This window comes from Pseudomonas sp. P4_D7 (genome assembly GCF_056401755.1).
On record NZ_JBFUIR010000035.1, the window covers coordinates 1 to 52,100 of the forward strand.

General features: G+C 59.7%; 44 protein-coding genes, 1 tRNA gene and 2 pseudogenes. 21 read left to right on the plus strand and 26 right to left on the minus strand.

The window, feature by feature from the left end; genetic code table 11:
• Positions 1-17 precede the first annotated feature (17 nt).
• The 9 genes from AC1DVF_RS20555 to edd all read right to left on the minus strand — a co-directional run bounded on the left by AC1DVF_RS20555 (position 18) and on the right by edd (position 11,244).
• A complete protein-coding gene (locus AC1DVF_RS20555; protein ID WP_038369188.1) occupies positions 18-1,178 on the minus strand; it encodes an ABC transporter ATP-binding protein in 1,161 nt (386 codons plus the stop codon).
• A gap of 2 nt (positions 1,179-1,180) precedes the next feature.
• Complete coding sequence (locus AC1DVF_RS20560) at positions 1,181-2,026, minus strand: carbohydrate ABC transporter permease (protein ID WP_007917872.1); 846 nt, start codon at positions 2,024-2,026, stop codon at positions 1,181-1,183.
• Positions 2,019-2,927, minus strand: a complete 909-nt coding sequence (locus tag AC1DVF_RS20565) for a carbohydrate ABC transporter permease (RefSeq protein WP_007917874.1) — start codon at positions 2,925-2,927, stop codon at positions 2,019-2,021. Before AC1DVF_RS20565 ends, AC1DVF_RS20560 begins: the two co-directional genes overlap by 8 nt.
• A 156-nt stretch (positions 2,928-3,083) precedes the next feature.
• Positions 3,084-4,385 (minus strand): ABC transporter substrate-binding protein, encoded by a 1,302-nt coding sequence (locus AC1DVF_RS20570; protein ID WP_016983700.1) that lies wholly within the window; start codon positions 4,383-4,385, stop codon positions 3,084-3,086.
• A 130-nt stretch (positions 4,386-4,515) separates the two neighbouring features.
• A complete protein-coding gene (locus AC1DVF_RS20575; RefSeq protein WP_093430463.1) occupies positions 4,516-5,775 on the minus strand; it encodes a D-mannose isomerase in 1,260 nt (419 codons plus the stop codon).
• Positions 5,776-6,101: 326 nt separating this feature from the next.
• A complete protein-coding gene (locus AC1DVF_RS20580; protein WP_093430464.1) occupies positions 6,102-7,571 on the minus strand; it encodes an ATP-binding protein in 1,470 nt (489 codons plus the stop codon).
• Complete coding sequence (locus AC1DVF_RS20585) at positions 7,561-8,292, minus strand: response regulator (RefSeq protein WP_003227460.1); 732 nt, start codon at positions 8,290-8,292, stop codon at positions 7,561-7,563. Before AC1DVF_RS20585 ends, AC1DVF_RS20580 begins: the two co-directional genes overlap by 11 nt.
• 175 nt (positions 8,293-8,467) lie before the next feature.
• Positions 8,468-9,421 (minus strand): glucokinase, encoded by a 954-nt coding sequence (locus tag AC1DVF_RS20590; RefSeq protein ID WP_460092004.1) that lies wholly within the window; start codon positions 9,419-9,421, stop codon positions 8,468-8,470.
• Positions 9,418-11,244, minus strand: coding sequence for a phosphogluconate dehydratase (gene edd, locus AC1DVF_RS20595; protein WP_093430466.1), 1,827 nt, complete (start codon positions 11,242-11,244; stop codon positions 9,418-9,420). The genes AC1DVF_RS20590 and edd overlap by 4 nt, the downstream gene beginning before the upstream one ends.
• A 220-nt stretch (positions 11,245-11,464) precedes the next feature.
• Between edd and gap the strand changes: the two genes are divergently transcribed.
• The 9 genes and pseudogenes from gap (at position 11,465) to AC1DVF_RS20640 (ending at position 22,140) form a co-directional block, all read left to right on the plus strand.
• Entirely contained in the window at positions 11,465-12,466 is a 1,002-nt protein-coding gene (gap, locus tag AC1DVF_RS20600) for a type I glyceraldehyde-3-phosphate dehydrogenase (RefSeq protein WP_034153396.1), read from the plus strand.
• A 199-nt stretch (positions 12,467-12,665) separates the two neighbouring features.
• Positions 12,666-13,184 carry an RNA polymerase sigma factor gene (locus tag AC1DVF_RS20605; protein WP_093430467.1) on the plus strand — a complete coding sequence of 173 codons (519 nt, stop codon included), beginning with the start codon at positions 12,666-12,668 and terminating at the stop codon, positions 13,182-13,184.
• Between the two features lie 125 nt (positions 13,185-13,309).
• Positions 13,310-14,275 (plus strand): FecR family protein, encoded by a 966-nt coding sequence (locus AC1DVF_RS20610; RefSeq protein WP_099756997.1) that lies wholly within the window; start codon positions 13,310-13,312, stop codon positions 14,273-14,275.
• 122 nt (positions 14,276-14,397) lie between these two features.
• Complete coding sequence (locus AC1DVF_RS20615) at positions 14,398-16,983, plus strand: TonB-dependent receptor (RefSeq protein ID WP_477783069.1); 2,586 nt, start codon at positions 14,398-14,400, stop codon at positions 16,981-16,983.
• 112 nt (positions 16,984-17,095) lie between these two features.
• Positions 17,096-17,692 carry a biliverdin-producing heme oxygenase gene (locus AC1DVF_RS20620; RefSeq protein ID WP_093430470.1) on the plus strand — a complete coding sequence of 199 codons (597 nt, stop codon included), beginning with the start codon at positions 17,096-17,098 and terminating at the stop codon, positions 17,690-17,692.
• Positions 17,693-17,859: 167 nt separating this feature from the next.
• Entirely contained in the window at positions 17,860-18,270 is a 411-nt protein-coding gene (locus tag AC1DVF_RS20625) for a YbaN family protein (RefSeq protein WP_064119128.1), read from the plus strand.
• Between the two features lie 463 nt (positions 18,271-18,733).
• Positions 18,734-19,741, plus strand: a pseudogene (locus AC1DVF_RS20630) (methyl-accepting chemotaxis protein); the annotation flags it as partial.
• A 330-nt stretch (positions 19,742-20,071) separates the two neighbouring features.
• Positions 20,072-20,599, plus strand: a pseudogene (locus AC1DVF_RS20635) (methyl-accepting chemotaxis protein); the annotation flags it as partial.
• A 191-nt stretch (positions 20,600-20,790) separates the two neighbouring features.
• Complete coding sequence (locus tag AC1DVF_RS20640; RefSeq protein WP_477783070.1) at positions 20,791-22,140, plus strand: CoA transferase; 1,350 nt, start codon at positions 20,791-20,793, stop codon at positions 22,138-22,140.
• A 338-nt stretch (positions 22,141-22,478) separates the two neighbouring features.
• On the opposite strand, the gene AC1DVF_RS20645 is transcribed toward AC1DVF_RS20640, so the two are convergent.
• Together AC1DVF_RS20645 and arcD (AC1DVF_RS20650) are read right to left on the minus strand one after the other, a co-directional pair.
• On the minus strand, positions 22,479-23,342 hold the full coding sequence (locus tag AC1DVF_RS20645) for a DNA-3-methyladenine glycosylase family protein (RefSeq protein ID WP_477783071.1): 864 nt from the start codon (positions 23,340-23,342) through the stop codon (positions 22,479-22,481).
• Entirely contained in the window at positions 23,339-24,766 is a 1,428-nt protein-coding gene (gene arcD / locus AC1DVF_RS20650) for an arginine-ornithine antiporter (protein WP_093430474.1), read from the minus strand. The genes AC1DVF_RS20645 and arcD (AC1DVF_RS20650) overlap by 4 nt, the downstream gene beginning before the upstream one ends.
• 440 nt (positions 24,767-25,206) lie before the next feature.
• Between arcD (AC1DVF_RS20650) and arcD (AC1DVF_RS20655) the strand changes: the two genes are divergently transcribed.
• From arcD (AC1DVF_RS20655) to AC1DVF_RS20710, 12 genes are all read left to right on the plus strand, one after another.
• A complete protein-coding gene (gene arcD, locus AC1DVF_RS20655; RefSeq protein WP_460092019.1) occupies positions 25,207-26,634 on the plus strand; it encodes an arginine-ornithine antiporter in 1,428 nt (475 codons plus the stop codon).
• A 33-nt stretch (positions 26,635-26,667) separates the two neighbouring features.
• Positions 26,668-27,924, plus strand: coding sequence for an arginine deiminase (gene arcA / locus AC1DVF_RS20660; RefSeq protein ID WP_116255073.1), 1,257 nt, complete (start codon positions 26,668-26,670; stop codon positions 27,922-27,924).
• A 69-nt stretch (positions 27,925-27,993) separates the two neighbouring features.
• Positions 27,994-29,004, plus strand: coding sequence for an ornithine carbamoyltransferase (locus AC1DVF_RS20665; protein ID WP_008086805.1), 1,011 nt, complete (start codon positions 27,994-27,996; stop codon positions 29,002-29,004).
• Positions 29,005-29,145: 141 nt separating this feature from the next.
• A complete protein-coding gene (gene arcC, locus AC1DVF_RS20670) occupies positions 29,146-30,075 on the plus strand; it encodes a carbamate kinase (RefSeq protein ID WP_093430477.1) in 930 nt (309 codons plus the stop codon).
• A gap of 62 nt (positions 30,076-30,137) precedes the next feature.
• The gene (locus tag AC1DVF_RS20675) at positions 30,138-30,500 is read left to right on the plus strand and encodes a DUF5064 family protein (RefSeq protein ID WP_116255075.1); all 363 of its coding nucleotides are present in this window, start codon (positions 30,138-30,140) and stop codon (positions 30,498-30,500) included.
• 443 nt (positions 30,501-30,943) lie between these two features.
• Entirely contained in the window at positions 30,944-32,452 is a 1,509-nt protein-coding gene (locus AC1DVF_RS20680) for a sigma-54-dependent transcriptional regulator (protein WP_477783072.1), read from the plus strand.
• Positions 32,453-32,903: 451 nt separating this feature from the next.
• A complete protein-coding gene (gene gcvH / locus AC1DVF_RS20685) occupies positions 32,904-33,287 on the plus strand; it encodes a glycine cleavage system protein GcvH (RefSeq protein WP_095048205.1) in 384 nt (127 codons plus the stop codon).
• A gap of 11 nt (positions 33,288-33,298) precedes the next feature.
• Positions 33,299-36,151, plus strand: coding sequence for an aminomethyl-transferring glycine dehydrogenase (gene gcvP / locus AC1DVF_RS20690; protein WP_477783073.1), 2,853 nt, complete (start codon positions 33,299-33,301; stop codon positions 36,149-36,151).
• A gap of 203 nt (positions 36,152-36,354) precedes the next feature.
• A complete protein-coding gene (locus AC1DVF_RS20695; protein WP_477783074.1) occupies positions 36,355-37,731 on the plus strand; it encodes an L-serine ammonia-lyase in 1,377 nt (458 codons plus the stop codon).
• A gap of 185 nt (positions 37,732-37,916) precedes the next feature.
• A complete protein-coding gene (gene gcvT / locus AC1DVF_RS20700; RefSeq protein ID WP_460129950.1) occupies positions 37,917-39,041 on the plus strand; it encodes a glycine cleavage system aminomethyltransferase GcvT in 1,125 nt (374 codons plus the stop codon).
• Positions 39,042-39,444: 403 nt separating this feature from the next.
• Positions 39,445-39,657, plus strand: a complete 213-nt coding sequence (locus AC1DVF_RS20705; RefSeq protein ID WP_003227496.1) for a cold-shock protein — start codon at positions 39,445-39,447, stop codon at positions 39,655-39,657.
• A gap of 97 nt (positions 39,658-39,754) precedes the next feature.
• A complete protein-coding gene (locus AC1DVF_RS20710) occupies positions 39,755-40,243 on the plus strand; it encodes an RDD family protein (protein ID WP_093430484.1) in 489 nt (162 codons plus the stop codon).
• 135 nt (positions 40,244-40,378) lie between these two features.
• Here the strand turns inward: AC1DVF_RS20710 and nadA are convergent, their stop codons facing one another.
• The 15 genes from nadA to AC1DVF_RS20785 form a co-directional block, all read right to left on the minus strand.
• Positions 40,379-41,437: a quinolinate synthase NadA gene (nadA, locus tag AC1DVF_RS20715; protein WP_016773509.1), complete on the minus strand. Its 1,059-nt coding sequence runs from the start codon at positions 41,435-41,437 to the stop codon at positions 40,379-40,381.
• A 272-nt stretch (positions 41,438-41,709) separates the two neighbouring features.
• Positions 41,710-41,785, minus strand: a tRNA-Lys gene (locus AC1DVF_RS20720).
• Positions 41,786-41,847: 62 nt separating this feature from the next.
• Positions 41,848-42,540, minus strand: a complete 693-nt coding sequence (gene queC / locus AC1DVF_RS20725; protein WP_099757008.1) for a 7-cyano-7-deazaguanine synthase QueC — start codon at positions 42,538-42,540, stop codon at positions 41,848-41,850.
• A 1-nt stretch (position 42,541) separates the two neighbouring features.
• Entirely contained in the window at positions 42,542-43,189 is a 648-nt protein-coding gene (queE, locus tag AC1DVF_RS20730) for a 7-carboxy-7-deazaguanine synthase QueE (RefSeq protein WP_093430486.1), read from the minus strand.
• Between the two features lie 166 nt (positions 43,190-43,355).
• Positions 43,356-44,189 carry a tol-pal system protein YbgF gene (ybgF, locus tag AC1DVF_RS20735; protein ID WP_007912724.1) on the minus strand — a complete coding sequence of 278 codons (834 nt, stop codon included), beginning with the start codon at positions 44,187-44,189 and terminating at the stop codon, positions 43,356-43,358.
• A gap of 6 nt (positions 44,190-44,195) precedes the next feature.
• Complete coding sequence (pal, locus tag AC1DVF_RS20740) at positions 44,196-44,693, minus strand: peptidoglycan-associated lipoprotein Pal (RefSeq protein ID WP_003178634.1); 498 nt, start codon at positions 44,691-44,693, stop codon at positions 44,196-44,198.
• A 52-nt stretch (positions 44,694-44,745) separates the two neighbouring features.
• Entirely contained in the window at positions 44,746-46,026 is a 1,281-nt protein-coding gene (tolB, locus tag AC1DVF_RS20745; RefSeq protein ID WP_016983828.1) for a Tol-Pal system beta propeller repeat protein TolB, read from the minus strand.
• A gap of 17 nt (positions 46,027-46,043) precedes the next feature.
• Complete coding sequence (tolA, locus tag AC1DVF_RS20750) at positions 46,044-47,126, minus strand: cell envelope integrity protein TolA (protein ID WP_093430487.1); 1,083 nt, start codon at positions 47,124-47,126, stop codon at positions 46,044-46,046.
• Positions 47,126-47,578, minus strand: a complete 453-nt coding sequence (gene tolR / locus AC1DVF_RS20755) for a protein TolR (RefSeq protein ID WP_161806672.1) — start codon at positions 47,576-47,578, stop codon at positions 47,126-47,128. Before tolR ends, tolA begins: the two co-directional genes overlap by 1 nt.
• Before the next feature lie 23 nt (positions 47,579-47,601).
• The gene (tolQ, locus tag AC1DVF_RS20760; protein WP_008080223.1) at positions 47,602-48,297 is read right to left on the minus strand and encodes a protein TolQ; all 696 of its coding nucleotides are present in this window, start codon (positions 48,295-48,297) and stop codon (positions 47,602-47,604) included.
• Entirely contained in the window at positions 48,287-48,754 is a 468-nt protein-coding gene (ybgC, locus tag AC1DVF_RS20765; protein WP_477783075.1) for a tol-pal system-associated acyl-CoA thioesterase, read from the minus strand. The genes tolQ and ybgC overlap by 11 nt, the downstream gene beginning before the upstream one ends.
• Positions 48,755-48,881: 127 nt before the next feature.
• Positions 48,882-49,943, minus strand: coding sequence for a Holliday junction branch migration DNA helicase RuvB (ruvB, locus tag AC1DVF_RS20770; protein WP_007912736.1), 1,062 nt, complete (start codon positions 49,941-49,943; stop codon positions 48,882-48,884).
• Positions 49,944-50,552, minus strand: coding sequence for a Holliday junction branch migration protein RuvA (gene ruvA / locus AC1DVF_RS20775; protein ID WP_034153418.1), 609 nt, complete (start codon positions 50,550-50,552; stop codon positions 49,944-49,946).
• A gap of 114 nt (positions 50,553-50,666) precedes the next feature.
• Positions 50,667-51,194 carry a crossover junction endodeoxyribonuclease RuvC gene (gene ruvC / locus AC1DVF_RS20780; RefSeq protein ID WP_007962095.1) on the minus strand — a complete coding sequence of 176 codons (528 nt, stop codon included), beginning with the start codon at positions 51,192-51,194 and terminating at the stop codon, positions 50,667-50,669.
• A 158-nt stretch (positions 51,195-51,352) separates the two neighbouring features.
• Positions 51,353-52,099: a YebC/PmpR family DNA-binding transcriptional regulator gene (locus AC1DVF_RS20785; RefSeq protein ID WP_460092034.1), complete on the minus strand. Its 747-nt coding sequence runs from the start codon at positions 52,097-52,099 to the stop codon at positions 51,353-51,355.
• Position 52,100: the final 1 nt, after the last annotated feature.

Sequence of the window (52,100 nt, forward strand, 5' to 3'; positions counted from 1 at the left end):
CACTCCTACACTGTTCCTCAGCGCCCCTTGAACTGGGCGACGTTCGCAGACCGCGCATCGGTCTGTGGTTGACCGGCAGTGCCGAGGCGCTCACCGGTGTTGGCATCAAACAACAGCACTTTCGATGGATCGAATTGCAGCGTCAGGTTCTCGCCCACCTGCGGTGCCACATCCGGCGCCAGACGGCAGCAGACTTTGGTGTCATTGAGGTTGACGAACACCAGGGTGTCCGGACCGGTCGGCTCGGTCACCTGTACTTCGGCGCGAATGCTCGGCAAGCCATTGCCCTCGCCGTTCGCCAAAACGATCTGTTCAGGACGCAGACCGAGGATCACTTCGCGATCTTCGAGCCCGGCGTCCTGCATGCTCATCGGCAGCTCGCAACGCGCCTGACCGCTGTCGAGCAGCGCCAGCAGACGACCGTCCTTGCGCTGCAGACGCAGCGGGATGAAGTTCATCGGCGGCGAACCGATGAAGCTCGCCACGAACAGGTTGGCCGGGTCGTTATAGATCTCTTTTGGCGTGCCGAACTGTTGAATGATGCCGTCCTTCATCACCGCCACCTTGTCGCCCAGAGTCATCGCTTCGATCTGGTCGTGGGTCACGTAGACCGTGGTGGTTTTCAGGCGTTGGTGCATCAGTTTCATTTCGGTGCGCATCTCGACGCGCAGCTTGGCGTCGAGGTTGGACAGTGGTTCGTCGAACAGATAAATCTTCGGTCGCCGCGCCAGGGCACGGCCCATCGCTACACGCTGTTGCTGACCACCGGAAAGTTGACCCGGCTTACGGTTCAGCAGGTGTTCGATCTGCAACAGCTTGGCGACGCGCGCGACTTCTTCGTCGATCGCCGACTGCGGCATCTTGCGGATCTTCAGACCGAATTCGATGTTCTCGCGCACGCTCATGGTCGGGTACAGCGCGTAGGACTGGAACACCATGGCGATGTCGCGATCCTTCGGGCTCATGCCGCTGACGTCCTGATCGCCGATCATGATCGCGCCGCCGGTGATGGTTTCCAGACCGGCGATGCAGTTCATCAGGGTCGACTTGCCGCAGCCCGACGGGCCGACGAGGATCAGGAATTCACCGTCCTTGATCGACAGTTCGATGTTCTTCAGGGTGTCCGGCAGGCCGGCACCGTAGGTCTTGTTGACGTTGCGAAGTTCGAGCGTTGCCATGATTACCCCTTGACTGCGCCGGCTGTCAGCCCGCGCACGAAATACTTGCCTGCGACCACATAGACCAGCAGGGTCGGCAGGCCGGCGATCATCGCCGCTGCCATATCAACGTTGTATTCCTTGGCGCCGGTGCTGGTGTTGACCAGGTTGTTCAGCGCCACCGTGATCGGTTGCGAATCACCGCTGGAGAACACCACACCGAACAGGAAGTCGTTCCAGATCTGGGTGAACTGCCAGATCAGGCAGACCATGATGATCGGCGTCGACATCGGCAGAATGATGCGGCGGAAAATCGTGAAGAAACCTGCGCCGTCGAGGCGTGCGGCTTTCACCAGCGCATCCGGAATGCTCACGTAATAGTTACGGAAGAACAGCGTGGTGAACGCCAGACCGTAAACCACGTGGATAAACACCAGACCGGTGGTGGTGCTCGCCAGGCCCATCTTGCCGAGGGTGAACGAGGCCGGCAGCAGCACGGTCTGGAACGGCAGGAAGCAGCCGAACAACAGCAGACCGAAGAACAACTGCGAACCACGGAAGCGCCAGAACGACAGCACATAACCGTTCAATGCACCGATGGCGGTGGAGATGATTACGGCCGGAACGGTGATCTTGATCGAATTCCAGAAGTAACCGTCAACCGTGGCCCAGGCCTTGACCCAGCCAATGCCGCTGACCACGGTCGGCCAACTCAGCAGGTTGCCGGTGCTGATGTCTTCCGGGGTCTTGAAGCTGGTCAGCAACATGACCACCAGCGGCACCAGATAAAGCAGTACGGCGAGGATCAGCACCGCGTAGATCGCGATGCGACTCAGGCTGATAGCAGGTTTGGCGGCGAGACTAGTCATTGCGCTTGGTCCTCAGCTCGGAATACAGGTAAGGCACGATGATCGCGAGGATCGCACCGAGCATCAGAATCGCACTGGCCGAGCCCATGCCCATCTGGCCGCGACTGAAGGTGAAGGAATACATGAACATCGCCGGCAGGTCGGAGGAATAACCCGGGCCACCAGCGGTCATCGCCGCGACCAGGTCGAAGCTCTTGATCGCGATGTGCGCCAGAATCATCACTGCACTGAAGAACACCGGACGCAGGCTTGGCAGCACCACTTTCCAGTAGATCGTCGGCATGCTCGCGCCATCGATCTGTGCAGCGCGGATAATCGATTGATCAACGCCACGCAGGCCGGCGAGGAACATCGCCATGATGAAGCCCGAGGCTTGCCAGACAGCGGCGATCACCAGGCAGTAAACCACGCGATCCGGGTCGATCAGCCAGTCCAGACGGAAGCCTTCCCAGCCCCAGTCACGCAATAATTTGTCCAGGCCCATGCCCGGGTTGAGCAGCCATTTCCAGGCGGTACCGGTAACGATCATCGAGAGCGCCATCGGGTACAGGTAAATGGTGCGGATAAAGCCTTCGCGACGGATGCGCTGGTCGAGGAACACCGCCAGCAACACGCCAATCACCAAGGTGATGCCGATGAACATGCCGCCGAAAACTGCGAGGTTCTTGCTCGCGACCCACCAGCGATCGTTGTCGAACAACCGCGCGTATTGCGCCAGACCGGCCCATTTGTAGTTGGGCAGGAACGTCGAGGTGGTGAACGACAGCACGAACGTCCACAGGATGTAGCCATAGAAGCCCACCAGTACGATGAACATGCTCGGCGCCAGCACCAGTTTGGGTAGCCAGCGTTGCAATGCATCGAACGGCGAGGCCTTGCTGAACACAGCAACAGAACTCATGGGGAAATCCAGTACAGGGAATAAAAACTACAGTGAGATCCCTTGTGGGAGCGAGCCTGCTCGCGAAAACGGTGTGTCAGTCGACGGATGGAGCAACTGACACGACGCCTTCGCGAGCAGGCTCGCTCCCACAGGAGAAGCCTGCGCTACCGACGCTTATTTGGACGACTTGATCGCTGCGCCCAGTTTCTTGGCGGTGTCGGCCGGGTCGGCTTTCGGGTCGTTGATGTAGTTGGTCACCACATCAAAGAACGCGCCTTGCACCGCCAGCGTGGTCGCCATGTTGTGCGCCATGCTTGGCTGCAGGCCGCCGGACTTGGCGTCCGCCAGGAAGTCTTTGGCAGCAGTCTGTGCGCAGGAGTCGAAACCGAGCTTGTCCATGTTGTTCAACATGTCGTTGCGCACCGGGATCGAGCCTTTGTTGATGCTGAAGACTTTCTGGAAGTTTTCACCCAGCACGACTTTGGCGATGTCCTGCTGACCGGCCGCAGTGCCTGCGTCCTTCTGCTTGAACACGGCCAGCGAGTCGATGTTGTAGGTGAACGCCTTGTCGGTGCCCGGGAAGGCTACGCACTCGTAATCCTTGCCGGCGACTTTCTTGGCGGCGGTCCATTCGGACTTGGCCCAGTCACCCATGATCTGCATGCCGGCCTTGCCGTTGATGACCTTGGCCGCTTCCAGGTTCCAGTCCTGACCTTTGCCGTCAGCGTCCATGTAGGTCGCGACTTTCTTCAGCTCGGTCAGTGCCTTGACCATTTCCGGGCCGGTCAGCGCGGCGTTGTCCAGATCAACCAGGGCTTTCTTGTAACCATCGACACCCATGACCGAAAGCACCACGGCTTCGAACACGGTGCTGTCCTGCCAAGGCTGACCGCCGTGGGCCAGCGGGATGAAGCCCGCAGCCTTCAGCTTGTCGCCAGCGGCATAGAATTCTTCGAGGGTGGTCGGGTTCTTGGTGATCCCGGCTTTCTTGAACACTTCCGGGTTGATCCACAGCCAGTTCACACGGTGAATGTTCACCGGCACGGCCACGTAATCACCGTCGTACTTCACGGTATCGGAGACTTTCTTGTCGAGCAGGCTGTCCCACTTTTCCGACTTGGCGACGTCTTTCAACACGTCAGTGTCGAGCAGACCGGTCGACGCCCATTCCTGGATGTCCGGGCCTTTGATCTGGGCAACGCCAGGCGGGTTGCCGGCGACTGCGCGACTTTTCAGCACGGTCATGGCCGTTGCACCGCCACCACCGGCGACAGCGCCGTCTTTCCAGGTGAAACCGTCTTTTTCGACTTGGGCCTTGAGCACATCAACGGCAGCTTTTTCGCCACCGGACGTCCACCAGTGCACGACTTCGACCGAACCTTTGGATTCGGCAGCGGAAACACTGAGAGGCAGAATTGCGAGCGGGAACAGGGAGGCGACAGAAATGACAGTAGCGAGGCGAGAAATCGCATTCATCTGAGATGTACCTTTCTTGTTGTTATGCATGCAAGTCTGGTGCTTGCGCTGCACAGGAGTTTAAACAGGACGTTTCCCTTCGCAGGTAACGAAGGGACGCGCGAATGTCACTACATGGTTACATGATTGGTCACATGACAACGCTCTGGGACAACTGCGCCAGAGCCGTTGCCATACTCGGTGACAAGGGTAGACGAGGGATCAGCACGGCTTGCCAGGCGTGATACAGATCGGGTTTGCCCGGCCAGATATCGGCACTTGGCAGGTTTTGCGGGTTGAGTTCGTGGTGCCAGCTACCGTTGCAACGGTCGATGAAATTCACTTCGCAGAATTCCCAGAACAGCCGGTACCAGGTTTCGTATTGCGCATCACCCGTGCGTTTGAGCAAAGCACTGGCAGCGGCGCTGGCCTCGGCGTGTGTCCAGTGCAGGCGATGGCGAACGACGGCTTTGTTGTCCCAGTCGAGGGTGTAGACGATGCCCGGCAGACCATCGACATCCCAACCGTTGCGGCAATTGTTCTCGAACAGTTTTTGCGCATCGGTGGCGAGCCAACCGGGCGTGAGCATGCCGGCTTGCACCCGCGCCGCTTCGAGGTGCAGCAGCAGCCGCGCCCATTCGAAACCGTGGCCCGGCGTGGTGCCGTAAGGGCGGAAGCCGTCGGCGGGATTGTCGTGGTTGTATTCGCGTAGCGGCTGCCAGTCGCGGTCGAAGTGCTCGATGACCATGTAACCGTTGGCGGCGGCGTGCCCGTGAATAACGCGTTCGACGATACGTTGCGCGCGAATCAACCAGCGCGGATCTTCAGTGACATCGGCCAGCGCGAGGAACGCTTCGGTCGCGTGCATGTTGCTGTTGGCGCCGCGATAGGCTTCTTCTTCACTCCAGTCGCGATTGAAGAATTCGCGCATGGCGCCCTCTTCTTCGCTCCAGAAATACGTGTCGATGATGTCGACGGCGTCATCCAGCAACGCCTGGGCGCCAGGACGTTGTGCGACCACCGCAGAGCTGGCGGCGAGTGCGACAAAGGCATGCAGGTAGGCGTTCTTGCCGGTGTTGTCATCGCGGTGTTCGGCGACCGCAAACCAGCCACCGTGCAGGGCGTCACGCAACGGCCCGCGCAGGGCGGCGATGCCGTGATCGACCAGCTCGGCGAAACCCGGCAGGCCCTGAATGTGAGCCATGGCGAAGCTGTGGGTCATGCGCGCGGTGTTCATGGTTTCGGCTTGTGCGTTCGCTGGCAGACGGCCGCGTTCGTCGAGGTTGCCGAAGCCTTCAGGCAGTTTCGATGCCTTGGCGAAATCCAGCAGGCGCAGGCCTTCGGCGGCGAGCCATTGCTGGTGGGCAGGGGCGTTCAGCCAACTGCTGAAGCCGGGTTGGAAGAGATCCATGGGTGGCCTTTTTTGTTGTTATGACTGCGGGGGAGTCTAAACAACGGGCTGGGGAGGTCTTGTAACGAAGGGGGCGGGGTTTGTCACTGAGCGGTGACAAAGAGCGACCCTCACCCCAGCCCTCCCGAAACGTCGGACCGCCCGTAGGGAGAGGGGGCCGATCGCAGAATGCTGAAGAGTTGCGCCGACCTGAAAGAGCTGTACCGAATCCATAATCGACTCAATGCATCAGGTCGGCGCAATTCGAATGAACAACGCGATCGGTCCCCTCTCCCTACGGGCGGTCCGACGTTTCGGGAGGGCTAGGGTGAGGGAAAGCCTTTGACTCAATCCGCCGAACGCGGCAGTTGCAGGGTCACCCGCAACCCACCCTCACGCAGATTCTGCAGCGTCACTTCCCCACCATGGCTGTGGGCAATATTGCGCGCGATGCCCAACCCCAAGCCATAACCCTGCTGCTGCCCCGCCAGACGGAAGTGCGGTTCGAACACTTGCTCCAGCCGCTGCTCTGGAACACCCGGCCCTTCATCGTCGACATGCAGAACAAACGCGCGCTCATCGTCGTCGATGTGCAAATGCGCGTTTTGCCCGTACTTCAACGCATTGTCGATCAGGTTACCGATGCAGCGCTTCAACGCCAGCGGTTTGCCCGGATAAGCCGCCAGCGCCTTGCCCTGCTGCGTCACGCGGCCATTGCCGTGCGGCGCCAGATACGGCTCCACCAGACAGTCGAGCACGTGGTTCAAGTCCACCGGCTCGATGTTCTCGTGGATGTCGGTGTCCTTCACACATTGCAGCGCGCCTTTGACCAGCAGTTCCAACTCATCCAGATCACGGCCGAACTTGGCCTGCAGCTGTTCGTCTTCAAGCAATTCGACGCGCAAGCGCAATCGGGTAATCGGCGTGCGCAGGTCATGGGAGATCGCGCTGAACAACTGGCTGCGCTCGGTCAGGTAACGGCTGATGCGCTCGCGCATGGTGTTGAACGCGCGCCCCACTTCCACCACTTCACTGCCGCCGCCCTCGGCCACGGGCTCGACGTCGGCACCCAGCGACAAATCCCGCGCCGCCCGCGCCAGACGCTTGAGCGGCCGGCTCTGCCAATGCACCAGCAGGCCGATAAACAGCAGCAGGAATCCGCTGGTGAGGACGATGAACCACACCTGCTGCGACGGCAGGCCTTGCTCTTCAAGACTGGTGTACGGCTCCGGCAACAGCGAGGCGATGTACAACCATTCGCCCGGGGCCATTTGAATCTGCGTGACCAGCACGGGTGGGTTCACCGGTTCCAGAGTCAACGCGTAATGCGCCCAAGAGCGCGGCAGCTCATCAAGCTTCAGCCCGGCGTTGAAAATCCGCAGATCTTCGGGGCTGACAAAGGTCACCGAAATATCCGTGTCATTACCGAGCGTCTGACGCAGCACTTCGTCGACCGCTTTCATCACCGCCGCTTTACGCGGCGTCACCGGCAGCACGTCCATGCCCAACGGCTTATCGTTGAGCGTCACCACGAATCGCGTGCCGCCCATGCTGCGCAATTGGTCGAGCACCAATGGCCGATAAGCCACCGGCAACGAGCGGAAGTAACTGACGCTGGCGGTCATCGAATGGGCGAGGCTGCGGGCGCTGGTGACCAGGCCTTCGAGCTGCGTAGCGCGCAGTTGCGAGACCCAGATCACGCTCGACAAGGTCTGCGCGAACAGCACCGCGAGCAACGTCAGCAGCAACATCCGCCCGAGCAGCGAGCGCGGCATCGGCACTTTGGCGGCGAATTTGCGCAGCGACTCAGTGGCCATTGCCGGCAACCACGTTGGCTGCCAGTTGGTAGCCGCTGCCGCGCACCGTGCGAATCAGTCGTGGCGGTTTCTCGGTGTCGCGCAGGCGTTGGCGCAAACGGCTGACGGCCATGTCGACGATGCGATCGAGCGGCATCAAATCGCGACCACGGGTGGCGTTGCCGATGGTGTCGCGGTCGAGGATTTCCTGCGGGTGATCGAGGAACAGTTTCAGCAGGGCGAAGTCGGCACCGGAGAGAATCACTTCCTCGCCGTCGGTGTGAAACAGCCGGTGACTGACCATGTCCAGCCGCCACTCGTCGAAGGCCAGCACGTCACTGCCGCTGCGCTCCTGACCGAATTGCGCACGACGCAGCAATGCCTTGATGCGCGCTTGCAGTTCGCGGGGGCTGAAGGGTTTGCCGAGGTAGTCGTCGGCGCCGAGTTCCAGACCGATCACGCGGTCGGCTTCGTCGGAACTGGCGGTGAGCATGATGATCGGCACCTGCGCCTGACGCGGATGCTGACGCACCCAACGGCACAGGCTGAAGCCGTCTTCGTCGGGCAGCATGACATCGAGGATCACCAGATCGCTCGGCGCCTCGTTGAGGGCCTGGCGGAAACTGGCACCGTCGGCGGTGGCCCGTACCTGAAACCCGGCGCGGGTCAGGTAGGTTTCCAGCAACTCGCGTATTTCCTGGTCGTCATCGACCAACAATATCGACTTGTTGACTGAGCTCACTTCGAAGGCATCCTTGTTGTTGGAATTGGGGCGGATTATGCCTGATGAACCGATCGTTCCCACGCTGATCGTTCCCACGCTCTGCGTGGGAATGCCTCTGGGGACGCTCCGCGTCCAGTGACGCGGAGCGTCACGGGCTGCATTCCCACGCGGAGCATGGGAACGATCTCACGCTTCAGCCTGCCTGTTCCAGAGCCACACCCGCGCCCATCAGTCCGGAATACGGCGCTGTCACCAGCCACACCGGGATGCCTTTGAAGTAATCGCTCATGCAGCCTTTGTCAGCAAAGCTGCGGGCAAAACCGCTTTCGAGGAAGAAATCGGCAAACCGGGGAATGACACCACCAACGATGTAAACCCCACCTCGGCCCCCGGTAGTCAGCACGTTGTTGCCGGCCACACGGCCGAGCCAGCAGCAGAACTGCTCCAGCACTTCCAGAGCAATCGGATCACCTGCCAGACCAGCTGCCGTGATCGCTTCCGGCGTATCAAGCGTTGGCTCATGCCCATCGACCGCACAGATCGCCCGGTAAACCCGTGGCAAACCGCCGCCGCTCAACGCAGTTTCCGCGCTGACATGGCCGATTTCGTTGTGGATGTGCTGCCACAGCTGCGTTTCACGCGGGCTGCTCAACGGCAGATCAACATGCCCGCCCTCACCCGGCAACGCCGCGAAACGGCCCTCGCCAAGATCGAGCAAGGTGCCGACGCCAAGGCCAGTGCCCGGGCCGATCACCACCGCCGGGCGCAACGGCTCCGGCGTGCCCTCGCAGACCACGCGGAATTCGCCGGGCTGCAAACGGGTCATGCCCAGCGCCATCGCCGAGAAGTCGTTGACCAGCAACAACTGCTCGACCTGCAAGGTTTTGCAGAACGCTGTGCGACTCAAGCGCCAGTGATTGTTGGTGAATTTGAATTCATCACCACTGACCGGACCTGCCACGGACAAGCACACCGAACCGATCGAACCCGGCGCCAGACCGAGCCCGCTCAGATAGAGGCTGATTGCCTCCTCCGGGCTGGCATGGTCGGCCGTGGCCAGCACCTGAACCGATTCCAGTTGCTGGTTTTTCCACAACGCAAACCGCGCGTTGGTGCCTCCGATGTCACCGACCAAAGCCAGTTTCAATTAAGCGTCTCCAGGGCAGAAGTGAAGGCGCTGGCGCCCTGCTCCGCCGAGCTGAAGGCCATGCGCATGAAGCCAAACAGTTCGCGCCCGCTGCCGATGTTGTTGCCCAATAGGCCTTTGGCGGGTTCGCGCGCTGCAAATTCGGCGGCGTCGACCTTCAGTTCCAAGGTGCCTTTGACGCCATCGACGCGGATGATATCGCCCTCTTGCACGCGCGCCAAAGCGCCACCGACATAAGCTTCCGGGCTGACGTGAATCGCTGCGGGGATTTTCCCCGAGGCGCCGGACATCCGCCCGTCCGTCACCAACGCGACTTTGAAGCCGCGATCCTGCAGCACGCCGAGGAACGGCGTCATCTTGTGCAGCTCCGGCATGCCATTGGAACGCGGGCCCTGGAAGCGCATCACGGCGACAAAATCCTTCTCCAGCAAACCGGCCTTGAATGCATCGGCCAAGTCCTGCTGATCCTGGAACACCATGGCTGGCGCTTCGACGATCTGGTTTTCCAACGCGACCGCAGAAACCTTCATCACACCGCGACCGAGGTTGCCCTCCATTACGCGCAGACCACCCTCCGCCGAGAACGCACGCGCCACTGGACGCAGGATGTTTTCGTCGAGGCTGTCCGTCGGGCCTTCGCGCCATACCAACTGGCCGTTATCGAGGAACGGCTCTTTGGTGTACTGGCTCAAGCCGTGGCCGAGTACGGTGTTGACGTCTTCGTGCAGCAGGCCGGCGCCGAGCAGTTCGCGGATCAGGAACGACATGCCGCCCGCTGCCTGGAAGTGGTTGATGTCGGCTTTGCCGTTCGGGTAAACGTGGCTCAGGGTCGGCACGACTTCGGAGAGGTCGGCCATGTCCTGCCAGGTCAGTTGAATGCCCGCCGCCATGGCGATGGCCGGCATGTGCAGGGTGTGGTTGGTCGAGCCGCCGGTGGCGTGCAGCGCAACAATCGAGTTGACCAGAGACTTCTCGTCGACGATTTCACCGATCGGCATGAAGTTGCCATTTTGTTTGGTCAGACGCGTCACTTGGTGCGCGGCTTCACGGGTCAGCGCATCACGCAGCGGCGTGTTCGGGTTGACGAAAGAGGCGCCCGGCAAGTGCAGGCCCATGACTTCCATCAGCAACTGGTTGGTGTTGGCGGTGCCGTAGAAGGTGCAGGTACCCGGGCTGTGGTAGGACTTCATCTCCGATTCCAGCAGCTCTTCGCGGGTGGCTTTGCCTTCGGCGTACTTCTGCCGCACGTCGGCTTTTTCCTTGTTGGAAATCCCCGAGACCATCGGCCCACCCGGGACGAAAATCGTCGGCAGGTGACCGAAACGCAGCGACCCCATCATCAGGCCCGGCACGATCTTGTCGCAGATGCCGAGCATCAGTGCGCCGTCGAACATGTTGTGCGACAGCGCCACGGCGGTCGACATGGCGATCACTTCGCGACTCGGCAGGCTCAGTTCCATGCCCGGCTCGCCTTGGGTCACGCCGTCGCACATCGCCGGCGTACCGCCAGCGAACTGGCCGACCGAGCCGATTTCGCGCAGGGCATTCTTGATTTGTTCCGGGAACACTTCGTACGGCTGGTGCGCCGAGAGCATGTCGTTATACGAAGAAACAATGGCGATGTTCGCCGAGTTCATCATCCGCAGGCTGTGCTTGTCTTCGCTGCCGCAACCGGCCACGCCGTGGGCGAAGTTGGCGCATTGCAGCTTGCCGCGCATCGGCCCGTCGGTGGCGGCGCCGCGAATCAGTGCAAGGTAAGCCTGACGCGTGGCGCGGCTGCGGGCGATAAGCCGTTCGGTGACCTCAAGGACGCGGGGATGCATGTGTAGAACTCCAGGCTAACGGATGTGGCGACCTGATTGTCTATGCTGATCAAACGCCGTTGTTGTTGGAATGACAGACGGCTTTTTTGACCATTCGGACCAGTTGATTCAGGTCACTCGTTGTAGATAAAACAAAATATTGCCACTAAAAAGGCTTGTTTTCTATTTTTATGCGAATAATCTTGTAATTCCAACAACAAAACGACGGCGGCGCTGTTCCATGACTCTTCGAATCGCAATCAATGGTTTTGGCCGCATCGGCCGTAATGTCCTGCGCGCACTGTATACCCAAGGCTATCGACAGGATCTGCAGATCGTCGCCATCAATGATCTGGGCGACAGCTCGATCAATGCTCATCTGCTCAAATACGACACCGTTCACGGCACGTTCGACGCTCAGGTCGAGCATGACAACGAAAGTCTGACCGTCAACGGCGACCGCATTGCGGTCAGCGCGATTCGCAACCCGGCCGAATTGCCATGGGCGGCGGAAAAGATTGATGTGGTGTTCGAATGCACCGGTCTCTTTACCGATCGCGCCAAAGCGGCCGCGCATATTACTGCCGGCGCGCGCAAAGTGATTATCTCGGCGCCGGCCAAAGGTGCCGACGCCACGGTTGTATATGGTGTGAACCACGACATTCTGCGCCAGTCGCACCAGATCATCTCCAACGCTTCGTGCACCACCAACTGCCTGGCGCCAGTGGCGCAAGTGCTGCACCGCGAGCTGGGGATCGAAAGCGGTCTGATGACCACCATTCACGCCTACACCAACGATCAGAACCTCACTGACGTCTATCACACCGACCCGTACCGCGCGCGTTCGGCCACGCAAAACATGATCCCGAGCAAGACCGGCGCTGCTGAAGCCGTGGGCCTGGTGCTGCCGGAACTGGCGGGCAAATTGACCGGCATGGCCGTGCGGGTGCCGGTGATCAATGTGTCGCTGGTGGACCTGACCGTGCAGCTGAAAAAAGAAGCCAGCGCCGAGGAAGTCAACGCGCTGATGAAAGCTGCGAGCCAACATTCGAAGATTCTCGGCTTCAACACCCTGCCGCTGGTGTCCAGCGACTTCAACCACAATCCGCTGTCGTCGATCTTCGACGCCAACCACACCAAGTCCAGCGGCAAACTGCTGAAAGTGCTGGCCTGGTATGACAACGAGTGGGGCTTCTCCAACCGCATGCTGGATAACTGCCTGGCGTTGTGTAACGCCGAGTAATCTCAAGTAATCCCCCTATCCCTGTGGGAGCGAGCTTGCTCGCGAAAGCGGTGGGTCAGTCGCTAGTTGAATTGGCTGACACTAACCTTTGCGAGCAAGCTCGCTCCCACAGGGTTTCGATTTCAATTTGAAATCAACACTTGACCATTCAACTAGATGATAAGCATTATCATTCGCTTGAAATCGATCAGGTCCTCCCGTGAGTCAATCGCGCTTCAACCACGTTTTCCTCACCCAGCGCACATCCTTGCTGCGTACGCTGGAACGGATGGTCAACAATCACAGCACCGCTGAAGACCTGTTGCAGGAGACCTACCTGCGTGTGACGCGGGCGTTGAGCGAGCGGGCCATCGATCACCTCGAACCTTTTGTCTTCCAGACCGCGCGCAATCTGGCGCTGGATCACTTGCGTGCGCGCAAGATCCATTCGCGAACCATGGTCGATGACGTGCCGCAGGATGTCGTGCACAGCGTCGCCGCCCCTGCCAGCAGCGCCGAAGACGCCGCCCACGCCGAACAGATGCTGGAGCGCCTGAACGTGAGCCTCAGTCAACTCAGCCCCCGCCAGCAACAGATTTTCATCCTCAGCCGTTTGCACGGAAACAGTTATCAGGAAATCGCCGATGAACTGAACGTTTCCCTCAGCACCGTGCAAAAGGAACTGAAGCTGATCATGAGCATTTGCATCGGCGTCGCCGAGCGTCTGAATGGCGACTGAGGTCGTAGGCCTTTTCTGTAAGTGCCAGGATCGACTGCACGGATCATCGGGCTTTGTTACCCTTGCCCGACTTTTACGCTTCACTTAAAAAAACAGCCGTGCGCAGACACTGCCGAGGAAACACCGTGACGGACACCCACCGCTCGCCTTCGCCGGATTCGGTGCAGGACGCTGCCAACGCAATGGACCAGGCTCTGGACTGGCTCATCGTGCTCGGCAGCCCGGACGAGGAGCAGACCCGGCAATTTCATGCCTGGCTGGCGGCCGATCCGTTGAATGCCGAAGCGTTCGCCAAGGCCCAGGCGATCTGGGATGGCCCGCAAGTCGCCCAATGCGCGCAAAGCCTGGCGGCCAAACCTGCGAAGGTCACTTTTCTCAAGCGTCTGCGTCCGCACTGGAAACCACTGGCCACTGCCGCCGTGCTGATCCTCGGTTTGTTCAGTTTCAGCAATTTGCCGATGCGCCTTCAGGCCGATCACCTCACGGTGGTTGGCGAGCGCCAGCGTCTGCAATTGGAGGACGGCTCGAAAGTCCTGCTCAATACCAATTCGGCATTTTCCAGCACCATCAACGATCAACAGCGTGTTGCCCGGTTGTTTCAGGGCGAAGCGTTTTTCGAGATCGCCAGCGGCCGCAGTCAACCGCTGGAAATCGATGCCGGCCCGGTCACCGCCAGCGTGCGCGATACCGCGTTCGCCGTGCGTTATCTCGATGGCGTCGCGCAGGTCAATGTGCAGCGCGGCGACGTCGATTTGCGCGCCACGCACAACGACGCCCGCGTGCGTCTGACTGCCGGTGAGAGCATCCGCATCGGCCCCAACGGTTTCGACCGCCCGGCCAAACTCGATGCCAACACGGACCTGGCCTGGGTCCAAGGCCGACTGGTGTTCGAGAACTGCCCGTTGAATCAGGTGCTGGCCGAATTGCGCCGCTACTATCCGGGCTGGATCATCAACACCAACGAGCAGTTGGCCGACGTCGCCGTAACCGGCAATTACCGACTCGACCAGCCGCTCGACGTGGTCCGTTCCCTCGCGCACATCACCTCGGCGCAACTGAAAGAATTCCCCGCCTTGGTCATCCTGAACTAAATGAGAATTATTTTTACTCGATAGCCAACGTCAGTACGTCTCGTTATAGCCAATGCAATTGATTCGCAACACGCGAAGCCAATCAGCCCCTATAAAGATTCGTGCGACACGGAGCGCTATCGATGTCCTCACGCCTAACCCGCCAGACCTCCTCCCCTTCCCGCGTGCTGTCGCTGCTGACCGCTGCCATCCTGATGGCCGGCACTGCACCGCTGATGGCTGCCACCGAGCAACCGACGCGCAACATGGGCGATTACTCATTCTCCATCGGCCAGCAGCCACTGGTGTCGGCCCTCAATGCCTTCACCGCCGTGACCGGTTGGCAGGTTGGCTTGCCGGCAGAACTGGGTCAGGGCGTGTCGTCGCCGGGCGTGCGTGGCTCGTTGCCACCCGAAAAAGCCCTGGAGCGCCTGTTGGTGGGGACCAACCTGAGCTTCCGCAAAATCAGCAACAACAACGTCGTGCTGGAAAAGCGCAACGCCAGCGGCACGCTCAATCTCGATCAGGTGACCATCAGCGCCACCCGTCAGGAGCAGTCGGTCAACAGTGTGCCGGCCACCGTCACCGTGCAGACCCGTCAGGATCTGGACCGCAACAACGTCAACACCATCAAGGATCTGGTCCGCTACGAACCGGGTGTTTCCGTCGGCGGCGCCGGTCAGCGTGGCGGTATCAGCGGCTATAACATTCGCGGCATCGACGGCGACCGCATCCTGACTCAGGTGGATGGCGTCGAAGTCCCGGATGGTTTTTTCAACGGCCCGTATGCCAAGACCCAGCGCAATTACGTTGACCCGGAAATCGTCAAGCGCGTGGAAATTCTCCGTGGCCCGGCCTCGGTGCTGTACGGCAGCAACGCCATCGGCGGCGCCGTCAGCTACTACACCCTTGATGCCGACGACATCATCAAGCCGGGCAAAGACGTCGGTGCGCGCCTGAAAAGCGGTTACAGCTCCGCCGATGACAGCTGGCTGAAGTCCGCCACCGTCGCCGGCCGTGCCGACCAGTTCGACGGCTTGCTGCACTACAGCCAGCGCGACGGTCACGAGACCGATTCCTACGGCAGCAACAACGGCACCGGTCTGGAACGCACCGCCGCCAACCCGGAAGACGTCAACGCCTACAACGTGCTGGCCAAGATCGGCTGGAACTACAACGACGATTCGCGTCTGGGCCTGACCTACGAAAAGTACAAGGATGATCGCGACACCGATCAGAAGAGTGCTTACGGCGGCCCGTACTTCAACGGCGCCCCGACCATCCCCAACAGCGTGCTGCCCGGCGGCATGTACCAGTGGCGCACCGGCAACGACACCATCACCCGTGAGCGTTTCGGCATCGAACACTCGTTCGCCCTCGACAGCCTGCTGGTCGACAACGTGAAGTGGAGCCTCAACCACCAGATCGCCAAGACCGACCAGAGCACCACCGAGTTCTACTACCCGATCACCCGTAAGGTGCTGCGTACTCGCGACACCATTTACGAAGAGAAACAATGGGTCTTCGATGCCCAACTGGACAAGGCGTTCGCCATTGGAAACACCGATCACGTACTGACTTACGGCACCACCCTCAAGCAACAGAAGGTCACCGGTTCGCGCAGCGGCGACGGCACTTGCCTGGCCGTCGGTCGCGGCTGCAGCGCCATCGGTGCGACCAGCACCGCTGACGTGTTGGCCAAAGCCACCGACTTCCCGGACCCGACCATCAACACCTACAGCGTGTTCGCTCAGGATCAGATCAGCTGGAACAACTGGACCTTCCTGCCGGGCCTGCGCTACGACTACACCCAGCTCAAGCCGCACATCACCCAGGAGTTCCTTAACACCGTGGCAGCGGATGGCCAAGGCACAGTCAGCGACGAGAACAAAACCTGGCACAAAGTCTCGCCGAAATTCGGCCTGACCTACGCCCTGACCGAGAACTACACCTGGTACGGTCAGTACGCTGAAGGCTTCCGCACCCCGACCGCGAAAGCCCTGTACGGCCGCTTCGAAAACACTACCACCGGCTACAGCGTGGCGCCGAACCCGGACCTCGAACCGGAAAAAAGCAAAAGCTACGAAACCGGTCTGCGCGGCAACTTCGAACACGGCTCGTTCGACGTGGCGGTGTTCTATAACAAGTATCGCGACTTCATCAACGAAGACGCTGTGACCCCGGGACGCAACGAGCTGACCTTCCAGTCGGCCAACATCAAGCACGCCACCATCAAGGGTGCGGAAGTCAAAGGTCGCCTGAACCTGGATGCGTTTGGCGCGCCGCAAGGCCTCTACACCCAAGGCTCGATTGCCTACGCCTACGGTCGCAACAACGACAACGGCGAGCCGATCAACAGCGTCAACCCGCTGACCGGCGTGTTCGGTCTGGGTTACGACCAGGACAACTACGGCGGCCTGCTGAGCTGGACCGTGGTGAAGAAAAAGGATCGCGTCGACGACAGCAACTTCAAGTCGCCGGATGGCGTCAGCAGCCAGTTCAAAACCCCGGGCTTCGGCATTCTTGATCTGGCCGGGTATTACAAAGTCACCGACGACGTCACCGTCAGCGGCGGCATCTACAACCTGACCGACAAGAAATACTGGCTGTGGGATGACGTGCGCGGTTACGACAGCGTCGGCGAAGCTTCGGTGACACAGCCGGCCAACCTCGATCGACTGACCCAACCGGGCCGCAACTTCGCGATCAATCTGATCTGGGACATCTGATCCGGCGAACCTCACGGCGCGTGTTCAGGCACCGCGCCGTGAGGTTTTTTTTACGCTTGCACAGCGTCTTGTTCGTCTCGTTATCAAGCGCCTCTTTTATCAAGGACATGTCATGACCACTTCGGAAAAAGCCCTGCGTTCGCAACGCTTGAATCAGATCACCAATGAACCGCACAGCAAACTCGATGCATTGGTGAAGGCACACGCGCCGTTCGAGACCCGCACCAACTTCGCCCGTTTTGTCGTCGCGCAGTACCTCTTTCAATCGGAACTGGTCGACCTCTACAACGACGCCGAACTGACCGCCATCGTCCCGGATCTGCCGGCCCGTTGCCGCGCCGAAGCGGCCAAGGCTGACCTCGCCGATCTCGACACTGAAGTGCCGACACCGGTGGCGGGCGCGGTGAAAAACCCGAGCAAGGCTCGCGCACTGGGCTGGCTCTTTGTCTCCGAAGGTTCGAAGCTCGGTGCGGCGTTCCTGATCAAACGCGCCGTGGCGCTGGAGCTGAGCGAAACCTTTGGCGCCCGTCACCTCGGCGAGCCTGAAGGTGGCCGTGCCGAGGGCTGGAAGAGCTTTGTGCGCACCCTCGACTCGCTGCAGTTCACTGCCGAAGAAGAAGCCGAAGTCGAACAAGGCGCGATCGACGCGTTCAACCGCTTCACCGTGTTGCTGGAACAGGCTTACGCCACCGAAGCCGAAATGGCCTGATCCCCAAAACACCACAAAACCCTGTGGGAGCGAGCTTGCTCGCGAAGACGGCGGCACATTCAACACTGATGTGACTGACCTACCGCTTTCGCGAGCAAGCTCGCTCCCACATGGGAACAGCGCAAGTCTGTAGAATCCCCATCTCGCCTCACAGCAATCCCGAGCCCATGCCGCAACCCGCCTCCTCGAAACTCGCCCGCGTGCTGTTCGGCCTCTTGGCCTACGTCAGTCTTGGCATCGGCCTGATCGCCATCGTCGTGCCCGGCCTGCCGACCACCGAGTTCATCCTTCTCGCCGCCTGGGCCGCAACCCGCAGCTCGCCGCGCCTGAGTGCCTGGCTGGAAAACCACCGGCTGTTCGGGCCGATCCTCAGCAACTGGCGCAACGGCAAGATCATCGCGCGCAAGGCCAAGGTCAGCGCCACGGTAAGCATGTTGCTGTGCGCCACGTTGATGCTGGTGATGCTCGATCACGGCTGGCCGGTTTATCTGGCGATTGCCGGAATGAGCCTGGGCAATCTGTGGATCTGGTCGCGCCCGGAATCCATTCGGGTCTGCACTGACCCGTCTTCACACTGAAACATCCCTGTAATTAATCCCCTTTTCAGCACTTTCCCCTGCGCAAACGTTTAGCGCTGACCGTTCGTCGGCACGCGACTCATGCCCTCTGCTCCCGCGCCGATGAGCATTGAATGGCGCTGAATGGATTTGGCGAACCGGGTAGCTCCTGCCCGAATGCCACCCGTTTATTCATTCGCGAGATCGCCCCATGTTCGACTCTCTGTCCATTCGCCTGAAAATCGTCCTGCTCTCCGGCCTGTGCCTGCTCGGTGTGGTCGCGCTGATCGTCGGCATGAACATTTACCAGACCAACCAGAACGACGAACTGGTCAGCAACTCCAGTAACCAGTTGCTCACCGCCAGTGTGCAGAATCTGTTGCAAGCCAAAGCCGCCGAACAAGCGGTGCGGGTGCAGAAAACCTTCGGCGAAAGCCTGACGGTGATCACTGCCGTAGCGGATCAGATCAAGGACATGCGTGTCATGGCCGCCAAGCGTTCGCTGGACTCCGGCGCCTTGCGTGAAGAGTTGAACCTGAGCCTGAAAACCGCTTTTGAGCGCAACGACAAAGTGCTCGGCATCTGGCTCGCCTTTGAACCCAACGGCCTCGACGGCAAGGACAGCGAGTTCGTCAACGACGCCGCCCGCCAATCCAACGAAGCCGGGCGCTTCGCCACCTACTGGAGCCGCGCCGCCGGCGCCTCGCTGAACACCATCATGGTCGAAGAAGACCTGACCAAAACCACCCTCAGCGTCAGTGGCACGCCCTACAACAGTTGGTACACCTGCCCTCGCGACAACAAGCGCACCTGCCTGCTCGATCCGTATGCCGACACTGTCGGTGGCAAGGAAATGCTCATGACGACCATTTCCGTGCCGTTGATTGTCGACGGCAAAGCCATCGGCGTGGTCGGTGTCGACATCGCCCTCGACGCCCTGCAAGCGGCGGCCGTGGATTCCCAGCGCAGCCTGTTCAACAACGCCGGGCACATGTTGATTGTCTCCGGTAGCGGTGTGCTCGCTGCCGACAGTTCGGACGCAAGCAAGGTCGGCAAAAAGATCAGTGACACCCTCGGCGCCGACGGCAAGGACCTGCTGCAACTGGTCAGCAGCGGCACACCGAAGATTCTTGAACAAGGTGATTTGATTCGCGCCGTTTACCCAGTCGATCCGATTGGCAACTCGCGCGCCTGGGGCGTGGTCATCGACCTGCCGAAACAAGTGCTGCTGGCTGACTCGGTCAAGCTGCAAGCAGTGCTCGATGATGCTCAGGAAACCGGTGTGATCACTGCGCTGCTGGTTGCCGTGGTCGCCGGTCTGGTCGGTCTGCTGCTGATCTGGCTGACCGCGTCCGGCGTCACCCGGCCGATCAATAGCGTTGCCGAGATGCTGAAGAACATCGCCAGCGGCGAGGGCGATCTGACCCAACGCCTGAACTACAGCAAGCAGGATGAGCTGGGCGAACTGGTTAACTGGTTCAACCGCTTCCTCGACAAGCTGCAACCGACCATCGCACAGATCAAACAGAGCATCACCGAAGCACGCGGCACCGCCGACCAGTCTTCGGAGATCGCCCGCCAGACCAGTGAAGGCATGCAGGTGCAATTCCGCGAGATCGACCAGGTCGCCACCGCGTCAAACGAAATGAGCGCCACCGCCCACGACGTCGCCAACAGCGCCTCCAACGCGGCCAATGCCGCGAAAGGTGCCGACCAGTCGGCCAGGGATGGCATGTCGATCATTGAGCGCAGCACCCGCGACATCAATCAACTGGCCGACGAAGTCAGCAAAGCCGTGACCGAAGTTGAAGCGTTAGCAGTCAACAGCGAGCAGATCGGCTCGGTGCTGGAAGTGATCCGCAGCATCGCCGAACAGACCAACCTGCTCGCCCTCAACGCAGCGATCGAAGCGGCCCGTGCCGGTGAGAGCGGTCGTGGTTTCGCGGTGGTTGCCGACGAGGTGCGCAACCTGGCCAAACGTACGCAGGATTCGGTGGAAGAAATTCGCATCGTGATCGAGCGCATTCAGACGGGAACGCGTGGCGTGGTCGCGACCATGCATTCGAGCCAGACCCAGGCGCACAACAACGCCGGGCAGATTCGTCAGGCGGTCGATGCACTGGGCAAGATCAGCGACGCGGTGACGGTGATCAGTGACATGAACCTGCAGATTGCCAGTGCGGCCGAGCAGCAAAGTGCGGTGGCCGAAGAGGTCAATCGCAATGTCTCGGCGATTCGCACCGTCACCGAGACGCTGACCGGACAAGCCACTGAGTCGGCGGCGATCAGCAGTCAGCTCAATGCCCTGGCCAGTCAGCAGATGAAGTTGATGGATCAGTTCCGCGTCTAAGCCACACCGTTGAACCCTGTGGGAGCGAGCTTGCTCGCGAATGCGGTCTGCCATTCAATGATGATGTTGAATGTGATGACCTCTTCGCGAGCAAGCTCGCTCCCACAGTGGTGAGTGTTCACCCGCTGGCGTTTTCATCTGACTCGAGATTGTTTTGCACTATCATCGCCCTCTCTTCCGGAGGGCCTTCGATGACTGATCTGCTCACGTCCATTCAAGCCGCACTCGGCTTGTCGCACACGCCGATTCCGTTCACCAACAGCGGCGCCCTGCCTTCGGCATTCGCCGTCACCGACCTGGCCTGCGCGAGCATCGCCGCGGCCGGTCAGGCCGTCAGCGAATTGCTCCGGCAGCAGACCGGTCAGCGACCTGCCGTTGAAGTCGATCGTCGATTGGCCTCGTTCTGGTTCGCCACATCAATCCGTCCCATCGGCTGGCAAGTCCCGCCACTGTGGGATCCCGTCGCTGGCGATTATCAGACTCGCGACGGCTGGATCCGCCTGCACACCAATGCCCCGCATCACCGCGCCGCCGCTGAACGCGTGCTTGGTGCCTGCGCCGACCGTGGAGCGATGGCTGCCAAAGTCGCGCAATGGGCGAGTACGGATCTGGAGCAAGCGGTGGTCGAGGCCAAGGGCTGCGCGGCCGAGATGCGCAGTTGGACGCAGTGGCAGACGCATCCGCAGGGGCTGGCGGTGAATGCCGAACCGTTGGTGCATTTCCTGGATTCGTCGGATGAGAACAACCCAGCGTGGCAAGGCTCGGTGGCGCAACCGTTGGCGGGAATCAAGGTGCTGGATCTGACACGCGTGCTCGCCGGCCCCTCCGCCAGCCGTTTTCTCGCAGGCCTTGGCGCCAACGTGTTGCGCATCGATTCCCCGACCTGGAATGAGCCTGGTGTCGTTCCGGAAATGACCCTCGGCAAACGTTGCGCGCGGCTGAACCTGCATGATCCGGTTGATCGTGCGGTGTTCGAAGGATTGTTGAAAGACGCTGACATTCTGCTGCACGGTTACCGCGCCGATGCGCTGGAGAATCTTGGTTTCGGCTTTGAGCGCCGTCGCCAAATCGCGCCGGGCCTGATCGATGTTGGCCTCAACGCTTACGGCTGGAGCGGCCCGTGGCAGAACCGCCGAGGTTTCGACAGTCTGGTGCAGATGAGCAGCGGCATCGCCGAGGCCGGGCAGCGCTGGCAGCAGGCAGACAAACCGACGCCGTTGCCGGTGCAGGCGCTGGATCATGCGACCGGGTATTTGCTGGCGGCGAGTGCGCTCCGCCTGTTGACCGAGCGTTTGAACACGGGTCGCGGTGGCTCGGCGCGGTTGTCGCTGGCGCGGACGGCGAAATTGTTGATTGAATCTGGGCCGGGTACGAGTGAGGTATTGYGGGCGGAAGATGAGCGGGATCAGGGTTCATTTCTGGAACAGACCCCGTGGGGCCCGGCGCATCGCTTGCAGGTACCGGTGAAGATCAGCGGCACACCGATTCAGTGGGCGTTGCCGGCTACAGAACTGGGTTCGCATCATCCACGGTGGAATTAAAAGCCCCTCACCCTAACCCTCTCCCAGAGGGAGAGGGGACCGATTGGGGGATATTCGAGAGATTCACCGACTTGAACGAATATCGGTGAATCCCTGATCAACTCGKTCTTTCAACTCGATGGGCAGCGCAAGACACCACGGTCGGCCCCCTATCCCTCAGGCAAAAGGGACTGATTGGGGGATATTCGAGAGATTCACCGACTTGAACGATTGCCGCTGAATCCATAATCGACTCGGTCTTGCAGGTCGATGTATAGCGCAACACACCTCGGTCGGCCCCCTCTCCCTCCGGGAGAGGGCTGGGGTGAGGGCTGCAATTTCAAGCCGAGCGATGATGATCAATCTGCCCGGCTCAAAGATGTCCACAACAGTTGCGCCGCGTACCCCCGATACGGCCGCCACGCCTCAGCACGTAACGACAATTCCCGCGCTGTCGGCCGCTCGCCTTCCAGCACTTCCAGTGCCCGCAACAACCCGACATCGCCGGTCGGAAACCCATCCATATCCCGCAACTGCCGCAACGCAATGTACTGCGCCGTCCACTCGCCAATCCCGTGCAACGCCAACAACCGCGCCACGCCACCCTCGCGATTAGGTTCAAACAATGAAGGCTCATCGAGCAACGCCTGCGCCACACCTGACAGCGTCCGCCCGCGACTTTTCGGCATGCCCAGCGTTGCCAGATCTGCCGCCGCCAACACGCCCACCTCGGGAAACACGTGAGTCAGCCCCGGCACGCCCGAATCCAGCGGCGCGCCATATTGCGCCACCAGTTTCCCCGCCAGGCGAATCGCCGCAACCACGGTAATCTGCTGCCCGAGCACCGCGCGAAACGCCAACTCCAAGCCATCCCACGCCCCGGGAATCCGTAATCCCGGCCGCTCGGCAATCAACCGCGCCAGCAACGGATCATTCGCCAGATGCGCATGCATCACCGCCAGATCCGCATCCAGATCAAACATCCGCCGCAACCTGACAACGATCTCTGGCACCACCAACGGATCAGGAAAATCCAGCTCAACGGCCAAGGCATTCCCTGCCTCAGGCCAAATTGAAACCGTGCCATGAAGCCCGTTCAAACCGATGCTGCGTGAATACACACCATCGACCACGACCTCCATCCCGACCACCGCCCGTGCCGCGAGAAACCCCAACATCGCCTCCCAGTCATACGGCAGCGCATTCGCAAGCGCCAACCTCACAACGACAACACACCGCTGTACAACCCATACGCCGCCAGCCCCGCGCCGATGATCACGCAGGTGAAAATGCCTTTCTCGACATGAGTGAACAATGGCTCGCCCGCCTCACGCTTAGCCTTGGCAAACAAAATCACCCCTGGCGCATACAACAGCGCCGACAGCAGTAAATACTTCACCCCACCGGCATACAACAACCACACCGCGTAACCGAGGGCAATGCCACCGATCAGCAGATCCTTGGTGCGCTCGGCCGAGGCATGTTCGTAAGTTTCGCCGCGCCCGCTGAGCAGAACCGCGTACGCCGCCGACCACAAGTACGGCACCAGAATCATCGACGACGCCAGATAAATCAGACTGGTGTAAGTGCCCGCCGAAAACAGCGTGATCAACAGGAAGATCTGGATCATCACGTTGGTCAGCCACAACGCATTGACCGGGACGTGATTCTTGTTTTCCTTTTTCAGAAACGCCGGCATGGTCTTGTCCTTCGCCGTGGCGAAGAGAATCTCCGCACACAGCAGCGCCCACGACAACAACGCACCGAGCAGTGAAATCGCCAGGCCAATGCTGATCAGCAACGCACCCCACGGCCCGACGATGTGCTCGAGCACCGCCGCCAGCGACGGGTTCTGCAGATTGGCCAATTCCGGCTGGCTCATGATCCCCAGCGACAGCACGTTGACCAGCACCAGCAGCGCCAGCACGCCGATAAAACCGATCACCGTGGCGCGGCCGACGTCGCTGCGTTTCTCCGCCCGCGCCGAGTACACACTGGCACCTTCGATGCCGATGAACACGAACACGGTGACCAGCATCATGTTGCGCACCTGATCCATTACCCCGCCGAAATTCGGGTTGCTGGTGCCCCAGATGTCGCGGGTAAAAATGTCAGCCTTGAACGCCACCGCCGCGATAACGATGAACATGATTAGCGGTACGACTTTGGCCACCGTGGTCAGTTGATTGATCAGCGCCGCCTCCTTGATCCCGCGCATCACCAAAAAATGCACGGCCCACAGCAGCACCGACGCGCAGCCAATAGCGATCGGCGTATTGCCTTGGCCAAACACCGGAAAGAAATAGCCGAGGGTGCTGAACAGCAGCACGAAATAACCGACGTTGCCCAGCCACGCACTGATCCAGTAACCCCAGGCTGATGAGAAACCCATGTAGTCGCCAAAGCCGGCCTTGGCGTAGGCGTATACGCCGGAATCCAGTTCCGGCTTGCGATTGGCCAGGGTCTGAAAGACGAACGCCAGGGTCAACATGCCGATGGCCGTGATCCCCCAACCGATCAGAATCGCCCCGGCATCGGCGCGCGCCGCCATGTTCTGCGGCAGCGAGAAAATCCCCCCGCCAATCATCGAACCCACCACCAGGGCGATCAACGCGCCTAATCGCAGCTTTTGCGTCGGTTGCGACATTTCAGTTTCCCTTTGAATGTGTGGTGAGAATTTGGTTTTAAAGACGATTAACTAAACGGATAAAGGTAGATGACGTTTATCAAGTAACGCCAATTAACGCCCATTTATATATAGCCGATGACGCTAACGCCCTAGCACGCTAAGTCGGTTTTGTGCGCTGATCCCGATAATTCAATTCTGTACTGAAAACAGAGACAGAAAATTTGCCAAAAGCTGAAAAAGAACTAGCGTGATAATTCGAAAGTAATAATAGCCATTCCCAAAGATGTAGCCACAACGCCTCTAGGACGGGCCTTGCGGGCAGGAGCTTTATGCCTTCAGCCGAAGCCTAAGTCATTCATTAACAATGGAATGTGACCATGCACTGATCTACGTCAGCTGTTTGAACAGACAACAGAACTACGCTGTGATCTCTTCTCTCCTGCAATGGAGTCATGCAAATGTCTGAAGCTCCCGGAAAACTACGACTAGGTGCACTGGTTGCATTGGTAGTCGGTTCAATGATCGGTGGCGGGATATTCTCCTTGCCTCAAAACATGGCCGCCAGCGCCGACGTCGGTGCGGTACTTATCGGTTGGGCCATCACCGCTGTCGGCATGCTCACCCTCGCTTTTGTCTTTCAAACCCTCGCCAATCGCAAACCTGACCTGGACGGCGGTGTCTACGCCTACGCCAAGGCCGGATTTGGCGATTACATGGGTTTCTCGTCCGCTTGGGGTTACTGGATCAGCGCATGGCTGGGTAACGTCGGTTACTTCGTTCTGCTGTTCAGCACTCTCGGCTATTTCTTTCCGGTTTTCGGTGAGGGCAACACCGTTGCTGCGGTGATTGGCGCCTCGGTGCTGCTGTGGGCCGTGCACTTTCTGGTGCTGCGCGGGATCAAGGAAGCGGCGTTCATCAACCTCGTGACCACGGTCGCCAAGGTCGTACCGCTGCTGCTGTTCGTGTTGATTGCGGTGTTCGCCTTCAAACTGGACATCTTCACCGCCGACATCTGGGGCATCAAAAATCCGGATCTGGGCAGTGTGATGAACCAGGTGCGCAACATGATGCTGGTCACCGTGTGGGTGTTCATCGGCATCGAGGGCGCGAGCATCTTCTCCGCCCGCGCCGAAAAACGCTCCGACGTGGGTAAGGCCACCGTGATCGGCTTCATTACCGTGCTGCTGTTTCTGGTGCTGGTGAACGTGCTGTCGCTGGGCATCATGACCCAACCGGAACTGGCGAAACTGCAGAACCCGTCGATGGCCGCCGTACTCGAGCATGTGGTCGGTCACTGGGGCGCGGTGCTGATCAGCGTCGGTCTGATCATCTCGCTGCTGGGGGCGCTGCTGTCGTGGGTGCTGCTGTGTGCGGAGATCATGTTCGCCGCTGCCAAAGACCACACCATGCCGGAGTTCCTGCGCAAGGAAAACGCCAACCACGTACCGGTCAACGCGCTGTGGCTGACCAACGCGATGGTGCAGATTTTCCTGATCATCACGCTGTTCTCGGCCAGTACTTACCTGTCGCTGATCTACCTCGCCACTTCGATGATTCTGGTGCCGTACCTGTGGTCGGCGGCCTATGCCCTGCTGCTGGCGGTGCGCGGCGAAAGCTACGAAGGCTTCGCGGCCGAGCGGCGCAAGGATCTGATCATCGGCGGCATCGCGCTGATCTATGCGGTCTGGCTGCTGTACGCCGGCGGGATCAAGTACCTGCTGCTCTCAGCCCTGCTCTATGCCCCCGGCGCGATCCTGTTCGCCAAGGCCAAGCTGGAACTCAAACAACCGGTTTTCACTAACGTCGAGAAGCTGATTTTCGCCGCAGTGGTCGCGGGCGCCCTGGTGGCGGCCTACGGTCTCTACGACGGCTTCCTGACTCTGTAACCCCTGATTATTTTGTTATCTGGAGGATCTGAAATGACCACGGAAAAAGTTAAGTACGGCGTCCATTCCGAAGCCGGCAAACTGCGCAAAGTCATGGTGTGCTCCCCAGGTCTGGCCCATCAGCGGCTGACCCCGAACAACTGCGATGAACTGCTGTTCGACGACGTGCTGTGGGTGGCCCAGGCCAAGCGCGACCACTTCGACTTCGTCACCAAGATGCGCGAGCGCGGCATCGACGTGCTGGAAATGCACAACCTGCTGACCGACATCGTCGCCATCCCGGAGGCGCTGGACTGGATTCTCGAGCGCAAGGTCACTGCCGATTCGGTGGGCCTGGGCCTGATCAACGAAGTCAAATCCTGGCTGAAAAGCCTGGAGCCACGGCACATCGCCGAATTCCTCATCGGTGGCGTGTCGGCCGATGATCTGCCGGACAGCTTCGGCGGCAAGATCATCGAAATGTACCGCGACTTTCTCGGCCATTCGAGCTTCATTCTGCCGCCGCTGCCGAACACTCAGTTCACCCGCGACACCACCTGCTGGATCTACGGCGGCGTGACGCTGAACCCGATGTACTGGCCAGCGCGCCGTCAGGAAACCCTGCTGACCACCGCCATCTACAAATTCCACCCGCAGTTCACCAATGCCGATTTCGAGATCTGGTACGGCGACCCGGACAAGGATCACGGCAGCTCTACCCTTGAGGGCGGCGACGTGATGCCGATCGGTAACGGCGTGGTGTTGATCGGTATGGGCGAACGCTCATCCCGCCAGGCCATCGGCCAACTGGCGCTGAACCTGTTCAAGAACAAAGCCGTGGAAAAAGTCATCGTCGCCGGCCTGCCGAAGTCCCGCGCGGCGATGCACCTGGACACCGTGTTCAGCTTCTGCGACCGCGACCTGGTGACAATTTTCCCGGAAGTGGTGAACCAGATCGTCGCCTTCACCCTGCGCCCTGACGAAAGCAAACAGGGCGGCATCGACATCCGCCGCGAAGAAGGCACCTTCCTCGACACCGTGGCCAAAGCCCTCAACCTGCCGAAGCTGCGCGTGGTGGAAACCGGCGGCAACAGCTTCGCCGCCGAACGCGAGCAATGGGACGACGGCAACAACGTGGTGGCCGTGGAACCGGGCGTGGTCATCGGCTACGACCGCAACACCTACACCAACACCCTGCTGCGCAAGGCCGGCGTGGAAGTCATCACCATCAGCGCCGGTGAACTGGGCCGAGGCCGTGGCGGTGGCCACTGCATGACCTGCCCGATCATCCGCGACCCGATCGATTACTAAACGACCATCTCCCCGGCCGCACACACCCCGTAGCCGCCGGGCCGATTACCGAATCCAAGGAGAATCATCATGGCGTTCAACATCCACAACCGTAACCTGCTCAGCCTCGAACACCACACCCCACGTGAGCTGCGTTACCTGCTCGACCTGTCCCGCGACCTCAAACGCGCGAAATACACCGGCACCGAGCAACAACACCTGAAGGGCAACAACATCGCCCTGATCTTCGAAAAAACCTCGACCCGTACCCGTTGCGCGTTCGAAGTGGCGGCCTATGACCAAGGCGCTAACGTAACCTACATCGACCCGAACTCGTCGCAGATCGGCCACAAAGAAAGCATGAAAGACACCGCCCGCGTGCTGGGGCGCATGTACGACGCCATCGAATACCGTGGCTTCAAACAGGAAATTGTCGAAGAGCTGGCCAAGTTCGCCGGTGTGCCGGTGTTCAACGGCCTGACTGACGAGTACCACCCGACGCAAATGATCGCCGACGTGCTGACCATGCGTGAACACGCCGACAAGCCGATCCACGAAATCAGCTACGCCTACCTCGGCGATGCGCGCAACAACATGGGCAACTCACTGCTGCTGGTCGGCGCCAAACTCGGCATGGACGTGCGCATCTGTGCACCGAAAGCCCTGTGGCCACTGGATGATCTGGTTGAGCGTTGCCACAAATATGCCGAAGAAAGTGGCGCACGTATCACCCTGACTGAAGACCCGAAAGCGGCGGTCAAAGGCGTCGACTTCATCCACACCGACGTTTGGGTATCGATGGGCGAGCCGGTGGAAGCCTGGGCCGAGCGTATCCAGCAACTGCTGCCGTATCAGGTCAACGCCGAACTGATGAAAGCCAGCGGCAACCCGCGCACCAAGTTCATGCACTGCCTGCCGGCGTTCCACAACAGTGATACCAAGGTCGGCAAACAGATCGCCGAGCAGTATCCGCACCTGAAAAACGGCATCGAAGTGACCGACGACGTGTTCGAGTCGCCAGCCTGCATCGCCTTCGAGCAAGCGGAAAACCGCATGCACACGATCAAGGCGATTCTGGTCTCGACCCTGGCTGATCTGTAACCACTGCTGATCCATGATCGTTCCCACGCTCCTGCGTGGGAATGCATCCCGTGACGCTCTGCGTCACAGCGGACGCGGAGCGTCCGTGGCGGCATTCCCACGCAGAGCGTGGGAACGATCAACACGAAAAGGACATGCATTATGCGTATCGTCGTAGCGCTGGGCGGTAACGCCCTGCTCCGCCGTGGTGAACCGATGACCGCTGACAATCAGCGCGCCAACATCCGCATCGCCACCGAGCAAATCGCCAAGATCCATCCCGGCAACCAACTGGTCATCGCCCACGGCAATGGCCCGCAAGTCGGCCTGTTGTCGCTGCAAGCGGCGGCCTACACCTCCGTCACCCCTTACCCGCTGGACGTGCTCGGTGCCGAAACCGAAGGCATGATCGGCTACATCATCGAACAGGAACTGGGCAACCTGCTCGACTTCGAAGTGCCGTTCGCCACCTTGTTGACCCAGGTGGAAGTCGACGCCAAGGATCCGGCCTTCCAGAACCCGACCAAACCCATCGGCCCGGTCTACGACAAGGCTGAAGCGGAAAAACTCGCCGCCGAAAAAGGCTGGGCGATTGCCCCGGACGGCGACAAATTCCGTCGCGTGGTCGCCAGTCCACGGCCAAAACGCATCTTCGAAATCCGCCCGATCAAGTGGCTGCTGGACAAGGGCAGCATCGTCATCTGCGCCGGTGGCGGCGGGATTCCGACCATGTACGACGAGAACCGTAATCTCAAGGGCATCGAGGCGGTGATCGACAAGGACCTGTGCTCGTCGCTGCTCGCCGAGCAACTGGACGCCGACTTGCTGGTGATCGCCACGGACGTCAACGCGGCGTTCATCGATTACGGCAAACCAACGCAAAAAGCCATCGCCGAAGCGCACCCGGATGAGCTGGAACGCCTCGGCTTCGCCGCCGGCTCGATGGGGCCGAAGGTGCAGGCAGCCTGCGAATTTGCGCGCCATACTGGCAAGGTTGCGGTGATCGGTTCGCTGGCGGACATCGAAGCGATTGTCCAGGGCACTGCCGGTACTCGCGTGACCACGGCGAAGCCGGGCATCACTTACCGATAATTAGAAACTCCGGGGGCAGACCGAGGGTCTGCCCTTCTCCCATGCCTTGAAAGGAGAAAACCATGGCCCAATTCGAACCCGGTCGCCTGCACATCGAGCGGCATGCGTTGACGCCGGATGACGTCAGTTACAACGTGCACCTCGACTATGAAGTGTTCAGCGATCCGAAAAAAGGCAAAGGGATACAGTTCACCCTGCATGGCAGCATGCAGGGCAAGGACATGAAGGAAACGTTTTTCCTGCCCAAGGAAGAGGCTTACAACTTCGCCCGTGACGTGACCCGGATCGCCGAGAAGTACGGGATTCCCAAGGCTCACAGCCAGATCGGTTCGGTGCACAAGCATTACGATCTGATGTTTGAAGACATTCGGCAGAAGTTGAATATGCAATCCGGGGATCCGGTCAATCTTGAGCATTTCGAGTAACCCGCAAAAGCCCCTCACCCTAGCCCTCTCCCGGAGGGAGAGGGAACTGATTGGGGGATGCTCTAGAGTTACACCGACCTGACCTTGCTTTACCGAATCCATAATCGTCCGGGGAAATTAGACCACTGCAACTGGTTCTTTCAGGTCGATGTCAAACCTCAGACACCTCGGTCGGCCCCCTCTCCCTCCGGGAGAAGGCTGGGGTGAGGGGACTGATTGGGAGATGCTTCGGAGTTACGCCGACCTGAACTCGCTTTACCGAATCCATAATCGACTGGTTCTTTCAGGTCGATGTCAAACCTCAGACACTTCGGTCGGCTCCCTCTCCCTCCGGGAGAGGGCTGGGCGGGCGGCGTTTCCGATGAGGGTGCTTTTGCTTTCACCTCTCTCCAAGCCCAAGGCATACTTGCCACCCTCCGCTCTGCAGATCACTGAACCGCCCCATGCGTATCCACGTCAGCTTCATCGACCGCGTCGRCATCACCCAGGAAGTCCTGGCTATCCTCGGTGGGCGCAACCTCAATCTGGATGCGGTGGAAATGATTCCGCCGAACGTCTATATCGACGCGCCGACCCTGAGCCCGCAAGTGCTCGAAGAGCTGAAAGATGCGTTGTTTCGCGTGCTCGGCGTGGAAGCGGTGACCGTGGTCGACATCCTCCCCGGCCAGCGTCGACACCTGCAACTCGATGCCCTGCTCGCGGCGATGACCGATCCCGTTTTGGCGCTCGACAGTGCCGGCAAGGTGCTGCTGGCCAACCCGGCGTTGATCGCGTTGTACGGCCGCGAACCGGCGGGTGAAAGCGTCTCTGAACTGTTCAACGATCCCGGCCTGCTCGACACCTTGCTCGAACACGGCTTCCGTTTGCCACTGCGCGAAATCACCGTCAACGGCCAGACCTTGCTGCTCGACGCCACGCCGATCACTGACGCCGGCGCTCTGCTGACCTTGTATCAACCGAACCGCATCGGCGAACAACTCTCGGCGCTGCACCACGACCACGCCGAAGGTTTCGATGCGCTGCTCGGCGAATCCCCGGCAATCCGCACCCTCAAGGCCCGCGCGCAAAGAGTCGCAGCCCTCGACGCGCCGCTGCTGATTCAAGGCGAAACCGGCACCGGTAAAGAACTGGTCGCCCGCGCCTGCCACGCCATCAGCGCGCGACACAGTGCACCGTTCCTGGCCCTCAACTGCGCAGCCCTACCGGAGAACCTCGCCGAAAGCGAGCTGTTCGGCTACGCCCCCGGCGCCTTCACCGGCGCGGCGCGCGGCGGTAAACCCGGACTGATGGAACTGGCCAACCAAGGCACGGTATTCCTCGATGAGATCGGCGAGATGTCGCCGTACTTGCAGGCCAAGCTGCTGCGTTTCTTGAACGACGGCAGCTTCCGCCGCGTGGGCGGTGATCGTGAAGTGAAGGTCAACGTGCGCATCCTCAGCGCGACCCACCGCGATCTGGAAAAAATGGTCAGCGAAGGCTTGTTCCGCGAAGACCTGTTCTATCGTCTCAACGTGCTCAACGTTGAAGTGCCGCCGCTGCGCGAACGCGGGCAGGACATCCTGCTGCTGGCGCGGTATTTCATGCAGCAAGCCTGCGCGCAGATCCAGCGCCCGGTGTGCCGCCTCGCTCCGGGGACCTACCCGGCGCTGCTCGGCAATCGCTGGCCGGGCAATGTACGGCAATTGCAGAACGTGATCTTCCGCGCGGCGGCGATTTGCGAGAGTAGCCTGGTGGATATTGGCGATCTCGATATTGCTGGCACCTCGGTGGCGCGTCAGGCTGACAGCGATGTCGACAGCCTCGAACAAGCGGTCGAAGCTTTTGAGCGGTCGCTGCTGGAAAAACTCTACGTCAGCTACCCCTCGACCCGCCAACTGGCCAGCCGCCTGCAAACTTCGCACACGGCCATTGCCCATCGCCTGCGCAAATACGGCATTTCCAACAAACCCTGAACACACCACGAATTCACCTGCGGCAAATACCCCCCTGTGGGAGCGAGCCTGCTCGCGAAAGCGATCTATCAGCAGAATCATTAGTGACTGACACACCCTCTTCGCGAGCAGGCTCGCTCCCACAGGGTTAGAGGGTGAATTCGAAATCGCGTCAAAAACGACCTCCAGCTGTACTGAAAGCGCTACAGCGGAACGATATCGCTACACCCTCCTCCGATCACCGCTGTGCAAGGCTTTGATCCCGTTCAGCTTTTATCCTCGCACCATGCTGTAGCGATTTCGCTACAGGCATCTCTGAACCTTCGACCTCTCCAATATCTAATTCATTGATTTATAACGATAAATCAACATTGGCCACATTCTTGCTAATCAACCCTTCAAAAATAAGGGCCTTCGCGCCCGACTATTCCACCGCGTCCACCAGACGAGTCTGGCCCCCTGAGGAGTTTCCATGAGCGAGTTGCGTTTTACTGAAGATCACGAATGGCTGCGCACCGAAGCTGACGGCAGCGTTACTGTCGGCATCACCGCTTTCGCGCAGAACGCCCTGGGCGACGTGGTGTTCGTGCAACTGCCTGAGCTGCAGGCTTACGAAAAAGGCGCTGAAGCCGCCACCGTGGAATCGGTGAAAGCCGCCAGCGGCGTGTACATGCCCCTCGACGGCGACGTACTGGCAGTCAACCCGGCGCTGGAAGACGCCCCGGAACTGGTCAACGAAGATCCGCTGGGCGAAGGCTGGTTCTTCCGCTTCCAGCCTGCCGACGCATCGGCCGTGGCCAAATTGCTCGATCAGGACGCGTACGACCGTCTGATCAAAGCCCAAGCCGAAGCCTGAGGAACACCGACATGACTCAAGTAAACCTTGGCACCGCCAACGAATTCATCGCCCGTCACATCGGCCCGCGCGCCGGTGACGAGCAAGCCATGCTCAACAGCCTCGGCTTCGACTCGCTTGAAGCCCTGAGCGCCAGCGTCATTCCGGAAAGCATCAAGGGCACCAGCGTGCTCGGCATGGACGACGGCCTCAGCGAAGCCGATGCCCTGGCGATGATCAAATCGATCGCCGGCAAGAATCAGTTGTTCAAGACCTACATCGGCCAGGGCTACTACAACTGCCACACGCCGTCGCCGATCCTGCGCAACCTCCTGGAAAACCCGGCCTGGTACACCGCGTACACGCCGTACCAGCCAGAAATTTCCCAAGGTCGTCTCGAAGCGCTGCTGAACTTCCAGACCATGATCAGCGACCTCACCGGTCTGCCGATTGCCAACGCCTCGCTGCTCGACGAAGCCACCGCCGCTGCCGAAGCCATGACCTTCTGCAAACGCCTGAGCAAGAACAAGGGCAGCCACCAGTTCTTCGCCTCGATCCACAGCCACCCGCAAACCCTTGACGTGCTGCGCACTCGTGCCGAGCCGCTGGGCATCGAAGTGGTTGTTGGCGATGAGCGTGAACTGACTGACGTGACGCCGTTCTTCGGCGCGCTGCTGCAATACCCGGCCAGCAACGGTGATGTGTTCGACTACCGCGAACTGACCGAGCGCTTCCACGCCGCCAACGCTCTGGTCGCCGTGGCTGCCGACCTGCTGGCCCTGACGCTGCTGACCGCCCCGGGCGAGTTCGGCGCGGACGTCGCCATCGGTTCGGCACAACGCTTCGGCGTGCCGCTGGGCTTTGGTGGCCCGCACGCCGCTTACTTCTCCACCAAAGATGCGTTCAAGCGCGACATGCCGGGCCGTCTGGTCGGTGTCTCGGTTGACCGCTTCGGCAAGCCGGCGCTGCGCCTGGCGATGCAGACCCGCGAGCAACACATCCGCCGCGAGAAGGCCACGTCGAACATCTGCACCGCACAAGTGCTGCTGGCCAACATCGCCAGCATGTACGCCGTCTACCACGGCCCGAAAGGCCTGACGCAGATCGCCAACCGCGTGCATCACCTGACCGCGATTCTGGCCAAGGGTCTGACCGCACTGGGCGCGAACGTCGAACAAGCCAGTTTCTTCGACACCCTGACCGTCGCCACCGGCGCAAACACCGACGCGCTGCACGACAAGGCCCACGCTCAGCAGATCAACCTGCGCGTGATCGACGCTCAGCGTCTTGGCCTGTCGGTGGACGAAACCACCACCCAAGCTGACATCGAAACCCTGTGGGGCCTGTTCGCCGACGGCAAGACTCTGCCGGATTTCGCTGCTCTCGCCGCCTCGGTGCAGAGCACCATCCCAGCATCGCTGGTACGTCAGTCGCCGATCCTCAGCCACCCGGTGTTCAACCGTTATCACTCGGAAACCGAGCTGATGCGCTACCTGCGCAAACTGGCGGACAAGGATCTGGCCCTAGATCGCACCATGATCCCGCTGGGTTCGTGCACCATGAAACTCAACGCTGCCAGCGAAATGATCCCGGTGACCTGGGCTGAATTCGGTGCTCTGCACCCGTTCGCTCCAGCCGCGCAAAGCGCCGGTTACCAGCAACTGACCTTTGAGCTGGAAGCGATGCTCTGTGCCGCGACCGGTTACGACGCGATCTCGCTGCAACCAAACGCCGGTTCGCAAGGTGAATACGCTGGCCTGCTGGCGATCCGCGCCTACCACCAGAGCCGTGGCGATGAGCGCCGCGACATCTGCCTGATTCCGTCGTCCGCCCACGGCACCAACCCGGCCACCGCCAACATGGCTGGCATGCGCGTGGTTGTGACCGCGTGCGATGCGCGCGGTAACGTCGACATCGAAGACCTGCGTGCCAAAGCCATCGAGCACCGCGAACACCTCGCCGCGCTGATGATTACTTACCCGTCGACCCACGGCGTGTTCGAAGAAGGCATCCGCGAAATCTGCGGGATCATTCATGATAACGGCGGCCAGGTGTACATCGACGGCGCCAACATGAACGCGATGGTTGGCCTCTGTGCACCGGGCAAGTTCGGCGGCGACGTCTCGCACCTGAACCTGCACAAAACCTTCTGCATTCCGCACGGCGGTGGCGGCCCGGGCGTTGGCCCGATTGGCGTGAAATCGCACCTGACCCCGTTCCTGCCGGGCCACGGCCAGATGGAACGCAAGGAAGGCGCGGTCTGTGCAGCACCGTTCGGCAGCGCGAGCATTCTGCCGATCACCTGGATGTACATTCGCATGATGGGCGGCGCCGGGCTGAAGCGCGCTTCGCAGCTGGCGATCCTCAATGCCAACTACATTTCCCGTCGCCTCGAAGAGCACTACCCAGTGCTGTACACCGGCAGCAACGGTCTGGTGGCGCACGAATGCATTCTGGATCTGCGTCCATTGAAAGACAGCAGCGGCATCAGCGTCGATGACGTCGCCAAGCGCCTGATCGACTTCGGCTTCCACGCGCCGACCATGTCGTTCCCGGTCGCGGGCACGCTGATGATCGAGCCGACCGAAAGCGAATCCAAAGAAGAACTGGATCGCTTCTGCGACGCCATGATCCGCATCCGCGAAGAAATCCGCGCGGTGGAAAACGGCACGCTGGACAAGGACGACAACCCGCTGAAAAACGCTCCGCACACGGCGGCAGAGCTGGTTGGCGAGTGGACTCACCCGTACAGCCGCGAGCAAGCCGTGTACCCGGTCGCGTCGCTGATCGAAGGCAAATACTGGCCACCGGTCGGTCGTGTCGACAACGTTTTCGGCGATCGCAACCTGGTCTGCGCCTGCCCGTCGATCGAAAGCTACGCTTAAAAGAATAAGGGGCGGGTTTGCCTGCCCCTTTCTCCAGAACAACGCAAAACCCTGTGGGAGCGAGCTTGCTCGCGAATGCGGTAGGTCAGCAAACAWTGGTGGTGACTGACACTCCGTCTTCGCGAGCAAGCTCGCTCCCACAGGGAATTGCTACAAGCCTGATGTTTCGCCAATTCCTATAACAAGAAACCGGAGAACCCCTCATGTCGTTAAGCGTGTTCGACCTGTTCAAGATTGGCATCGGCCCCTCCAGTTCCCACACCGTCGGCCCGATGCGCGCAGCCGCGCGTTTCGTCGAAGGTTTGCGCCGTGAAAACCTGCTGACCACCACCGCCAGCGTTCGCGTTGAGCTGTACGGTTCCCTCGGCGCCACCGGTAAAGGACACGGCAGCGACAAAGCCGTGCTGCTCGGCCTCGAAGGCGAACACCCGGACACCGTTGATACCGAAACCGTCGCCGCACGCCTGCAAGAAATTCGCGGCAACGGACGACTGAACCTGCTCGGCGAACACAGCATTGCGTTCAACGAGAAAGAACACTTGGCGATGATCCGCAAGCCGTTGGCCTATCACCCCAACGGCATGATCTTCCGCGCCTTCGATGCGGCGGGGATTCAGATCCGCAGCCGCGAGTACTACTCGGTTGGCGGTGGTTTCGTGGTCGACGAGGACGCGGCAGGTGCCGACCGCATCGTCGAAGACGCCACGCCGCTGACCTTCCCGTTCAAAAGCGCCAAGTACCTGCTCGGTCATTGCGCCACCTACGGTCTGTCGATCAGTCAGGTGATGCTGACCAACGAAAGCGCCTGGCGCCCGGAGGCGGAAACCCGCGCCGGCCTGTTGAAAATCTGGCAGGTGATGCAGGACTGCGTCGCTGCGGGCTGCCGTAACGAAGGTATTTTGCCCGGCGGCTTGAAGGTCAAACGCCGTGCGGCAGCGTTGCATCGGCAACTGTGCAAGAACCCGGAATCGGCGTTGCGCGATCCGTTGTCGGTGCTCGACTGGGTCAACCTCTACGCTTTGGCGGTCAACGAAGAAAACGCCAACGGTGGCCGCGTAGTCACCGCCCCCACCAACGGCGCGGCGGGGATCATTCCGGCGGTGCTGCATTACTACATGCGTTTTATCCCCGGCGCGAATGACGACGGCGTCGTACGGTTTCTGCTGACCGCTGCGGCCATCGGCATTCTCTACAAAGAAAATGCCTCGATCTCCGGCGCCGAAGTCGGTTGTCAGGGTGAAGTCGGCGTCGCCTGTTCGATGGCGGCCGGTGCGTTGTGCGAAGTGCTCGGCGGCAGCGTTCAGCAGGTCGAGAACGCTGCGGAAATCGGTATGGAGCACAACCTCGGCCTGACCTGCGACCCGATTGGCGGACTGGTGCAAGTGCCGTGCATCGAGCGCAATGCAATGGGTTCGGTGAAAGCCATCAACGCAGTGCGCATGGCCATGCGAGGCGACGGCCAGCATTTCGTCTCCCTCGACAAAGTCATCCGCACCATGCGCCAGACCGGTGCCGACATGAAAAGCAAATACAAAGAGACCGCCCGCGGCGGTCTGGCGGTCAACATTATCGAATGCTGACCATGAAACCAGCCAAACGAAATTGACCACCTCTCCCCCAGGGAGAGAAACGTAATTAGCCCCCTCTCCCCTCCGGGAGATAAACGTACCTAACTCCCTCTCCCTCTGGGAGAGGGCTGGGGTGAGGGGCTTTTGATCTTGATCTTGCCTCTTACCGCCAAACTCTAATTTTCAAGGAGCCACGCATGTCCACCGAACAACTGTCGAAAACCCCGCTGCACGCTCTGCACATCGAACTCGGCGCTCGCATGGTGCCGTTCGCCGGCTACGACATGCCGGTGCAATACCCACTCGGTGTGATGAAAGAACACCAGCACACCCGTGAGCAGGCCGGACTGTTCGATGTCTCGCACATGGGCCAGATCCGCCTGACTGGTGCCAACGCCGCCAAAGCCCTGGAAAGCCTGGTGCCGGTAGACATCATCGACCTGCCGGTGGGCATGCAGCGTTACGCGATGTTCACCAACGACAACGGCGGCATTCTCGACGACCTGATGGTGGCCAACCTCGGTAATGACGAATTGTTCCTGGTGGTCAACGCCGCGTGCAAGGATCAGGACCTGGCCCACCTGCAAAAACACATCGGGGATCAGTGCACCATTACGGCGCTGTTCGAAGAACGCGCTCTGCTGGCATTGCAAGGTCCGGCGGCGGTGACCGTGCTGGCGCGGCTGGCACCACCCGTTGAAAAAATGACTTTTATGCAGTTCGCCCGTGTCAATCTGCTCGGCGTCGACTGCTTTGTCAGCCGTTCGGGTTACACCGGTGAAGACGGTTTCGAAATCTCCGTACCAGCTGCAGATGCGGAAAAACTTGCCCGCGCCCTGCTCGCCGAACCGGAAGTCCAGGCCATTGGCCTCGGCGCTCGCGACTCGCTGCGTCTGGAAGCCGGTCTGTGCCTCTACGGCCACGACATGAACATCGAGACCACGCCGATCGAAGCCAGCCTGTTATGGGCGATCTCCAAGCCACGTCGCGCTGATGGCGCGCGGGCCGGCGGTTTCCCGGGCGCGGAGAATGTTTTCGCTCAACAACAGAATGGCGTGGCACGCAAACGCGTCGGCCTGCTACCGCAGGAGCGCACCCCCGTGCGTGAAGGCGCAGAAATCGTCAACGAAGCCGGCGAAATCATCGGCAGCGTGTGCAGCGGTGGTTTCGGTCCGACCTTGGGCGGGCCGTTGGCGATGGGTTACCTCGACAGCGCATATGTCACCCTCGACACACCGGTTTGGGCCATTGTTCGTGGGAAAAAGGTGCAAATGCTTGTAAGCAAAATGCCATTTGTTCCACAACGCTACTATCGCGGTTGATTGACTGTTTCTATAAGTAACGCGATTGCGTTATGCGTGCACTAATGTGTAACGCAATCGCCACAAAAAAGTGCATTTTCTATCAACTGATTCGAATATGAACTTTGCTTATAACGATCGAAAACAATTGAACAGGTTAATCGTCTAAGCCCGCACTAGCGAGAGGATTAACTTGCTCAAGCTCAGTAAAACCGGGGGCTTCGCAGGGCTTGTTTTTTCTCCCGTAGTTGGCGTAGAGTTTCTCCACTGTGTTTGCATGGGTCAGCTTGGAATCGTGACCTGGGCAGTAGCCTACAAGTTAGCTACATCCCGTTCGACGTCTTCTTACTCTCCTGCAACCAGCCCCAGTACTCTTTCATGAGAAAGAGACTGTCATTAATTTTTGCGTCAAAGGAAATAAGAAATGTCCACACGTCAGAGCGGTACCGTCAAGTGGTTTAACGACGAGAAAGGTTTTGGTTTTATCACTCCAGAAAGCGGTCCGGATCTGTTCGTGCATTTCCGCGCCATTCAGGGCAACGGCTTCAAAAGCCTGAAAGAAGGCCAGAAAGTGACCTTCGTTGCTGTGCAGGGCCAGAAAGGCATGCAGGCTGACGAAGTACAAGCAGAAGCCTGATTTTCTGTTACGAAAAAGCCCCTGATGTTGATATCAGGGGCTTTTTTGTGTGCGCGAATCCGTAAAATGGCGCTTCATTTTGCGTCCAGAGGCTGCCATGTCGAAAAACCTGCTCACCCCACAGGGCGATTTTCCCGCCGTTGGTCTAGGCCGGCGTCTGGCGGCGATGTTCTATGATTTTCTGCTATGCACCGCCCTGCTGATCGTCACGGGTGGCATCTACAAGATGATTCAGGCAGCGATCATTGGTGAAGAGCGCCTGCGAGTGATGACCGATGCCGGCAAGCTCGACGGTGATCCGCTCTACTCGACCGTGCTGGTGTTGGTGCTGTTCGCATTCTTTGCCAAGTTCTGGACCCACGGCGGGCAGACGCTGGGCATGCAGGTGTGGGGTATTCGTGTGCAGAACGCCAATGGCACGGCGATCAGCCTGTGGCAGGCGTTGTTGCGGTTTATGGTGTCGATTGCGTCGTGGCTGTGCGTGGGGTTGGGATTCCTCTGGTCGCTGTACGACAAGCAGAAGCGCACGTGGCATGACATCTATTCCGACACCCGCGTGGTGCGGATCCCGAAAAAGACCAAATAACTTCCAGACGCCAAAAACCACTGTGGGAGCGAGCTTGCTCGCGAAGGCGTCGTATCAGTCGATAAATATTTTGACTGATACACCGCTTTCGCGAGCAAGCTCGCTCCCACAGGTTTTGTGTAATGCCTTTAGAGCTTAGGCGTTACCGGCCAGCTTCATCCGCGCCGCCTGAGTGAAATCGAGCATGCGCTTCAACGGCCGGATCGCCTGTGGAATCAACGCCGGATCAACAAAGATCTCGTTGGTCCCTTCCTTCAAGCTCTTGAGCGTGCGCTCAAGGGTGTTCATGGCCATCCACGGGCAATGTGCGCAACTGCGGCACGCCGCGCCGTTACCGGCGGTTGGCGCCTCGATGAAGACCTTGTCCGGACACAGCTGCTGCATCTTGTAGAAGATGCCACGGTCGGTCGCAACGATCAGGGTCTTGTTCGGCAGCGATTGCGCGGCAGCGATCAACTGGCTGGTGGAACCCACCGCGTCCGCCAGCTCGATCACCGACGTGGGCGACTCCGGGTGCACCAGAATCGCAGCGTCCGGGTACAACGCTTTCATGTCTTCAAGCTGCTTGGACTTGAACTCTTCGTGAACGATGCAGGCACCGTCCCACAGCAGCATGTCCGCGCCGGTCTTGCGCTGGATGTAAGTGCCCAGATGCTTGTCCGGCCCCCAGATGATGGTCTCGCCGTTGTCCATCAGGCTTTCGACGATCTCCAGCGCGCAACTCGAAGTCACCACCCAATCAGCTCGAGCCTTAACGGCTGCGGAGGTGTTGGCATAGACCACCACCGTGCGCTCCGGGTGCTGATCGCAGAACGCCGAGAACTCGTCGACCGGGCAACCCAGGTCCAGCGAGCACGTCGCTTCGAGGGTCGGCATCAGCACGCGTTTTTCCGGGTTGAGAATCTTCGCGGTCTCGCCCATGAACTTCACGCCGGCGACCACCACGGTTTTGGCCGGGTGAGCATTGCCGAAGCGGGCCATTTCCAGGGAATCGGAGACGCAACCGCCGGTTTCTTCGGCCAAGGCCTGAATTACCGGATCGCAATAAAAGTGGGCCACCAGCACCGCGTCCTGAGCCTTGAGCTCGGCGGCAATGGCGGAACGGTAATAAGCCTCTTCCTCAGCGGTCAGCGGTTTGGGCTGTTTGGCATCGAGGTGGGCTTGAACCAGAAGGCGTTCGGAAATCTGCGTCATGTTCGCAAGACCTGCAGGCGCGTTCGCGCGAAAGTCGAGTATACACCCGGCTCCGGACCGCTTGAGGGTACCGCCGGGAGAGTGAGTATTATCAGGCACGGACAGCATTGAAGCTGCGCAAGGCTACAGAATATCCCGTTGATACAAAAGATGATTCTGACCTGCGTCAGCGCTGCGGGCGGTGAAATAACGCATAGCGAAATTGCAGGCAAAAAAAAAACCCGGAAATCCTCACTTTCGTGGGCCTTCCGGATTTTCTAAACCGCCAAATATGGTGGGTCGTGTGGGATTCGAACCTACGACCAATTGGTTAAAAGCCAACTGCTCTACCAACTGAGCTAACGACCCGCTGTGTGGTGGCGCGTATAATACTGATTTTTAAGGACTATTCAACACCTTTTTGAAAATAATCAAAAATAAGCTGTTGGATCGTCCACACCAGCGGCCGCAAAGCCTTCTGCGCGCAGGCGGCAGCTGTCGCATTTACCGCACGCGCGGCCGTCATCGTCGGCCTGATAGCAGGAAACGGTGAGGCCATAATCAACGCCGAGCTTCACGCCCGCCTGAACGATCTGCGCCTTGCTCAGGTTCTGCAGGGGCGCCTGAATGCGGAAGCCATTGCCTTCAACGCCGGCCTTGGTCGCCAGATTGGCCATGCGCTCGAACGACTCGATGAACTCCGGACGGCAATCCGGGTAACCGGAATAGTCCACGGCGTTGACACCAATAAATATGTCACGCGCACCCAGCACTTCTGCCCAGCCCAACGCCAGCGAAAGGAACACCGTGTTACGCGCCGGCACGTAAGTCACCGGAATGCCTTCGCCCAGCTCCTCCGGAATATCGATGCTGCTGTCGGTCAGTGCCGAGCCGCCCATACCATTCAGGTTGAGGCCGATTACTTTGTGCTCAACCACACCCAAGTCGCGGGCGACGCGGGCAGCGGCGTGCAATTCAGCGTGCGAGCGCTGACCGTAATCGAAACTCATGGTGTAGCAGCTGTAGCCTTCGGCGCGAGCCATGGCCACGACGGTGGCCGAATCGAGGCCGCCGGACAGCAGAATGACCGCACGTTTTTCGGTGGTGTTCAGTTGTTCGGTCATCTCAGCGCCCCGGCTCGTCATTCCATAGATATTTATGCAACTGCAATTGCAACCGCACCGGCAGGTTGTCAGCCACCACCCAGTCCGCCAGATCCCGAGCATTGAGGTCATGGTGACTTGGGGAGAACAGCACTTCACCGGCACGCCGTTCAAGACCGTACTGGATCAGCTTGGACACGGCCCAGTCATAGTCTTCCCGCGAACAGATGACAAACTTCACCTGATCGTTGGGGCTCAGCAGTTCGATGTTCTCGTAACGGTTGCGATGGGCTTCTTTCGAGTCCGGCGTTTTCAGATCGACAACCCGACTGACGCGCGGATCGACGGCCGAAATGTCGAGTGCGCCACTGGTTTCCAGCGAAACCTCGTAACCGGCGTCACACAACTGCTTGAGCAAAGGAATGGCGTTCGGCTGCGCCAGCGGCTCACCGCCGGTGACACAGACGTAGCGCGGACGAAATCCGGCCACTTGCTCGAGGATGTCGTCGAGGGTGCGGATGGTGCCGCCACTGAACGCATAGGCGCTGTCGCAGTATTGGCAACGCAAAGGACAACCGGTCAGGCGCACAAAAACCGTGGGCAGCCCGGCGGTCCGCGTTTCCCCCTGCAACGAGTAGAAAACTTCGGTGATTCTCAATGTGTCTTGCATAGTCGCCACGGGCGTAACAGCTAAACAGGCTGTCCGCCTCCGTCAGGCACTTCAGGCAATCCCGCCAACGCGTAGACCGCAAGAAGCGTGTTTCAGAAAAAGGGCGTGAATTCTAACGAAAAAACCCGCGACAAGCGCGGGTTTCTTCTAAACGGGTAACACGACCTTACATGCGTTGCAGATCACGTTGAGCCAACTGAGCGGCGGAGGTACCCGGATATTGGGCCACCACCTGCTGCAGAATGCCTTTGACCTTGTCGGTATGACCAAGGCGGCGCTCTACGTCAGCCAGCTTGTACAGCGAGTCCGGCACTTTAGCGTGCTTTGGATACAGCTGCGAAACCTTGGCGAAAGCCTGACCTGCACCTTGCAGATCGCCTTTGGCCAGATTGACTTCGCCCAACCAGTACTGGGCGTTGCCCGCGTATTGGCTGTTCGGGTATTTGCGCAGGAAAGCGGCAAAAGCCTGGCTGGCCTTGTCGAAATCCTTGGCTTTGATCAGGTCGAAAGCGGCATCGTAATACAGCTTTTCCTTGGCCGGATCACCCGGTTCGCTGCTTGCAGCAGGTGCCTGGGCAGCAGCCCCGGCGCCAGCAGCAGCACCAGCAGCAGCACTTGCGTCGCCACCGGCAGAAGAATTCTCAGGAGTCGCGGCAGGTGCAACGCCGGATCCTATGCGCCGATCAAGATCCTGGTATCGCTCCAGGGATTCCTGCTTCATGCGCGCAACCTGATTCTGCAGTTCTTCGATCACGCCTTGCTGGCGAGAAATCTGATCCTGCATCTGTTGCAATTGGTTGAACAGCATGCCTTGTGCCGAGGCAGGGGCCGAAGCCGCTCCCCCGGCATAGGCGCCGTTCGTACCGTAACCTGCAGGCGGATAACTGCTCCCGCTATTGTTATAACCGGAGTTGTCATCGACCACAGGAACCGCAGCCCACGCCGCAAGCGGCGCGAGACTGAGAGCCAGAACAGTTACAGCACGACGGCACGTTCGCATATCGAATTACTTACGCAGTTCGACGCGACGGTTTTGAGCCCAGGACTGCTCATCGTTGCCGGTAGCAACTGGACGCTCTTCGCCGTAGGAAACCAGTTCCAGCTGAGCTGGGGAAACACCTTGCAGTACCAGGTAGCGCTGAACGGCTTTCGCACGACGCTCGCCCAGTGCCATGTTGTACTCACGAGTACCACGTTCGTCGGTGTTGCCTTCCAGAACAACGCGAGCGCCGTTTGCTTTCAGGTCTTTGGCGTGAACGTCCAGAGCGCGCATGGCTTCTGGCTTCAGGTCCGAGCTGTCGTATTCGAAGTAGAAGGTGGTGATTGCGCGCAGAGCAGCTTCTTCGCTCAGGGAACCGTCAACGGCACCAGTGTTTGCGCCGTAACCAGCGTTTGGATCAACAGCGCCTTCACCGGCGTTGTCGCCGCCTTTGGACGAGCAACCTACAGCTACAGCCATGGCCAGAGCCAGCGCAGCAAATTTACCAAACTTCAGCATTTCCATCGTGAAACTCCTAATGAACCCCAGTGTGTTAAGTAAAACGTGTAGCGCCCGCTCACTTCAGGTAAGGGGACCAGGACGGTTCTCTGACTTCGCCTTGAGCGGTAGGAAGCGGGAGCCTAACGCGTCCATTAATGGACACGAGCATCAAGACTCCCCGGCCCTGTTGGCGGGTGGCGTAGATTACCATGGTGCCGTTGGGCGCAACAGTAGGTGACTCGTCCAGAGTGCTATCAGTGAGGATCTTTACACTCCCTCGCTGCAGATCCTGAGCTGCCACCTTGAAATTGGTGAAGCCATCCTGACGATGGATCATCACCAAAGTCTTTTCATCAGCCGAAAGTTTCGGGTTGGCGTTGTAATTACCTACAAACGTCACACGCTCGGCACCACCGCCACTGGCGCTGGTTTTGTAGATCTGAGGCTTGCCGCCGCGGTCCGAAGTGAAGTAGATGGTCGAGCCATCCTTGCCCCAGTACGGTTCGGTGTTGATGCCTGGACCTGCGGTTACGCGGGTGATCTGGCGCGAAGCCAGGTTCATCACGTAGATGTCCGGGTTACCGTCCTTGGACAGTACGAACGCCAGGCGATCACCGTTCGGCGACCAGGCTGGCGCGCCGTTCAGACCTTCAAAGTTGGTAATCTGCTCGCGGCGACCGGTGTCGATGTTCTGCATGAAGATGCGTGGGCGCTTCTGCTCGAACGACACGTAGGCGATGCGCTTGCCATCCGGTGCAAAACGCGGCGACAGGATTGGCTCACGCGATTGCAGCAAGGTCACGGCGCGAGCACCGTCGTAGTCCGAACGCTGCAGGGTGTAACGGGTGTTCTTCTCGGAGAAGCGCTCAGCCGTCACGTACAGCAGACGCGTCGAGAACGCACCTTCAATACCGGTCAGTTTCTGGAACGACTGGTCGGAGATGAAGTGCGCCATGTCACGCAGTTGCTCGGTGGTGCCGGAAACACTGCCGTCAGCCACTTTCTGTTCGGTGGCCACGTTGAACAGTGCCCACTGCACCTGCAGGCGACCGCCGGCTGGCGCAATGCTGCCGACCATCATGTATTGAGCACCCACCGCCTTCCAGTCACGGAAGATGATTTCGCTCGGCTGGCTTGGCTGGCTGATCATGTTTTGCTTTGGAATCGGCGAGTAGTAGCCCGAGTTGCGCAAATCGTTACCAATGATTTCTGCCATGTCGTCCGGCAGCACGGCACCGCCCTGCATGCCGAATGGTACAACGGCGATCGGAGTAGCCCGATCGCTGCCGCTGGTAACCAGAATGTTCTTTTCATCCGCCATCGCGATCCCTGCCATGCAGCAGATCACGACCAGCATTCCTCGAAGAAGGTTTCTCACAAGGCTAGATCCTCAGGTGTGAATGTCATCTTGAATGAACGATACGGAGCGAAATCGCTCGGCTTCATTCCCTGCATTTCTGTCAAACGTCCAATATTCTTCACTGCCGCGACTGCCGACGCATCGAACGGACCATCGCCACTGGACTTGGCCACGCTGACCGAAGTCACCGTACCGTCCGGCAACATGCCGATCTGCAGCACAACTGTCATGCCTTTGCGTGCCGAAGGTGGACGGGCCCAACCTTCTGCCGCTCGCGCACGAATCAGGTCATCGAAACTGCCCGCGACTTCGTCACCCTGCTCATCGGCCAAGGCCTGCTGGCGCTGCGGCGTATCGGAAAGCAAATCGGCCAAGGCCTGAGCCTTTTTGTCTTCAGTCGATTTACGTGCCGCATCCTGCGCTTTCTTCTTCGCAGCATCGGCAGCAGCTTTCTTCTTCGCTTCGTCGGCGATTTTCTTCTTCGCCTCTTCAGCTTCAGCTTTCTTCTTGGCGTCTTCGGCGGCTTTCTTCTTCGCGTCTTCGACGATCTTTTTCTTGGCTTCTTCAGCAGCGGCTTTCTTGGCCTCTTCTTCAGCAGCCTTTTTCGCTTCTTCTTCAGATTTCTTCTTGGCTATATCAGCCAATTTTTTCTCTTCAGCCTTCTTGGCTTCGGCGGTCTTCTTGGCTTCGTCGGCTTTTTTGGCTTCGTCAGCCTTTTTCGCCTCGTCTGCTTTCTTCGACTCGTCGGCCTTCTTGGCTTCCTCGGCTTTTTGAGCCGCTTCTTCTTTCTTTTGTTCCGCAGCGGCCTTGATCTCTTCCTGCTCGACCTTCTTCTGCTCCATCTGCTCGACTTCGGTCTGGCGCGCGGCGGATTTCTTCGCCTCACCCGCAATCTTCTGATTGGTCTGGGTGGTTGCCTGACTTTTCGATTTCAGCTGGTAGAGGGTCGCCTGGACAATCGGTTTGGCCGGCGGCAGCTCTGGTGTAAAGGCAAAACTGACGAACAGCATGCCGAACACCAGCACGTGCAGGACAATTGCCAGAACACTAGGCCAGAAGTAGCTTTCCGAGGCGGACGGCTCTCGCTGTTGCTGCATCAGGGGGCCTCGGTAATCAAACCAACATTACCGACCCCGGCTTTCTGCAACCCGCCCATGGCGCCCATGACGGAACCGTAGTCGACGGTCTTGTCACCGCGGATGAAGACCTGGGTACGCTTGCCGCCTTCAGTGCCGGCACGAATGATCTTGGTCACCGCGTCGGTCATTTGCGGCAGAGTCATGGCCCTGTCCTGTTGCTTCTCGGTATCGACTTCGCTGCCAAGGTTCCAGTAGTAGGTCTTGTCAGCCTTGATCGAAATGGTCAGGACCTGAGTGTTGTTGTCCTGCGGCAAGGCTTCGCTGGAAACCTTGGGCAGATCAACTTTCACGCCCTGATTGAGCATCGGCGCGGTCACCATGAAGATAACCAGCAGTACCAACATCACGTCGATGTAAGGCACCACGTTCATCTCGGCAACCGGCTTGCGCTTTTTGCGAGCTCGAGCGATTAAAGCCATTGGAAATTACCTGCTTATTCTTCGCTGGTGTGCACTTTGCGGTGCAGGATCGCCTGGAATTCATCGGCGAAGGTGTAGTAACGGCCCAGCAAGGTTTCGCTGCGAGCGGCGAAACGGTTGTAAGCGATAACCGCAGGGATCGCGGCGAACAGACCGATCGCGGTGGCGATCAGGGCTTCGGCGATACCCGGGGCCACAGTGGCCAGGGTTGCTTGCTGGGCGCTGGCCAGCCCGCGGAAGGAGTTCATGATGCCCCACACGGTACCGAACAGACCGATGTACGGGCTGACCGAACCGACGGTGGCGAGGAATGGCAGGCTCTGCTCCAGTTTCTCTTCTTCGCGGGAAATGGCGACGCGCATGGCACGGGCCACACCTTCCATGACCGCTTCAGGGTCGACACCTGGCTGCTGACGCAGACGGGAGAACTCCTTGAAGCCGGCACGGAAGATCTGCTCCACGCCAGAATCCGGATCCGGGTTGCTGCCCGCCTGACGGTACAGCTTGGACAGGTCGATACCCGACCAGAAGCGCTCTTCGAAGCTCTCCAGGGCACGTCGACCGGCACGCAGCAGATTGCTGCGCTGAAAGATCATGATCCATGAGGTCACCGATGCGGCCACCAGGGTCAACATTACCAACTGCACCACGATGCTGGCATTGCTGACCAGGCTCCACATGGAGGAATGGTCGACGACGTTAGCTTCCACGCTTTATCTCCTGCTTTGAGTGTGTACCCGGGCCGACCGCGTCGGCGAAGGCCGCACGCAAGTCTTCGGGAAGGGCCCGGGGTTTCAAACTGTTAGTGCGCACACAGGCCACCAGAAACTGCCCTTCACAGAGCAGCACATTATCCGTTGCCCGCCTGACCTGCTGTTTGAAGCGCAGGCTGGCACGGTTCAATTCGATTACATCAGCGCTTACCAGCAGTTCGTCGTCCAGTCGCGCCGGCGCGTGATAGCGCGCTTCGCTGGAGTGCACGACAAACAACAGGTCCTCCCCTGCCAGCTGCGATTGGGCAAAGCCCAGCTCGCGAAGCCGCTCGGTTCGAGCCCGTTCCATAAACTTGAGGTAATTAACGTAATACACGATGCCGCCCGCATCGGTGTCCTCGTAATAAACGCGACAACGATGTGCGAACGACTCAAGCCCGTTTTGCGCGCGCATACTCTAGTGCTTACTCCTCAGGTTGCCAATCCGGCCAGGCAACTGTTTTTCATGGTTTCAGGGCTTTACCGCAAAAGTACCGTCCTATGACCGTACAAACCCTGAATAAATCGACAAAAAATGTGTATCAATCGTCCACGGCATCGAGAAACTCGTCTGCCACGGGCATTTCACCCATTCGTGACGGGATGTTTAAACCAAAGTGCAGGTACGCATGGCGCGTCACCACCCTGCCCCGTGGAGTGCGCATGATGTAACCCTGCTGGATCAGATACGGCTCCAGCACATCTTCAATCGTGTGGCGTTCCTCACTGATTGCAGCGGCGAGGCTGTCGATACCGACGGGGCCGCCATCGAACTTCTCGATCATGGTCAATAGCAGGCGGCGATCCTGATGATCGAAACCGTGCTCGTCGACATCCAGCAGGTTCAGCGCCAGGTCTGCCACCGCTTTGGTGATATGGCCCTTTGCACGCACTTCAGCGAAGTCGCGCACACGGCGCAGTAGACGGTTGGCGATCCGCGGCGTGCCCCGGGCGCGGCGCGCGATTTCGAACGAGCCTTCCGGATCCAGCGGCAGACCGAGGATGGCTGCGGAACGGCTGACAATCGTCGCCAGATCAGCCGTGCTGTAGAACTCCAGACGCTGGACGATACCGAAGCGGTCACGCAACGGGTTAGTCAGCATGCCGGCGCGAGTCGTCGCGCCGACTAGCGTGAATGGCGGCAGATCGAGCTTGATCGAACGTGCGGCCGGCCCTTCACCGATCATGATGTCGAGCTGGAAATCTTCCATCGCCGGGTACAACACTTCTTCAACGATCGGCGACAGACGATGGATTTCGTCGATGAACAGCACATCGTGCGGCTCAAGATTGGTCAGCAGCGCCGCCAGATCACCCGGACGTTCAAGCACCGGCCCGGAAGTGCTCTTGATCGATACGCCCATTTCCTGAGCGATGATGTTGGCCAGCGTGGTCTTGCCCAGACCCGGCGGGCCGAAGATCAGCGTATGGTCGAGGGATTCGCTTCGGCCACGGGCGGCCTGGATGAACAGCTCCATCTGCTCGCGCACGGTCGGCTGGCCGATGTAGTCGGCCAGGCTGACCGGGCGAATGGCCCGGTCCTGGACTTCTTCGCGCTCGCGCGGGCTGTGCGCGGCGGTGATCAGACGATCAGCTTCAATCACTTAAATCATTCCCTTCAGGGCGCGGCGGATCAGGTCTTCACTGCTCAAATTCTTGTCCTTGATGGCGGTAATCGCCTTGCTCGCTTCCTGCGGCTTGTAGCCCAGGGAAATCAGCGCGCTGACCGCATCGTTCTCGGCGGTGTTAACCGGCGCCGGGCCATCCGGCTGGTTCGGTACCAGCGCGAACATGGCCGGCGTAGTTTCCCAGGCCTTGAAGCGATCCTTGAGTTCGACCAGCAGACGCTCAGCGGTTTTCTTGCCGACACCCGGCACCTTGGTCAACGCCGAGGTGTCCTGAGACTGCACGCAGCGGATCAACTCGTCGACTTCCAGACTCGACATCAAGGCCAGGGCCAATTTTGGCCCGACACCATTGAGACGGATCAACTCGCGAAAAAAGTCTCGCTCACGCTTGCCGGCAAAACCATAGAGTAATTGCGCGTCTTCGCGTACGACCAAATGCGTGTGCAAGGTCAGCGGTTCACCGACCGACGGCAGGCGGTAAAGGGTGGTCATGGGCACTTCCAGCTCATACCCGAGGCCGTTTACATCCAGAATCAGGTGCGGCGGCTGTTTCTCAGCCAGGGTGCCGCGCAAGCGTCCAATCACGTTTCAGATCCTTGAGCGTTGGCCAGCCGTGGGCTGGCGACTGTCGAAAGGCGGATTTCGGGCCGACGACCCAGGCGCAAAAACCGGCTTTCAGGAAAATTGATGCTGATGCTATCAGAGACGCAGGCGCCCGCCACGACTGCGTGCCGTTCCCAGGCCGTGCGGCAGCAGACTGGAACGTGTGTGCGCGTGGCAAATGGCAATGGCCAGAGCGTCAGAGGCATCGATTTGCGGTTTGCTGGTGAGTTTGAGCATGTGCATGACCATCATCTGCACCTGCTCTTTATTGGCGGCGCCGGTGCCGACCACTGCTTGCTTGACCTGCGTGGCGGTATATTCGGCGATCTCCAGGCACTCTTCCGCACCGGCGACGATCGCTGCACCGCGCGCCTGCCCCAGCTTCAGCGCCGAGTCGGCGTTTTTCGCCATAAACACCTTTTCGATGCCCATGGTCACCGGTCCGTAGGTCTGGATGATCTCGCGCACGCCGCGATAGACGATTTGCAGGCGCTCATGCAACTCGCCCGCACCAGTGCGGATGCAGCCGGATGCCACATAGATACAGCCGCCACGTCCGGTATCACGAACAATCCCGTAACCGGTGATGCGCGAACCGGGGTCGATACCAAGAATTAAAGTCATAACGCCTGCAGATTCGGTAAAAGCACGATTTTCAAATCAACCCATAACAAATGTGGGAGCGAGCCTGCTCGCGAAAGCGGTTTCATCATCAGCAACGATGTTGCCTGAAAATCCGCCTTCGCGAGCAGGCTCGCTCCCACATTGAATCGTAGCCGCTCTTAACCGAGCTGAGCGGCCACGTCTTCCGGAATATCCGCGTTGGAATAAACGTTCTGCACGTCATCCAGATCCTCAAGCATGTCGATCAGCTTCAGCACCTTTTCCGCGCCTTCCAGATCCAGTTCGGCACTGGTGGTTGGCTGCATGATGATTTCCGCATCATCGCCCTTGAAACCCGCAGCTTCGAGCGCGTTACGCACGGCATAGAAACTGGTGAACGAGGTGAACACATCGATCGAACCGTCTTCGTGGCTGACCACGTCATCGGCATCGGCTTCCAGCGCCGCTTCGGTCAGTGCATCCTCATCAACGCCCGGTGCGAAGCTGATCTGGCCTTTGCGCTCGAACAAGTAAGCTACCGAACCGTCGGTGCCGAGGTTACCCCCGCACTTGCTGAACGCATGGCGCACAGCAGCGGCAGTACGGTTGCGGTTGTCGGTCATGCACTCGACCATCACCGCCACGCCGCCCGGGCCGTAACCTTCGTAGGTCAGCTCTTCAACGTTATCCGCTTCGGTGGCACCAGCGCCGCGCGCCACGGCACGGTCGATGATGTCGCGGCTCATGTTCGCGCTCAGCGCCTTGTCCAGGGCCAGACGCAGACGCGGGTTGGAACCCGGATCACCGCCGCCCTGACGGGCCGCAACGGTCAGTTCGCGGATCCACTTGGTGAAGATCTTGCCTCTCTTGGCATCCTGACGTTCTTTGCGGTGCTTGATGTTCGCCCACTTGGAATGACCTGCCATA

What these genes read in the sequence shown, in the direction of transcription:
- AC1DVF_RS20695 (WP_477783074.1), top strand. Translation starts at nt 36,355, where the DNA reads ATGTCGTTAAGCGTGTTCGACCTGTTCAAGATTGGCATCGGCCCCTCC.
- AC1DVF_RS20665 (WP_008086805.1), top strand. Translation starts at nt 27,994, where the DNA reads ATGGCGTTCAACATCCACAACCGTAACCTGCTCAGCCTCGAACACCAC.
- gcvP (WP_477783073.1), top strand. Translation starts at nt 33,299, where the DNA reads ATGACTCAAGTAAACCTTGGCACCGCCAACGAATTCATCGCCCGTCAC.
- AC1DVF_RS20710 (WP_093430484.1), top strand. Translation starts at nt 39,755, where the DNA reads ATGTCGAAAAACCTGCTCACCCCACAGGGCGATTTTCCCGCCGTTGGT.
- AC1DVF_RS20560 (WP_007917872.1), bottom strand. Translation starts at nt 2,026, where the DNA reads ATGACTAGTCTCGCCGCCAAACCTGCTATCAGCCTGAGTCGCATCGCG.
- arcD (WP_093430474.1), bottom strand. Translation starts at nt 24,766, where the DNA reads ATGTCGCAACCGACGCAAAAGCTGCGATTAGGCGCGTTGATCGCCCTG.
- AC1DVF_RS20580 (WP_093430464.1), bottom strand. Translation starts at nt 7,571, where the DNA reads ATGGCCACTGAGTCGCTGCGCAAATTCGCCGCCAAAGTGCCGATGCCG.
- AC1DVF_RS20785 (WP_460092034.1), bottom strand. Translation starts at nt 52,099, where the DNA reads ATGGCAGGTCATTCCAAGTGGGCGAACATCAAGCACCGCAAAGAACGT.
- pal (WP_003178634.1), bottom strand. Translation starts at nt 44,693, where the DNA reads ATGGAAATGCTGAAGTTTGGTAAATTTGCTGCGCTGGCTCTGGCCATG.
- AC1DVF_RS20675 (WP_116255075.1), top strand. Translation starts at nt 30,138, where the DNA reads ATGGCCCAATTCGAACCCGGTCGCCTGCACATCGAGCGGCATGCGTTG.
- tolA (WP_093430487.1), bottom strand. Translation starts at nt 47,126, where the DNA reads ATGCAGCAACAGCGAGAGCCGTCCGCCTCGGAAAGCTACTTCTGGCCT.
- nadA (WP_016773509.1), bottom strand. Translation starts at nt 41,437, where the DNA reads ATGACGCAGATTTCCGAACGCCTTCTGGTTCAAGCCCACCTCGATGCC.
- ruvC (WP_007962095.1), bottom strand. Translation starts at nt 51,194, where the DNA reads ATGACTTTAATTCTTGGTATCGACCCCGGTTCGCGCATCACCGGTTAC.
- AC1DVF_RS20565 (WP_007917874.1), bottom strand. Translation starts at nt 2,927, where the DNA reads ATGAGTTCTGTTGCTGTGTTCAGCAAGGCCTCGCCGTTCGATGCATTG.
- AC1DVF_RS20625 (WP_064119128.1), top strand. Translation starts at nt 17,860, where the DNA reads ATGCCGCAACCCGCCTCCTCGAAACTCGCCCGCGTGCTGTTCGGCCTC.
- ybgF (WP_007912724.1), bottom strand. Translation starts at nt 44,189, where the DNA reads ATGCGAACGTGCCGTCGTGCTGTAACTGTTCTGGCTCTCAGTCTCGCG.
- AC1DVF_RS20575 (WP_093430463.1), bottom strand. Translation starts at nt 5,775, where the DNA reads ATGGATCTCTTCCAACCCGGCTTCAGCAGTTGGCTGAACGCCCCTGCC.
- AC1DVF_RS20615 (WP_477783069.1), top strand. Translation starts at nt 14,398, where the DNA reads ATGTCCTCACGCCTAACCCGCCAGACCTCCTCCCCTTCCCGCGTGCTG.
- queE (WP_093430486.1), bottom strand. Translation starts at nt 43,189, where the DNA reads ATGCAAGACACATTGAGAATCACCGAAGTTTTCTACTCGTTGCAGGGG.
- queC (WP_099757008.1), bottom strand. Translation starts at nt 42,540, where the DNA reads ATGACCGAACAACTGAACACCACCGAAAAACGTGCGGTCATTCTGCTG.
- AC1DVF_RS20705 (WP_003227496.1), top strand. Translation starts at nt 39,445, where the DNA reads ATGTCCACACGTCAGAGCGGTACCGTCAAGTGGTTTAACGACGAGAAA.
- gcvH (WP_095048205.1), top strand. Translation starts at nt 32,904, where the DNA reads ATGAGCGAGTTGCGTTTTACTGAAGATCACGAATGGCTGCGCACCGAA.
- tolB (WP_016983828.1), bottom strand. Translation starts at nt 46,026, where the DNA reads ATGCTGGTCGTGATCTGCTGCATGGCAGGGATCGCGATGGCGGATGAA.
- gap (WP_034153396.1), top strand. Translation starts at nt 11,465, where the DNA reads ATGACTCTTCGAATCGCAATCAATGGTTTTGGCCGCATCGGCCGTAAT.
- gcvT (WP_460129950.1), top strand. Translation starts at nt 37,917, where the DNA reads ATGTCCACCGAACAACTGTCGAAAACCCCGCTGCACGCTCTGCACATC.
- ybgC (WP_477783075.1), bottom strand. Translation starts at nt 48,754, where the DNA reads ATGCGCGCGCAAAACGGGCTTGAGTCGTTCGCACATCGTTGTCGCGTT.
- AC1DVF_RS20570 (WP_016983700.1), bottom strand. Translation starts at nt 4,385, where the DNA reads ATGAATGCGATTTCTCGCCTCGCTACTGTCATTTCTGTCGCCTCCCTG.
- AC1DVF_RS20555 (WP_038369188.1), bottom strand. Translation starts at nt 1,178, where the DNA reads ATGGCAACGCTCGAACTTCGCAACGTCAACAAGACCTACGGTGCCGGC.
- arcD (WP_460092019.1), top strand. Translation starts at nt 25,207, where the DNA reads ATGTCTGAAGCTCCCGGAAAACTACGACTAGGTGCACTGGTTGCATTG.
- AC1DVF_RS20620 (WP_093430470.1), top strand. Translation starts at nt 17,096, where the DNA reads ATGACCACTTCGGAAAAAGCCCTGCGTTCGCAACGCTTGAATCAGATC.
- edd (WP_093430466.1), bottom strand. Translation starts at nt 11,244, where the DNA reads ATGCATCCCCGCGTCCTTGAGGTCACCGAACGGCTTATCGCCCGCAGC.
- arcA (WP_116255073.1), top strand. Translation starts at nt 26,668, where the DNA reads ATGACCACGGAAAAAGTTAAGTACGGCGTCCATTCCGAAGCCGGCAAA.
- arcC (WP_093430477.1), top strand. Translation starts at nt 29,146, where the DNA reads ATGCGTATCGTCGTAGCGCTGGGCGGTAACGCCCTGCTCCGCCGTGGT.